We start from the raw sequence: 57,671 nt of genomic DNA, 5'->3' as shown, positions 1-57,671 counted from the left end.
GAAGGGATTGCTGCAGGAATTGGAGACACAGCCGTGGGCATCTCTATATGATCATTTTCAGGCAGCTGCCTTCGGTAAGCTCAAGCCGGTCAAAAAAGATCAGACTGAGCCTGCATTGCAGGAACGGGTTAAGACGCTGCGCGAAGCAGCCAAAAAAATGATTACAGATATGAAGGCTTCCCTGTTTGGCAGGAGAGCAGAAGCCTATTGGGAGGAGCTACACGCCGCAGCTCCGTTGATGGACGAATTGGTAGAAACCGTGATTGTATTCGGGGAACGTTTTCAACAGCACAAGCAGTCAAAAGGGTTGGTGGATTTCGGGGATTTGGAACATTATTGTCTGAAAATATTACGACATCCCGATTCTACTCCGTACAAGCTACTACCTTCCGACGCTGCGCTCGAATACAAGGCGCAATTCGACGAGGTGCTGTTAGATGAGTATCAGGATACGAATACCGTACAGGAAGATATCGTTAGGCTGGTATCACGGGAGGAACCAGGTAACCGTTTTATGGTGGGCGACGTGAAACAGAGTATTTATCGGTTTCGGCTGGCGGAGCCGGGTCTGTTTTTGAATAAGTATCAACGGTACGGCATGCAGGAGCAGGAAGATGGATTTTTAATTGATTTGGCGCGTAATTTCCGCAGTCGGGAGGAAGTTGTCGATGCGGTCAATTTGGTGTTCCGCCAGATTATGAGTGTGGATGTGGCGGAAATTGAGTACGATGAACGAGCGTGGCTGGTACACGGCGCATCCTATCCCGACCCGTCGGATCAAGACACCGCATCTGTATACGCACCTGAGCTGCTGTTAGTAGATAAGGGTGGCCATGGTCTTTCCGAGGCTTCGGAGCTGTCCGAAACGGAGGACGAATCTGTTTTTCAGGAAAGTGAGCTGGCTGAGCTTGTGGAACTGGAAACGGCACAGTTAGAGGCTCGTGCGATTGCGCAACGGATTAAAGAACTGACCGGAGATACCGGACAACCACTGTTGATTTACGACAGAGGATTAAAAGAGATGCGCCCGGCAATCTACGGCGATATCGTCATTTTGCTTCGTTCGGCAAGCGTGTGGGCCCCCCTAATTGTAGAGGAACTGCGGCTTGAGGGCATTCCGGCCTCCGGGGAGCAGACGACAGGCTTTTTTAAAGCAACGGAAGTTGAGGTAATGTTGTCTCTGCTGCACATTATTGATAATCCACAGCAGGACATCCCGCTTGCATCCGTGCTTCGTTCGCCGATTGTCGGCTTGACCGAAGATGAACTGGCACAAATTCGGTTGGAAAAGCCGGATGGATTGTTTTATGGCGCATTGCTGGCGGCGGCAGAGGCGGACCCACTGAAGGAGAGCGAAAAAGGGACCACTGCTGACATCATGGAGTTGGATCTTTTCCCTAAGGACTCTTTATCTTCATCTGACTTTGGTAATAGAAATAACGGGAATACGTTGTCTGCCCGACTACGTTCATTTTTGCATAATTTGGAAGCCTGGCGGCAGGAAGCCCGACAAGGTAGCTTAAGTGCATTGATTTGGAATGTGCTGGAGGAAACAGGGTATCTGGATTGGGTCGGTGGACTGCCTGGCGGCTCACAGCGTCAAAGCAATTTGCGGGCGCTATATGACCGAGCGAGACAGTATGAGACTTCAACGTCCAACCGAGGATTGTTCCGATTTCTGACCTTCATTTCCCGTCTACGGGAGCGAGGCGGTGATTTAGGATCCATTAGCGGGGGGACCGAACCCGATCAAGCTGTCCGCATTATGACCATTCATAAAAGTAAAGGACTTGAATTCCCTATCGTGTTTATAGCCGGGACGGCAAAAATGTTCAATCAACAGGATCTCAATGCGCCGTTTCTTATGCACAAGGAGTTGGGGTTTGGTCCTAAATATGTGGAGGAACAAAATCGTGTCAGCTACCCTACGCTGCCCAATTTAGCGATCCGCCGACGCTCACAGCTGGAGCTATTGGCTGAGGAAATGCGGGTGTTATATGTGGCGCTTACACGGCCGCGTGAAAAGCTGATTATGACCGGAACCGTGAAGGATCTAGCTTCACGCGCAGCGGGTTGGGCACGTGCCAAAGAGCATACGGAAACGGTCTTACCAGACTATATGCTGGCGGCAGGCCGCAGCTATCTGGACTGGGTAGGTCCCGCTTTGATTCGGCATCCTTCTGCTACTTTGTTGAGGGAAGCGGCAGGTGATCAAGATGGGTACTATCACAAATTGGAACATATGCCGGGAACAGACTGGTTATTTAAAATTGTGGCCTCGGAAACACTTTCCGGCTCTCGTGTGAACTCAGATCATGAGGAAGAGGTGTCGGGCGAAGAGCGCCAAAAAAAGACAGAAGCACTGAGAAATGCGGAGCTAATCGACTTGAACGAAAAGAGTGAAACGGACATTGAAGCTGCTCTTTCCTGGACCTATCCGTATGAGCGGGCCGGCAAGACGGCAGCCAATACATCGGTTACTGAGATGAAAAGATGGCTGGAAATGCAGGAGATGGGATCGGAAGACTGGTTGAATCTATCTACCTCCGTACTAACAGAGTTACCGGAGGATCGGGAGGATTCTCACACTGGGGGCAGTCAATTACACTTGCGCAGACCTAAGTTTATGGGGAATCAGCGACTGACTCCAACGGAACGAGGAACGGTCTATCATACGTTGATGCTGCATTTGCCACTAGATGGGGGGATGAGCGCCGAAGTTATTGAGGAAACAAAGGCTCGTTTGCTCAATCAGCGTATGTTACTGAATGTCCATGCAAAGGCGCTAGATACGAATAAAATATTACGCTTTTTCACTAGTGAGCTGGGTAGCAGAATGTTGGGGGTATCGCATGTTCAAAGAGAGCTTCCGTTTACTTATACCATGCGGGCAAACGATTACTGGAACCACAGCTTACCATCGATGTCACCAGGACAAGAAACAGATTCGGAAGGTGGACAGGACGGAGATAAAGTGCTGATGAACGGCATTATTGACTGTCTATTTGAAACTCCCGAAGGACTCGTGCTGGTGGATTATAAAACAGATCGGATATCTGAGTATCGTACACTGTCCCATTTAACAGACCAATATCGTTTTCAATTGGAGCTGTATGCCCGTGTGATCGAAGAAATTACAGGCAAAAAGGTTGCTGAGAAGTGGCTGTATTTTTTAGAAGCTGGAGAGAGTGTACAGCTGTAGTTATATAGCTAGGGAGAGGAGGAATAACATGCGGATTTTGCATACAGGTGATTGGCATTTGGGTCGCACGTTGGAAGGACGCAGCCGTTTGAAGGAGCAGGAGGCGTTTTTGGAAGAACTAGCGAAAATGGCTGACGATCAGCAGGCCGATTTGATTATGATGGCTGGAGACGTATACGACTCAGTCAATCCTTCAGCCGCAGCCGAGCAATTGTTTTATGAAACGTCTGCCCGTCTTACGGCTGGAGGAAGACCACTAGTCGTCATTGCGGGCAATCATGATCAGCCGGAAAGGGTATCCTCGGTCACACCACTGGTGAGCGGGCGCGGAATTACATTACTGGGACTGCCCCATGGGGAAGCGGTACGCGTTCGTACACCGCGAACGGGTGAAATGGCATGCATTGCAGCCTTGCCATATCCCTCCGAGTCTCGTCTAAACGAGCTATTGTCTGAGGACGGAGATGAAACAGTATTGCGCGAGGCATATAGCCGCCGTGTGGGCTTGCTGATGTCACAGCTAGGTACAGCATTTCGGCCTGACACCGTTAATTTGTCGATGAGCCATATTTATGTGCTCGGCGGGCTGGAGTCGGACTCGGAACGCCCGATTCAGGTCGGGGGGGCGTATACCGTAGATCCGTCTGCTTTGAGCATTGGGGCACAGTATACGGCTCTAGGACATTTGCATCGTCCCCAATATGTAAAAGGAGACGGGCTGATGCGTTATAGTGGCTCGCCGCTCGCTTATAGCTTTTCCGAAGCCGGACAAGCCAAATCGGTTACGTTAATTGACGTAGTTGCTGGCAAGCCTGCTCAGGTCGAGGAACTGTATATTACCAGTGGACGCCCATTAGTGAGGTGGCGCGCACGGGGAGGTCTGGAGGAAGTATATCGCTGGCTGGATGAAGGACTGGATGCCGATGCCTTTATTGATCTGGAAATTACGCTGGATGAAGCGATGTCGATGGGAGATATCCAGCGGCTGCGCAAAAGCCGTGAAGGCATCATTCATATTCGCCCTATGTATCCAGAAATGGCTGCCGCACAGTTGGAGCACCAACGATCAGAACTGCCAGTGCATGAGTTGTTCCGGGCATTCTATCAGCGGCAGACAGGCGGAGCACAGCCAGATGACGGATTAGTGCAGTTATTTCTGGAGCTGGTGGAACAGGATGATGCAAGAGATCACGCTGAGGAGGAGGACGCATGAAACCAATCCTTCTAAAACTGGCGGGGTTGCAAAGCTACCGGGAGTCGCAGGAAATTCGCTTTGACGATTTGACCGAAACTGGGTTGTTCGGAATTTTTGGCCCAACGGGTAGTGGAAAATCAACGCTGCTGGATGCCATTACGTTGGCTATGTACGGTAAAGTGGAGCGGGCAGTGAATGGTACACAAGGCATTATGAATCATGCCGAGGATACGTTGTCTGTTGCATTTACGTTTGAATTAATGTCAGCTCAAGGACCTCGTCGTTACCGTGTAGAACGACGTTTCAAACGTGCTGGAGGCGTATCGGTTAATAATACGCTTAGCCGTTTTATTGCGTTAACAGAGGATGGCGAGGAAGTGCTTGCCGATAAGGTGCAGGATGTGACGCGCTGTGTGGAGGAGTATATCGGCCTGAAAATGGACGATTTTACACGAGCTGTCGTATTGCCGCAGGGAAAGTTTGCGGAATTCTTGTCCTTAAAGGGCAGTGAACGCAGACAGATGCTACAGCGTTTGTTCCATCTGGAGAAGTACGGAGATCAACTTGCACAGAAGCTAAGCCGTCGTGTGAAAGATAACGATATCGCACTGAAAGCATTAGAGGCGGAGCAGCAAGGGCTGGGGGATGCGAGTGCTGAAGCACTTGAACATGTAGAGTTGCGTCTCAAAGAGGCGATTGCCAATGCAGAAGCTTCGCGTCGCGAGCTAGAGCGTGTCTCACGTGAATCGGAGGCGCTAAACAAAACCCGTGAGCTGGTCATCGAGCTCAGCCAAAGACTGAACGAGCTGGAGCAGTTGGCAGCACAGGAGCCGGGCATTGCTTTGCTGGAGCGTAAGCTTCGACAAGCAACTTCAGCCGAGGCATTGCTGCCTGCACTGACGGATTGGAAGGAAGCCATTGCTGAAGCGGAAAAACGGCATAAGACTGCCGAAGAAGTGGCAGTCCTGGCCGCTACCGCGCAGGAGGCTGCGCTTGTCTCTGCGCAAGCAGATGAGCAGGCCCGGCAAGCACTCAGTGCCGAAGAACCAAAGCTATTGCTTCGGATCGACCAACTAGAACAGGCACTTCAACTGGAGCGTGATACGGAAGCGTTGCGGACCGAACGGGACCGTCTGGCGGCCGAGCTTGGGCATAGCGAACAAATCCTTGCTGAACATGCAGAAGGACTCGCAAAGGAACAAGAGCTACAGACGCGAGGCTTGAAGCGACAGCAAGAGCTTCAACACGAGCTAAAGCAAAATGAAGTGCGGGCAGATGAGCGGCGTATGCTGCAAGAGGCTGTGCAACGGTTGCAACAGCTGGAAATCGCGAATGAGCAATTGCGTGAAGCTGAACTGGAGTACGTGACTCAGGAGAAACGGCTTGCGCAAGCTGACGAACGTCTAAAGCTGACGGACCAGGAGACACAGGAGACGGAGGCGCGGCGTTCTGCCCTTGCTGCACAGGCAGCTGATGGCATTGAGGCATTGCTGACGTTGGAGGCAGAGATCACCGCCGATATGTTGTCACTGGCCTCCGAGGAAGAACAAGTGCGCCATGAGCTCCGTGCCGAGGAGCTGGGCCGTCTCGCTCAGCATCTCGCTGCCGAGTTGCGCGAAGGCGAGCCGTGCGCAGTGTGCGGCTCGCTGCATCACCCCGCGCCTGCCGTTGCCGCGGCGCATAGCGCGGATGCCGCTGCGCCGGATGAGCTGCAACGCCTGCGTCTCGGTTTGCAGGAGCTGCGCCTCACACTGCGCCAGCAGTTGCACGAGCAACGCAGCTTGCTGGCGCAGCCCGCCACCGCAAACAGTGGCGCTGCCGCCACGGGCGAGCCTTTCACGCCTGCGGCAGCGCCAGCAGAGCCGCGTGGTGCCGCAGCATGGGCGGAGCGCTGCGCGGCGCTGGAACGTGCTGCAGCCGAGCTAGCCGCACGTGCGCATGCGCTGCCTGCCGAGGCACAGGCGCTGCGCGAAGCAGACGCCGCTGGACAGCAGCGGCGTATCCGTGCCGCCGCCGAGCAGGAGGCAGCAGCTGTAGCGCTGACGCAGGCACAGAGCAAGCGCGAGGCATGCATCACGCGCAGCGAGGGGCTGCGCGCCGAATGGGCGGCGCAGCTAACGGATGTCGCTCCGGACGAAGCCGCGGAGCGTTACCGCGCCATGCAGGAGCGCGATGGGCGCGCGGAAGAGCTGCGGTCCCGGCTGGAGACGAGTGTGACCTTCCTCGAAGAAAAGGCGGCGCGTGTTCAACAGATACAGCAGAGTATCATCGAGGAAGACAAAATCATTATTGCCCGTCGTACAGGGCTCCAAAGCAAAGATGATTCGCTTCGCGAAAAGCTAGCCCAGCTCCGAAAGTGGGTTGGAGATGGCCAAGCGGCTTCATTGCTGGAAGAAGCGACCTCGCGACTGTTGGGGCTGAAAAACAGAGCCGAAGCCGCGGCACGACAACGTACTGAAGCGGAAGAACGCAAGCAGCAAGCCGTTCATGCTTCACTGATTGCCCGGCAGGCCTCCGACTCGGCAGAAGAAAGACGTCAGATGGCAGAGTCCCGTTGGGGCAGTCGTCTGGAAGCCTCCTCTTTTGCTACGGAAGCAGAGGTTATGGAATGCTGCCTGGGACCGGAAGAAGCCGCACGCTATGAGCGTGAAGTGAGTTTACATCGAGAACGGGAAAAAGAGATGTCTTCCCGCTTAAAGCATGTCGAAGAGCAGCTGAATGGAGCAACGGTAACAGAGGAACAGTGGGAAGCGGCCACTGCACAGCTACGTGATTGCCGTGCACGCGATGAAGAGGCGCTTCAAAATCGCGCCAAGGCTGAGCGTGATTTAGAGGACTTGCAGCGTCGGCACGTCCGCTGGATGGAGCTGGATTCCAATCGTGTACATTTGCGTAGTGAAATGGAAAAAATGTCCAAGCTCCAGACTGTTTTTCGCGGCAATGCCTTTGTTGAATATATTGCTGAGGAGCAGCTCATGCAGGTCAGTCAATCGGCTTCACGCCGCCTGCGTTTTCTGACCAAGCAGCGATACGCGCTAGAGGTAGATTCCAGCGGTGGTTTTGTCATTAGTGATGATGCCAACGGTGGGGTCAAACGTCCGGTATCGACCTTGTCCGGTGGCGAAACGTTCCTGACCTCCTTGTCGCTTGCGCTTGCGCTGTCGGCTCAAATTCAATTGCGGGGCCAGTACCCTCTGCAATTTTTCTTTCTGGATGAAGGCTTTGGAACGTTGGACCCTGAGCTGCTTGACACGGTGATCACCTCACTGGAAAAGCTGCACCACGATCAATTGTCTGTTGGTGTGATTAGTCATGTGCCTGAACTACGGGCCCGTCTTCCGCGCAAGTTGGTTGTTCTTCCAGCAGAGCAGGCTGGAGGCGGATCACGTGTGGTTATGGAAACTTTTTGAAGTAATGTGATACAGGTCACAGATACAGTTTCAAACTATTGTTATAATACAGCCAAGCCGACAAGTTAATCATACAGCACCCCGGCGGACGTATGCTGCGGAAGAAATCTTCCCATCATACGTCCGTTCAGAGGGGCTCTGCCAAGAGCTCCCGGGGTGCTTCTTTTTTTGCAAGCCGGAATTCGCCCAATTTGATGTAGCAAATGGCCCGTTTTTGAATAACATACGGTATACATGCAAGAGCCTAGGAGGAAACAACCATGGAAAAAAGCATGACAACCGAAAAAGTTACAGCACCGGAACAGACGGATGCTAAAACACTATGTCAAAAGCATATGCATCGTTATGTATGCGTATGGGTGAAGGACGGGACAATGTATGATGGCATTGTAGAGCATGTGGATGATGAAAAGATATACTTAGCCGTTCCTATGGGTGGAGACGAGATGGAGAATGTCAATGTTAATCTCCCGTATCCGCCTAACAATTGTGGCTGCGGTTCCCGTGCTTATGGTGGCTATGCATCTTATCCTCCGTATCCGTATCCGTACCCGTATCCAGTACCTGCTTATGCATATGGGTTCCCCTACGGACGCCGTCGCTTTAATCGTTTGATTCTGCCACTTGCAGCGTTGACAGCGATCAGCTTGCTGCCTTATTACTAATCCTAATTTCTTAGTCGCCAGATATAGTGAATTCTCTGCTCTCTCCCGCCTACAGCTCTTGTACAGTACAAGTGACTTTAAGGCGCATCCATACATCATCACCATGCAAGGCTGTTTCTTCCTTTATGAAGAAACAGCCTCTTTTTCACGTAAACCATCCCAAATATGATCCAATAATTGAAACTGTATCAGTACAGTTCAATGAAATAAGGTATCCTGTCTATCTATAAACCATGGTAACATCTAGCGTGAAAGAAACATAAGACGGAATAAGCATGTAATGAAATGAGCATTTAATGAGTATGTAAAGAGCAGGTGGGTGGATATTGTGAAAAAATATGTATCAATTTTATTGGATATAGAGCTTAAAATTCGCGAGGGACAATATAAATCAGGTTACAAGCTACCGTCGGTCCGTGAGGCTTCAGAATTATATAGATGCAGCAAAAGCACGATTCTGCGGGCATATTCTGAACTTGAAAAGAAACACGCCATCTATTCCATACCGCAAAGTGGATACTATGTAGTGGAAAATTCGGGCGATTTACACCATAGTCATATGCAAGACTCCGTTGATTTTGCTTCGGCCTCCCCGGATTTAAATGTATTCCCTTATCTGGATTTCCAACATTGTTTGAATCAGGCTATTGATACCTACAAATATCATCTATTCACTTATGGCGATTCGCAAGGACTGGAAACACTGCGTCATACGTTGGTTTCCCATTTGGCTAATACTCAGGTGTTTGCAAAAATGGATCGGATTATCGTTACTTCGGGTGTTCAGCAGGCATTGGAGATACTCGCTAAAATGCCGTTTCCCAATGGCAAAGAAAAGGTTTTGGTCGAGCAGCCAAGTTACGATATTTATTTGCGCTTTCTGGAGGAAGAGAACATACCCGTCAGTACCATCGTCCGGACAGCGAAAGGTATGGATTTTCACGAATTGGAGAATCAATTTAAGAACGAGAGCATCAAGTTTTTTTATACCATGTCAAGATATCATAATCCATTAGGGATCTCATATAACACAGAGGAGCGAAAAGCGATAGCTGCTTTAGCCGCCAAATATGATGTGTACATCGTAGAAGATGACTATATGGCAGATTTGGGGGCCGATCATCTTTTTGATCCCATTTATGCATACGACCATTCGGACCATGTTATTTATTTGAAAAGCTTCTCGAAAATCATTTTCCCTGGCTTGCGATTAGGAGTTGCGGTATTGCCAGAAGCCCTATTAAAGTCGTTTAACGCTTATAAAAGATATGTCGACACATCTATGTTGTCTCAGGCGGCGCTTGATATTTATATTAAAAATGGAATGTATGAACGCCACAAGCACACGATATGTAAACTGTATTCGGAGCGCATTCGTACTCTGAACAAGGCCGTGGAACGATACAATCAGGCCGGATACGTTCAGACTTCAGCTGTAACCTCAGGAGTTTATATGCAGTTTAAACTGCCTCGGACAGTGAATTTGGAACGCTTGGTACAGTGTCTTTCTGCGAGGAACATCCAGGTTGTAGCTGGCAAAGGCTTTTATTTATCAGGCTATAGGGAACAAGAGAAGTTTTTGCGCATAAGTATTTCGCGCGCACAGCTGGATCAAATTGATGGAGGGGTGAAAGCCATTATAGAGGAAGTTAGTAAGGGAAACTGGTATTAAGACCCTTTTTCCGTTATGATACATATAGAAACATAAGTATAACCAAACATGGCTGTTTATGTTTCTATTCAGTGTGGGAAATACATAACTTTGAATGCCGAGAGCAAGGGGTGTTTGTGTCTATTTGCTTAGGATCGGCTCACTGCCAAAGGAGGGTTTTGAATGGACGATCTGTTTTTGAAAATTGTGGATGGAACCATCCCCAGCAAGAAGGTGTTGGAAACCGACAATGTGCTCGCATTTCATGACATCCAGCCTGCGGCACCAGTACACGTGCTCATTATTCCCAAAAAATATATTCCTTCAATGAACGCTGTGACGGAGGAGGATCTTCCTCTTATCGCGGAGATTCATCGTGTTGCGGTTGAGGTTGCGAAAAAGTTAGGAATCGCCGAGTCTGGTTATCGGTTGATTAACAACTGTGGCCCGGATAGTGGACAAGCGGTGGGGCATCTGCATTATCACTTACTGGGCGGCGCCAAATTGGGTGCCTTGACAGGTATTTCGGACTCACATTCTTAAAAAATGACAGAGCTTGTCTTTTCAGTAATACGGATGTGAATGGAGAAAAGTGGCCCTTTATGTATTCATTTTTTCTTATAGGTTGACACTTGGTTTCCGTTTCACCTATAATAAAATTTGATGAACCGTGTTATTGCTCTTGGACGGTCTGGTCGGAGGGAGGGAAAACTGGTGTCTGAAACTAAAGTTCGCAAAAACGAGACAATTGATGCTGCACTTCGTCGCTTTAAACGTTCCATTGCTAAGGATGGCGTATTGGCTGAGGTGAAGAAACGCAAGCATTATGAAAAGCCAAGCGTAAAGCGCAAGAAAAAGTCCGAGGCTGCTCGTAAGAGAAAGTTCTAGGAGGATCTAAGCAATCATGAATTTGAGCGAACGATTGAACGAAGATATGAAGCAAGCAATGAAGAGTAAGGACAAGTTCAAACTCTCCACCATTCGAATGGTTCGTTCTACGATTAAAAATCTTGAAATAGATTTGAAACGGGATTTGGACGACAACGAAGTGCTTGATATTCTGAGTCGTGAGATCAAACAGCGAAAAGATGCCCTCCATGAATTTGAAAAAGCCGGTCGTGATGAACTTGCGACAAGCACTAAAGCAGAAATAGAGATCATCGCTCAGTACCTTCCCGAACAACTTTCTGAGGAAGAAATTAAAGTTATTGTACAGCAGACCATCCAGGAAACCGGTGCTTCTTCGAAAGCCGAGATGGGGAAAGTAATGACGGCCTTGATGCCTAAGGTAAAAGGCCGCGCTGACGGTAAGCTCGTGAACCAAGCGGTTCAGCAATTTCTGCAATAAACCTGCGACAAACAGGAAAACACAACACCCTCTGTTTACAGAGGGTGTTATTTCTATATATGTGTTGCCTACCATAGAATGTAATGATGAGAAGGTACTTTTATGTAAGCGCTATTGTTAATTGTGTGAAACGTGATGTTTGTTGGGTGCGTAAAGTATTTGGCAGCCGTTAGGATTAGCAATATACCCAATAATTTCACATTAAATCCTGAAAACTGTATAGTTTGTCTAACAAAGTTTGGTATGCTGTAACATAGAGAGATCGAAAGGGGGAGAGAAATGCATAGAGAACATCGCCACTCCAGTCGCAAATGGATCCTTTTAACGTTGTGGATTATGGTATCCGTTTTGCTGTTGCCCTTAGTTCATTCCGAATCAGCGGCGGCCCAAACTAAAGGCGGAGCTGTGTTTGTTATACCAGTCGATCAGGAAATTGAGCATGGTCTGGGCAAATTTATGGAACGTGGATTTGCAGAAGCAGCAGATTCCAAAGCAGGTCTGATTTTACTGGATATTAACACTCCCGGTGGACGGGTAGATACAGCGGAGAAGCTGGGCAAACTGATTAAAGACAGTCCAATTCCGACCGTAGCCTATATAAGGGGCGAAGCGGCCTCAGCGGGTAGCTATATTGCGTTGAGCGCAAACAAGATTGTTATGAAACCGGGGAGTATTATCGGAGCAGCAGCGTTAGTAGACGGCGGGGGGCAGGCTATCACAGATCCAAAAACGATAGCCTGGTGGAAGAGTAGCATGGCATCTGCCGCAGAAGCTGGCGGACGTAATCCGGATATTGCCAGAGGTATGGTTGACTCTAAAACGACCATATCTATTCCTGAGATGAACTTTAACAAGGAAAATGGTCAGATCATTTCTTTAACCAGTGAGGAAGCGCTGAAGTTGGGTTATGCGGATCACATCGCGTCTTCCGAACAAGAGGTTATTCAGTGGATGGGTTACAGCACGGATGATGTCATCCATGTGGAGCGAACATGGGCTGAAAAAGCAGCCGAGATATTGACCAACCCAATTGTACAGACGTTGCTTTTATTTATCGGTATCGCAGGTATTGTTATTGAGTTGATCGTACCCGGTTTTGGTGTACCGGGAATTTTGGGCATACTCGGATTTGGTTTGTATTTTTTCGGCAATTATATCGCTGGTTTTGCAGGTTCGGAGACGTGGTTGTTGTTTATTATCGGTCTGGCTCTGCTTATACTTGAAATGTTCATCCCGAGTTTTGGTATTTTGGGCATTCTGGGTTCCGTCAGCCTTGTCGCCGGAGTTGTTCGTGCAGCATACAACATGCAGCATGCGTTTATATCTTTGGGCATTGCCTTTGCAGCTGCGGTTGCCGTGGTAGCGATCATCGCGGTTGTATTCAAGGACCGAGGGATATGGAACCGTTTTATACTTAAAGAAAGTTTAACGGCTGAACAAGGTTTTTCTTCAGTTGTGAACCGGGAAATGCTATTAGGTCAAAGGGGTGTCAGTCTGACTCCACTTCGTCCAGCCGGAACGGTGCTGATCGCTGATGAGCGAGTCGATGTTGTAACGAACGGCGAGTTTATTGCTACAGATATGCCGATTATAGTATCCAAAGTAGAAGGCGGGCGAATTGTGGTCAAGGCAGACACTAGCGTCTAAACAAGCAAATAACAAAGAATTAGATTAATGGAGGATGATGCGAGTGTTCGAATCGGGTATTGTCAGCGTTTTGCTGATTGCCGTTGTAGTGATTATTGTATTGAGCGTATTTTTTAGTTTCTTCCCGGTGATGCTGTGGATTTCAGCATTGGCTTCGGGTGTGCGCATTGGCATCATTACGCTGGTAGCTATGCGCTTACGGCGCGTCACGCCAAGCCGAATTGTCAATCCGCTCATTAAGGCAACCAAGGCGGGTCTGGGCTTGAACATCAACCAGCTGGAAAGCCACTTTCTCGCAGGAGGGAATGTAGACCGAGTGATCAATGCGTTGATTGCTGCGCAGCGTGCTAACATTCCGCTTGAGTTTGAACGTGCGGCAGCGATTGATCTTGCTGGACGGGATGTTCTGCAAGCGGTCCAAATGAGCGTTAATCCGCGTGTTATTGAGACACCTATTGTTGCTGCGGTCGCCAAGGATGGTATTGAAGTGAAGGTTAAAGCTCGTGTTACGGTGCGTGCCAACATTGATCGACTTGTTGGGGGTGCTGGAGAAGAAACGATTATTGCACGGGTCGGTGAAGGTATTGTTACGACCGTAGGTTCCAGTAACTCGCATAAGGACGTGCTGGAGAACCCGGATTCAATTTCAAGAACCGTATTGTCCAAAGGTTTGGATGCCGGGACAGCATTTGAAATCCTGTCCATTGATATTGCGGACGTTGATGTAGGTAAAAATATTGGTGCTTTTCTGCAAACAGAGCAGGCGGAAGCCGACAAACGTATTGCGCAGGCAAAAGCGGAAGAGCGGCGTGCGATGGCTGTAGCGCAGGAGCAGGAAATGAAGGCACGTGTTGTAGAAATGAGAGCACGCGTGGTGGAATCCGAATCCGAAGTACCGCTGGCAATGGCTGAAGCGCTACGCGGCGGGAAGCTTGGTGTCATGGACTATATGAATTTGAAAAATATTGAGGCGGATACGCAAATGCGTGGCTCCTTAGGCAAACCGAATGAGAACTCGGGGAATGACAACAAAAACCGGGATTAATAACGGGACATAGCCGATGAATTACGGCAGCTAGGTGGTGAGTAATGAACTTTATCAGCTGGATCTTTGAACATTTGTATATCCTGATCGTGATTGGCTTTGCTTTGGTGTCCTTTTTGGGGAAAAGCATCCAAGGTACAGGGCGGAAATCACCGCCGCGAAAAGGTATGCCTACCTTTGGTGGTGATCATGGTTCTCGTGGACCCTCGACGTCATCCAGACCCTTCACAATGGAACATGGGCAAGAGCAACGTCAGCAGGATATTGCTGGAGAGTTGCAACGTCAATTTCCTAATGAACGACGGACGGTTATGGAAGCTCGTCGCATAGAAGAAATGGGCGATCGGTCGGAAACCGAAGAACGGATGGACCGGGATTTATTAGATAATGGTTCGACTCTAGAGGACCGGATCCGTGCTATGGAAGAAGAACGAAAAATGGTTTTAGCCCGTCTCGATCGTATATCCAATGCGAGGGAGTCAGGGGAAATTACAGATGCGCCAGAGATAGCTTCGCAAGACCGTAATACGGTGGATACGGCTGATCTGCGCAGAGGTGTGATTTGGGCAGAAATATTAGGTCCTCCACGTTCCAAGCGCTACATGGGTGGAGGAAGACGTTAAAATGATAGTGGATCCGTCACGGCTTTGGCTGTGGCGGATCTTTTTTTGTGATGCTTTAGGAATACATAACCATGCTCGGAATAAAAAGTGAATTAACGACAAATGCTCTAATTACCTGACAACGAATGTGATAATCCCTTGTGTGCTCTAGCTTTCTCACATTTGTTGTCATCTAAAATGGTGGCATTTTGTCTAATTTAGCGCCTCATTTATGAAAATATATTCCTGAAAAATGATCAAATGTAACAATATGAATGGAGCTTTCCGAAAGCAGTTTTCATTTTTTCTTTTTTATATATAATGTTCTCAATGATAGATACTTATGAAATTCACTCCAATTTTACCTAAAATTTTATTTATATCGAGGTGATACAACAAGGTTATAAAAATGGAAAAATTAATTTTTAGGAGGATGGGATCGATGGGAAATAGCTTGTTTAGAAAGAAAAGCATTGATCAGTTGATTGCCGCTACGCGAGGGGAAAAAGCACTCAAAAGGGAGCTGGGTGCGTTTGATTTAACGATGCTTGGAATTGGAGCCATTATCGGAACGGGAATTTTTGTGTTGACAGGTACAGGAGCAGTTACGGCTGGTCCAGGCTTGGTTCTTTCTTTTGTGATTGCGGGACTCGCGTGTTTATTCGCAGCATTGGCTTATGCGGAGTTTGCATCCACCGTTCCAGTATCCGGTTCTGTTTACACCTTTACATATGCTACGATGGGGGAGCTATTGGCCTTTATTATTGGATGGGATTTAATTTTGGAATACATGCTGGCAGCCAGCGCCGTTTCCGCAGGTTGGTCGGGTTACTTTGTATCATTTTTGAACGGAATTGGCCTTCACATTCCGCTTGAATTCACTGCCGCACCGGGGGCTTTGAAAGACCAAACTACTTATTTTAATCTCCCAGCTTTTTTAATTTTGATGGGTATCACGTTCTTGCTTTATTTAGGGATAAAAGAATCAAAACGGATAAACAACATCATGGTAATCATAAAAATTGTTGTTATTTTATTATTTATCATTGTTGCTTTTAGATATGTGAAGCCGGATAATTGGACACCGTTTATGCCGTTTGGGTTCAGTGGGGTGTTTGGAGCCGCAGCTCTTGTGTTTTTTTCTTTTATTGGTTTTGATGCTGTTTCATCAGCGGCTGAAGAAACTAAAAATCCCACTACTAATTTACCGCGAGGCATTATTTTCTCTCTCATTATTTGTACGTTTTTGTATGTCATTGTTAGCGCGATTATGACTGGTATAGTACCGTTTATGCAATTTGAAGGTATCTCTCACCCCGTGTCATTGGTATTGCAGGTTGCAGGCCAGAACTGGGTTGCAGGTATTGTAGATATAGGAGCCATCTTAGGGATGACAACGGTCATGCTGGTAATGCTCTATGGTCAAACTCGTATTATGTTTGCTATGTCACGTGACGGCTTAGTCCCCAAAGTATTATCCAAGGTTCATTCCAAATACAAAACGCCCTACATTAACACGTTGTTTTTCGGCACTTTATCTGCATTAATGGGTGGACTGATTCCGCTGGATGAGTTAGCAAGTTTGGTGAACATTGGAACCTTGTCAGCATTTATTCTGATTTCGGTCGCCGTTATCGTTATGAGAAAAACACAACCTGACTTGCCAAGGGCCTTCCGATGTCCTGGAGTTCCGTATATCCCGATCCTGGCTATCGTTTCATGTGGGGTGCTCATTCTTAATTTGAATGGCCAGACATTTATTCGCTTTATTATTTGGCTTGTCATTGGTATGGCTGTTTACTTCTTATACTCTAGAAAAAACTCTCTTTTAAATCGAGATAGCGAAAAATAACCGTGTCATTTAATGAAATTCAAAAGAAGACAACCTTTGTTTTCAATATGAAAATGAGGTTGTCTTTTTTGTTGTGAATTTTGAAAGGACACATCTTTTTCCTCTGCAATATAGTAGCTACTACGAATTGTAAGTTTAGCCTCATAAATGCCGCGACTGGATCATAAAATGTACAGTACAGATATCTGTGGCGCTGGTGTAATGGTGTTCACTGATAATAAGAATATAAGATGGAAAGCCAGCAGCGTAGCTGCCTTGAAACATCTATGGGTACCGGATGGCAATAACAGAAGATGAAAAAATAGCAGCGTGCTGTCATCAAAACAACTCTAAGCCGTTGGATAACAAATATTTTGATGACAGGAAGGGAGATTTCGCCGTATGAGCAGGATGAGCCGCAAACTGCGAAAGTGGGCCAGCGAGACGCTGGAGCTTCCGCAGGACATTCTATTTGACCTGCCGCGGTTAACCCTCATCGGCAGCCGTCAGCTTTATGTGGAGAATCACCGGGGCGTGGTGGATTTCACGCCGGATCAGCTCGTACTTGCACTTGCGCAAGGCAGGCTGAGGGTGTCCGGCCATGATCTAGTCATTACGTCTATTCTGCCAGAGCAGGTAAGTGTGGAGGGACATATAACGGATATCCAAATGGAAGGAACGGAGGAAGGCTCGTGAAACATCCTGCTTTAGCAAAGCTGCGTGGTACGGTTACCCTTGCTATCAAGGGCGAAAGTGTGGAAGCTTTCATTAATTTACTCACCGATCACCATTTACCTGTGTGGAACGTGCGGCCGATGGGTACTAGACATGCAGAAATGAATCTTCTACTGCCGCACGTCTTCCTCCTACGCCCGCTTTTGAGAAGGACAGGCTGTAAAATGCATGTTCTGAAGCGGCAAGGGCTTCCCTTTACTGCTGCACGACTTGCCAAACGTAAGTTTTTCCTGGCTGGATTGGCTTTGTTCTGGATAGGTCTCCTGCTGATGTCTTCACTTATCTGGGACATTGAAGTAAAGGGGAATGATAAACTATCGACGGAATCCGTTCTCAAAGCCGCTCGACAGGAGGGTCTGTATCCATTTCAATGGAGCTTTCGTCTATCCAGTCAAGACAAGCTTTCACGTGCGCTCATGCAGAAGCTTCCAGAAGCATCCTGGATCGGTGTGGAAAAGCAGGGTACTTTGGTGACGATTCAGGTTGTTGAAGCTTCACAGCCTACCCCTGCGCCGCTCTACAGCCCTCGTCATATCATTAGTAAGGCAGATGCGGTAGTTACTGAAATTTTTGCCGAGCAGGGTCGTCCTGTCGTGCATAAAAATACGCGTGTCAAAAAAGGAGCCATCCTCATCTCTGGAACGCTTGGAGATGAGGAGAACCAACAGCAGGTCGTAGCCAAAGGAGAGGTTAAGGGTCTTGTATGGCATGAATACGAAATTAGCAGTCCCATGATGCAACGCAGCAGCACGTATACAGGTACCAGTCACGACCGCTTATATCTGGTATTAGGCAACCGTGCGATACAATTATGGGGATATGGGAAAATACCTTATTCTACACATAAAACAACAGTTGAACATGATCCGCTAACATGGCGTTCCTACAAACTTCCGGTGGGTTGGATGACCGAAAGTGTGAGAGAGACAAAGATACAGGAGCAGAAGCTTACGGAAGCAGAAGCGAAAATGTCAGGTTTAGAAGGCGCGCGAGCTGATATTTTAGCTAAATACGGCAAAGGAACGAAAATAATGAGCCAAAAAATTTTGCATGAGAAGAGAGAGAATGGTAAAGTTTATATGAAAGTGCTTTTTGAAGTGGAGCAGGATATTGCGGAAGAACTTCCGTTAGTTCATAACCAAGGAGAATGAGGCTATTTGGCAGAACAACAACGCAGCATACAAATTGCATTGAACAATGCGGGAGAAGGACAGGCGTTATTTGGCCCGCAGGATTCCTTTTTGAAATTAATCGAAGCAGCTATTCCCGCAAAAATAGCATCTCGTGAGGCAGAAGTTAATGTTTTTGGTAATGCTCACGAGGTGGAAGTGCTCGAACAATTGTTCGACGTATTACTCCAGTTAATTCGCAATGGGTATATACTGACCGAAAGGGATGTCCATTATGCGATTGAACTGGCAAAAGATTTGCGCGCTGATCAGCTGCTCGATTTGTTCAAGGGTGAAATTACGACGACGTTCCGGGGTAAACCGATTCGCGTCAAAACGATTGGACAAAAGCACTATGTAACCACGATTAAGAAACGCGATATTGTATTTGGAATTGGCCCGGCGGGTACTGGTAAAACCTATCTGGCTGTAGTGCTGGCCGTAGCTGCCCTGAAGGAAGGTTCAGTCAAGCGCATTGTACTGACTCGTCCTGCGGTGGAAGCAGGTGAAAATTTAGGTTTTTTACCAGGGGATTTACAGGAAAAGGTTGATCCGTATTTACGCCCATTGTATGATGCCCTATACGATGTGATGGGCCCAGAGCAGACTGCAAAGGCACTGGAGCGCGGATTAATAGAAATTGCACCTTTGGCTTATATGCGGGGACGTACGCTGGATGACTCTTTTATTATTTTGGACGAAGCGCAAAACACTACACCCGAGCAAATGAAAATGTTTTTGACTCGACTTGGCTTCGGCTCCAAAATGGTCATTACCGGCGATGTCACGCAAATTGATTTGCCTCGTGGCAAAAAATCCGGTCTGATTGAAGCAAATGCGATTTTACAAGGGATTGAGGAAATAGGCTTTGTCCAGTTTGCAGAAGAGGATGTTGTCCGTCATTCCCTGGTTCAAAAAATTATTGTTGCTTATGACCGAGTTGCCGAAAATCAAGGATAGTCATTCAATCACGAGTATGTCGTGTACGACCAGAAAAAGTATAAAATGAGCAGTGTAGCTGCCTTGAAAAAGATGATGGAGAGGGATTGTTTTAGATGATCTCGAAGGAATTATCTAAAGGGAAAACGTTCCAGCATAGAATGAATGGATGGAAGTATAGCGTGGCGACACGCTATCTTCTGTTTTTATTTTTGGTGGTTCTTTTTTATGTAGGCTTTGCGTCCAAGCTGCTTCCCGAGCGTTATGATATTCGGGTAAATCAACCGAGTGAAAAGGAAATTGTCGCCCCGATGCAGCTTCCTAACAGTAAGGCGACTTTGAAGGCTCAAGAGGAATCAGCTGAACGTGTGCAGCCCATGTATACCATTGTGCCCGTTCGCAACGATAACCTGATTACTGGTATTTTGGATCGAATTGAACGGCTCAATCAGGATGACCAGGTCTCCAGAGCAGATAAGATTTCGATTTATAAGGATGAGATTCCGCAACGTGCACGGGAATTTGTACAAAATTTTGTGAATAACAGCCGTAATGCGGATGCCTACCCAGATAAGTTGCTGGATGAAGTGCTGGAAAAAACGAAAGAGCAAACGTACCGAATTCCAGAGGAGACATTCATTAAAATTCCGCGCCTTACATCTGAGGATATTGCTGAAATGCGGCCTGTTGCCCGTGAGATTGTGACAGGGTTGATGAATGATCAAATTACGGATGCTCAGACAGCCCGAGCGAAAGTAGCTGAGCGGGTTAGTACAAGCTCGCTTACTAAGCGTACTTCACGGGAGGTTGTTCAGGAACTTGCAAGGCTTGTGATTACCGCCAACAAGTTTTATGATGATACAGCTATGAAGGACGCAAAGGTACAGGCTCGTGAAGATACACCGACGGTTTACATTAAACAGGGTGAAGTACTCGTCAAGAAGGGTGAGATTATTACCCAGGAAATCTATACACTGCTTGATGAAAATGAATTGCTCAAGGATAAAATCAATTATTGGCCACAATTTGGACTGCTGATGCTGTCTATGATGCTGGCATTGGGCCTGTTTATGTATATTCGTCAATTTCAATCACGAACACGAAACTTCAAGTATAATAATGCGCAGTTGCTCATGCTAGTATTAATCTTTGTGATAACAGTTGGAGCAATGATGTTAATTTCCATACTGCAGAACAATGAACGTTCCTATCTCGGCTATCTGGCGCCTATCGCGCTTGGAGCTATGCTTGTAACGCTGTTGCTTGATATGTCGTTGGCTTTCGTATGTGCCGTTATATTCAGTATATTGGCAAGTGTTATTTTGAATGTCCGTCAGGGACAAATTTTCGACTTTAATTTTGGATTTTTTGCTATTGTGGTCTGTCTGGCAGCGATTTTCTCTACTCATCGAGCCAGCCAGCGTTCAACACTGTTCAAAGGGGCGATTATGGTATGCCTGTTCGGTGCCCTGTCTGTTTTTTCTCTGGCACTGATTGACCAAGGGAATTGGACTCAAACGACGACGCTCTATGGGGTAGCTTTTGCTTTTGCAGGTGGTCTGATAACAGCAATACTTGTTATTGGGCTAATGCCATTTTTTGAGTCTACCTTTGGTATCTTGTCGGCACTGAAGCTTGTTGAGCTGTCAAATCCCAATCATCCATTGCTCCGCAAGCTGCTTACGGAGACACCGGGAACGTATCATCATAGTGTAATGGTGGGTAATCTGTCAGAGGCCGCAGCGGAGGCTATAGGGGCAAACGGCTTGTTGTGCCGGGTTGGTTCGTATTATCATGATATTGGTAAAACCAAGAGGCCTTCGTACTTCATTGAAAATCAAAATGGGTTGGAAAATCCACATGATACAATAGAGCCCAAGCTGAGCAAATCCATCATTATCGCCCATGCTCGTGACGGCGTGGAAATGCAATTGGATTACAAGCTACCCAAGCCCATTCGCGACATTGCCGAGCAGCACCACGGAACGACATTCTTACACTATTTTTATCACAAGGCGTTGCGCGAAGCTGAAGAGCGGGGGGTGGAGCCTGACTTCACGGAGGATGATTTCCGTTATCCGGGACCGAAGGCTCAGTCTAAAGAGTCTGCTGTGGTGGGAATTGCTGATAGCGTGGAGGCAGCAGTTCGTTCCTTACGGAAGCCGACAGTGGAACAAGTGGAATCCATGATTGAGAAAATTATTAAGAGCCGTCTTGATGATCACCAATTCAACGACTGCGAGCTGACCATGCGGGAGCTTGATATCGTGGCTCAAACCCTCAAGGAAACAGTAATGGGGATTTTTCATTCCCGTATTGAGTATCCGGAGGAAAGGCCCAAGTCTGAAAACGGAAAAGCTTAATATAACTTGTGCATGAAGTACGGTTAGAGCACTAGAATTAAAAGGAGCGGTTGGCATGGGCCTTCAATTAGCTTGGAATAATGAACAAAACGATATGGTAATTAACGAATCCTTGATTACGCTGCTGAACACCTTATTAGAGGAGGCAGGCAAAGTGGAAGGAGTCACTGACGGTGAGGTAGCCCTTACCTTCGTTAATGATGAGCAAATTCATGAGTTGAACAGGGACTATCGGGGAATTGATCGTCCCACCGATGTGTTGTCTTTTGCTATGAAGGAAACACTGGATGAAGAGCTTGAAATTATTTACGAACCGAATGATGAAAATTCATTGAATGATGTACCTGATGTTTTGGGGGATATTATAATCTCTGTACAAACAGCGCAAGCTCAGAGTGAAGAATACGGACATTCGATTGAGCGTGAAATCGGTTTTTTGTTTGTTCACGGCTTTCTTCATCTGTTAGGCTATGATCATCAGGATGATGTGAGTGAAGCTGAAATGATGGGCAAACAGGAAGCTGTACTGGCTCAAGCGGGGTTGACAAGGTAATGAGACGTCAGCCTTGGAGAATGACTTTTCGCTATGCGGCAGAAGGCGTGATGTACGCTCTGCGTACGCAAGTAAATATGCGGATACATGTGGCCGTGGCGCTCCTTGTCATTGTAGCAGGCTTAACTCTGCACATCTCCCGGCTCGACTGGTTATTCGTCTGCGTGGCTATCGCTATAGTCATTGTAGCCGAACTGTTCAACACCGCTGTTGAAGCAGCGGTGGATCTCATCTCACCTGATATTCATCCGCTGGCCAAAGCGGCTAAAGACACCGCCGCCGGAGCCGTGCTCCTGGCAGCGGTTTTTGCTGTAATTATTGGTATATTTGTGTTTTATAGGCCTATGTTGACGTTAATTAGTTCGCTGTTTTAATGGAAAAACCAAAATAAAATAGGTGCTTAATCGCGCTGGAGGAAATGAAATGGCTAAGAAACACTTTAAATCAGGCTTTGTCGCAATTGTTGGCAGACCTAATGTCGGAAAATCAACACTGATGAACCACGTCATTGGGCAGAAGATCGCCATTATGTCAGACAAGCCACAAACTACACGCAACAAAATTCACGGCGTATTTACTACAGAGGACACGCAAATTGTATTTTTGGATACACCCGGGATTCATAAGCGTCAGTCAAAATTAGGCGATTACATGAATCAGACTGCTTTTAATACGTTGGGTGAAGTAGAAGCGGTACTTTTTCTTATTGACGCTGCTGAAGGTCTAGGCGGTGGCGACCGTTTTATTGCGGAACAGCTTAAACAAGTAAAAACGCCAGTTATTTTGGTGCTGAATAAAATTGATCGTATTGAGCCAGAAGCATTGTTACCCCTGATTGAGCAGTATCGCAAGTTGTACGACTTTGCAGAAATCGTACCCATCTCGGCCAAAATGGGCAACAATGTAAACACCCTGCTGGAGCAGGTGCAAAAATACTTACCAGAAGGTCCGCAATATTATCCGGATGATCAAATTACCGATCATCCAGAACAGTTTGTCATTGCCGAGCTGGTGCGTGAAAAAATTCTGCATATGACACGTGAGGAAGTACCCCATTCTATTGCGGTTATGATTGAAGACATGAAAGTGCAGGATAATGGTGTAGTGCATATTATGGCTGTTATTTTTGTAGAACGTGACTCCCAGAAGGGGATTATTATCGGCAAACAGGGAGCCATGCTCAAAGAAGTGGGCAAACAGGCACGCCAGGATATCCAAAACCTGTTAGGCTCCAAGATTTTCCTGGAACTTTGGGTTAAGGTCAAAAAAGACTGGCGCAACCAGGAACGCGTCCTTCGTGACCTTGGCTTTCATCGCGACGCTTAAAAACAGAACTCAATTCTACGTCACTTTAGTTCAAGGGTTTATTGAGGTTAAAAATTGATATTAAATAAATATGTATAGTTGTAGTAAGCATCATAAAAAAGCCGTCCCGATCTCTTGGCTGAGATAGTAATAGTCTCCTGATCATTTAAAGCGCCGCGTATGTGCGGCGCTTAACTTCTTGCTCTTTTTATCCTTTTCTTCCAGCGATGAAATAGGTGTGCTTTAAAAAAGGCCTTGTATGCACGATGTAGCGGAGCGAAGGATTTGAATCTGAAGAAGCGATAGCGTTCGCCTTTACCCCCGAATTTAACCCTTTGTATGTTTTACATTCAAATAAATTCGGGGGTAACAGCGATCGTAAGATCAAATCATTTGCGAAGCGTATTCCATTCTACATACAGCAGCCTTTTTTAACGCAATCCATTTATTTCATCGCATACTTCCCTTCTCTTCGCATCATCCTAATTTTGAGATGCAAACGTCATTTCCGAAGAGAGGATGAATACGATTGCGAGATTTTTCGTGGAAGTATTTTGCGATGACTGGAGATGTCGGTGCGTATCTGTTATACCGGGAGAGCGCCATGACAAGGGAGCAAGATACGGATGAAGGAGAGTCGGACGAGCATGAAGAAGCCCGTGAATAGTACAAGCCACTGGCTTCTTCGCGAATGTTTGGGGGAAGAGGCATGCTTTACAGGGTGGAAGGAATCGTCATCCGCAGCATGGATTACGGTGAGGGGAACAAAATTATTACGCTTTGCACCGAAAGCGGAGGTAAAGCAGGCGTGCTGGTCAGAGGTGCAAAAAAGTCCAAAAGCCGTCACGCTGCTTTAACGCAGCCGTTTACGTACGGTGAATTCGTTTTTTTTCGAAACACAGGCTTAGGCACGTTGAATGCCGGTGAAATCATCCAATCCCACCATACATTACGCGAGGATATTACTAAGGCTGCTTACGCTTCTTATGCTTGTGAATTACTCGATCGGGTGTTACAGGATGAGGAAACAGGTGCATTCTGGTTTAGGCAGCTTAAAGCATGTTTGGAGGCGCTGGAGAGTGGCAAAGATCCGCTGATTGTCATGAGTATTTATGAATTTAAAATATTGCAGGCGGCCGGATATGCTCCTCAGCTTGATGCATGTATTTCAAGTGGTCAACAATGTGCTGATGAGGATATGTTCGTCAGTCCGAGGCTGGGCGGAGTTTTGTGTCGGAGCTACAAGCATTTTGATCCAGCTGCATTAAGCGTGACTCCACGTACACTGAAGTTGCTGCGCTTGTTCGCCAGAATGGATTTGAATCGGCTCGGCAACATTGACGTGAAGGACTCCACTAAGCTGGAGATCAAACATGTCATGCGTCAGTTCATGGATATGCAGTTGGAGGTCAAGCTAAAATCCCGCAATTTTTTGGATCAGCTCGACAAGTACGATATGTGAAACGCCCTAATCCCTTGACTGTATTGCTGAAACCGTGTAATATCCTACTATATATCTCCTTCGGGAGCAGATGCATTGAACGAGAAAGTAGCGGGATGTATTCTCTGTTATTAGCGAGTTGGGGACGGTGTAAGCCCAGCGGGAATTCTTCGTGAACAAGGCACTCGGGAGCGTCTGATTGGACACGGAAAAGAGGATTACGATCTGATTGGTGATATAGGATCGCAATCAAGTAGGGTGGAACCGCGGGAGTCAGCTCTCGTCCCTACGTCTGTACAGGCGTAGAGGCGGGGGCTTTTTGCTGTCTCTAGCAAGGCTTTTGGGATAAAATAGCCCTGTACATACGAGCTTAATGAGAAGAAATCACCAACATTTGAGAGAAGTGGAAAGGGAGCGTGTACCAATGAATTTTCAGCAGATGATTTTAACGCTGCAACAATTTTGGGCTGAACACAACTGTATTATTGTACAGCCGTATGACACGGAAAAAGGGGCAGGCACGATGAACCCGATGACGTATTTACGTTCGATCGGACCTGAGCCGTGGAATGTAGCTTATGTTGAGCCTTCTCGTCGTCCGTCAGACGGACGTTATGGTGAGAACCCAAATCGCCTGTATCAGCATCATCAGTTCCAAGTCGTTTTGAAGCCTTCGCCGGATAACATTCAGGAATTGTATTTGGAGAGTTTGAGCCGTTTAGGCATTAACCCTCTGGAGCATGATATTCGTTTCGTTGAAGACAACTGGGAAGCACCGACGTTGGGAGCGTGGGGCTTAGGTTGGGAAGTATGGCTGGACGGTATGGAAATTACCCAGTTTACCTATTTCCAGCAAGTGGGCGGTATTGATGCCAGTCCGGTTGCCGTAGAAATCACGTACGGTATGGAGCGTCTTGCTTCCTACATCCAGGACAAGGAGAATGTGTTCGATTTGGAGTGGGTCAACGGAATCACGTACGGTGATGTCTTCCACCAGCCTGAATTTGAGCATTCCAAGTATACGTTCGAAGTATCTGACGTCAAAATGCTCTTTACTCTTTTCAATATGTACGAAGAAGAGGCAAATAAAGCGATGGCGCAGCATCTTGTATTTCCAGCCTATGATTATGTGCTGAAATGTTCTCATGCGTTCAACTTGCTGGACGCTCGCGGAGCGATCAGTGTGACGGAACGGACTGGGTTTATTATACGAGTGCGTAATTTGGCGCGTCAGGTGGCTGCGACCTATCTGGAGGAGCGCGAGAAGCTGGGCTTCCCGCTGTTGAAGAAAGGAGGTGCGGCAAATGTCTAAGGATTTATTGTTTGAGATCGGATTGGAAGAAGTCCCTGCACGTTTTATCCCGAATGCGATTCAGCAGTTGAAGCAGCGTATGACGGCGTGGCTTGACAGCTCGCGTATTGCTTATGGTGCTGTAGAGGCTTATGCTACACCTCGCCGTTTGGCGGTACTTGTGAAGGAAGTAGCGGAGAAGCAAGAAGATATTAACGAAGAGGTTAAAGGTCCTTCCCGCAAAATCGCACTAGACGAAGCTGGTAACTGGAGCAAGGCTGCACTGGGCTTTGCTCGCAGCCAAGGTGTTGATCCTGAACAGTTCACGTTCAAGGAGCTTGGAGGCGTGGAATATATTTACGCAACTAAGAGCAGCATAGGTGTTCCAACGGCGGATGTACTGTCCGAAGGTTTATTGCACATTTTACATGCCATGACATTCCCAAAATTTATGCGCTGGGCGAGTTATGACTTTAAATTTGTTCGTCCGATCCGCTGGTTGATTGCCTTGTTTGGTAACGATATTGTTAATTTGGAGATTGCCGGCGTGCAGTCAGGAAACGTGACAAGAGGGCATCGTTTCCTTGGACAGGATGCCGTAGTAGAAAGTCCAGCTGACTATGTTGAAGTGCTTCGCAAGCAGCATGTCATTGTGGACATTGAGGAACGTCAATCGCTTATCGTGAAGCAGATTGAAGCGCTGGCTGCCGAAAAAGATTGGACGATTGCGGTAAAAGATGATTTGCTGGAAGAAGTGCTGTATTTGGTGGAAACCCCAACAGTACTGTTCGGAGGTTTTGATCCTGCGTTCCTGAACATTCCGAAGGATGTACTCATTACTTCCATGCGTGAACATCAACGCTATTTCCCAGTGCTGGATCGCACAGGAGAGCTACTGCCATATTTTGTTACGGTACGTAACGGAGGAAGTCAATCGCTGGAAGTCATTGCTAAAGGGAATGAAAAAGTATTGCGTGCGCGGCTGTCTGATGCCAAATTCTTTTATGAAGAAGATCAGAAGCTGGAAATTAAGGATGCACTCTCCAAACTGGAAAGTATCGTTTTCCACGAAGAGCTGGGAACGGTTGGAGACAAAGTACGCCGGATTCGCCGCATTGCTGATGCTCTGGCAGAGAAGCTTCGCGTTTCTCCAGATACACAGGAATCGGTTAGTCGAGCAGCGGATATTTGTAAATTTGACCTGGTAACACAAATGGTATATGAGTTCCCGGAACTGCAAGGTGTAATGGGTGAGGATTATGCTCGTAAGGCTGGAGAGAAGGAAGAAGTGGCCAGAGCGGTGTTTGAGCATTACCAGCCGCGTTATGCAGGAGAAACGGTTCCTTCAACGAACGCTGGAGCGATTGTAAGTATCGCAGACAAGATAGATACTATTACAGGCTGCTTCTCCATCGGTATTATTCCAACAGGTTCACAGGACCCTTACGCGCTTCGTCGCCAGGCAGCAGGTATTGTGCAGATTTTGTTGGATCGTAAGCTTTCAGCTACGTTGTCTGATGTGTTCAATATCGCGCTCGATGTGCACAGCAACCTTGGAAATATGAAACGTTCCGCGGATGAAATACGTAAAGAATTACATGAGTTTTTTGGATTACGCGTGAAGAAACTATTGTCTGAGACACTTCGTTATGACGTTGTGGATGCTGTGCTTGCAGCTGGATATGACGACGTTGCTTCCGTTGTTAACCGCGGAGCTGCGTTAATGACTGCCGTACAAACAGGTGAGGTATTCAAAGCAACAGTTGAATCCTTTAATCGTGTAGGTAATCTGGCTGCTAAAGCAGTTCATAAGTCAGTTAATACGGGTGAGTTTACGGAACAAGGCGAAAAAACGCTTTACGAAGCATGGTATAGCGCTTATGAATCTTACAGCGTAGCTCTACAGGAAGGTGATGCGACACGGGCGTTAGCGCTAGCTTCATCCATTACCCCTGCGGTAACGGCGTTCTTTGATTCCGTTATGGTTATGGCTGAGGATGACGCTGTTCGTAATAATCGTTTGGCATTGCTGGCTGTTATTGACTCAGAACTGAAGCGTTTTGCCGATTTTTCCAAGCTTGTAGTTTAAACGTCAGTTGTGGTAGTATGAACAACTTGAAAAAATGGGTATAAATATACGGAACGGTGTAAGAGTAATCTTGCAGCCGTTCCGTATTTTACTCGAATGCGGATGGGGGATGCTTATGGGGGGAACCGGAACTTTACTGGGTGTGAGGATCGTTGTTGACGGGGACGCTTGTCCTGTTAAAAGTGAAATTGCGGAGATAGCTTCCCGTTTTCATATTGAGGTTATTATGGTATCTTCATATGATCATCTCATTCAGGGCAGCAAAGGTGTAAGCGTCGTTAAAGTAGACCGAAGCGACCAAAGTGCCGATCTCTATATTGCCAATCATATCCGCCGTGGAGATATTGTAACCACCAATGATTATGGTCTTGCTGCACTTGCCTTGGCAAAAGGTTGTGAAGTGATGTCTTTTCGCGGAGCTATGTATCGAAACGATTCGATAGATTTCATGCTTGACCGACGTCATACTTCTGCCAAAGAACGGAAAAAAGGACGTTATGGAAAAGGCCCTAAACCGTTTTCATTAGAGGATCGTGAAGTTTTTCAACATAAACTGACAAAACTTTTACTTCGCTTGCAGGAGAATGAGTAACGGTATCGAATTATATTTACGTGCTAAAGAGATGAAGGTGGTTAATATGAGTGCCGGACAAGGTAACATACCGGACGATATCATTGAGTCAGTTTTACAACATCATGATATTGTAGATACGGTAAGCAAGTACGTGCATTTGACCAAGCAGGGGAAATATATGAAAGGCCTCTGTCCTTTTCATTCCGAAAAAACCCCTTCATTCACCGTGACACCGGATCGTCAGATTTTTTACTGCTACGGCTGCGGCGCGGGAGGCAATGCCATCAAGTTTATGATGGAAATCGAAGGACTATCCTTTCCCGAAGCTGTCAGGACAATGGCAGAAGAAAGTCATATCCCGCTCGGCGAATGGCAGGGACGTGATTCATCGCATCAGCATCCTGAGTTGGACAGGCTGTTGCAAGCGTATGAGTTAACTTCTAAGATGTACCATTTTTTGCTTAAAAATACGGAGCACGGCAAACCAGCTATGGAATACTTGCGCTCACGAGGATTCAGTGACAAGATCATTGATCAATTTCAAATTGGCTATGCACCCAACCGATGGGATACAATCGTTCAGTTTCTGGATAAGCGTTCTTTTGATCCCGTGGAGATGGAAAAGGGAGGGCTTATTTCTCCCCGGCATGAGGGTGATGGATATGTGGATCGATTCAGAGATCGTATCATGTTTCCCATTTGGAATCGCAACGGAAAAGTTATTGCCTTTGCAGGCCGTATACTTGGTGAGGGACAGCCGAAGTATTTGAATTCACCGGAGACCAAGCTATTCAACAAGAGCCGAACGCTGTACAATCTCCATCATGCTAAAACCTCAATTCGCAAGCTTCGCCAAAGTGTTCTTTTTGAAGGCTACGGTGATGTCATCTCGGCATGGGAAGCTGGCGTACAAAATGGGGTGGCCGCCATGGGCACTGCTCTAACAGAGCACCATGCTACGATGTTAAAAGGACTGTGCGACGAGGTCATTATTTGTTATGATGGTGACCGGGCAGGACAAGCTGCTGCGCTTAAAAATTTTCCGCTGTTGGAAAATGCGGGGCTTCACGTGAAAGTAGCGCTGGTCAGTGACGGTATGGACCCGGATGATTTTATCCGGCAATACGGCGGCGAACGATTCCAGCGCCAAATTATCGAAAGTGCTGTTTCAACGGTGAAATTTAAGCTTATATATCTGAAAAAAAACCATATACTGCAAGAGGAAGAAGGAAGAATCGCGTATTCCCGCGAAGCATTAAATGTCATTGCACCTCTGTCATCCCCGACCGAGCGGGAAGTGTATCTGCGCGAAGTGTCAGCCGAAGTCAAGGTGGATTTTGAAACCTTGAAGCAAGAATGCAATTTACTGCGTCAATCCCTGCAAAAAAAACAGAACTTTGGGGATAATAACGAAAATGGGTGGAATAATGGTAGGCATAAAAAAGGGCAGGTCTCCACACCTAATCTGTTGCCGGCTTACCATGTGGCTGAACGCAGACTGCTTCACTGGATGATGCAGGATTTAGAAGCTGCAGAGTATGTAGAAAAGCATCTGGGCGACGCCTTTAATATTGAGGATCATGCAGCAATTGCTGCTTATCTATATGCCTATTACGCGCAAGGGAAGTTACCGGATACAAGCCGTTTTATTTCATCTTTGCAAGACGACCGACTGGAGAAGAACGTAAGTTCGATCATGATGATGGATGCTCCAGGCGTATGGGCACCGCACATTTTGGATGATTATATTCATCAAGTGCGAAAATTTCCATTGCAGGAGCAACTGGATTTGAAGAGGGAAGAAATGAGAGCCGCTGAGCGCTTAGGTGACTTTCTGCGCGCAGCACAAATTGCAAGTGAGATTATAGCCCTAGAGAGACAATGAACACACAGAGGTCGGATGTTTCTAGGGAGGAGGGAGTCGAAAGATGGCGAATGATCAGCATACTGAACTGGAGACGGAACTAACACTGGATCAGGTTAAAGATCAACTGATTGAGTTGGGTAAAAAAAGTTCTTCTCTGAACTACAAAGATATCATGGAAAAACTATCGCCGTTTGATCAGGACCCCGAGCAAATGGATGAGTTTTATGAGCAGCTGGGTGACTTGGGGATTGAGGTTGTGAATGACAACGACGAAGAAGTTACCAGATTGCGTCAAAATGACGACCCGGAAAACAATGATGGGGATGATTTTAATTTCGATGACGATCTGAGCCTGCCTCCCGGTATTAAAATTAATGACCCAGTCCGGATGTACTTGAAAGAAATCGGTCGTGTACCGTTGCTTTCTGCTGATGATGAGGTGGAGCTTGCCAAACGGATCAATAACGGCGATGAAGAAGCTAAGCGCCGGTTGGCAGAAGCGAACTTGCGTCTGGTTGTAAGTATTGCCAAACGTTATGTTGGTCGCGGAATGCTTTTCCTGGATCTGATTCAGGAAGGTAATATGGGTTTGATTAAGGCAGTAGAAAAATTTGATTACGAAAAAGGCTTTAAATTCAGTACCTATGCAACCTGGTGGATTCGTCAGGCCATTACGCGCGCGATAGCCGATCAGGCGAGAACGATCCGTATTCCGGTGCATATGGTGGAAACGATCAACAAGCTGATTCGCGTATCGCGTCAACTGTTGCAAGAGCTGGGGCGCGAACCTACGCCCGAGGAAGTGGCTGCCGAAATGGAGCTGAGCGTGGAAAAAGTACGGGAAATTATGAAAATTGCCCAAGAACCGGTTTCATTGGAAACACCAATTGGTGAAGAGGATGACTCACATCTGGGGGATTTCATTGAGGATCAAGAAGCGTTGGCGCCTGCAGATGCGGCTGCCTATGAACTTCTAAAGGAACAGCTCGAGGATGTACTGGATACGTTAACCGAACGGGAAGAGAATGTTTTGCGTCTCCGCTTTGGTTTGGACGACGGAAGAACCAGAACCCTTGAAGAAGTGGGTAAAGTGTTTGGTGTTACACGTGAACGTATTCGTCAGATTGAGGCCAAAGCGCTACGTAAGTTGCGCCATCCAAGCCGCAGTAAGCGACTGAAGGATTTCCTCGAATAGAAGCGTTACATTGCGGACCTTCTGCGGCTTGAAGCGCGCAGGAGGTCTTTTTTTATCTCATGGCAGTCTTGGTGGAGGGGAAGAAGCTTGGACCAGGAGAAAAAGCGGGCAATACTGTTACATGAAATTGAGCATTGGCGGCGAAGTCGGCTGCTCCCTGAGCAATATTGCGATTTTTTGTCTAACCTGTATCGGGAGGACGAAGATCCGTCGCAGAGCCAGAACCGTAACAACACCGGGCTGCTTACATATCTTAGACACGGGCATGGGATCGCCTGGCTTCTTGGTTTTGTCATTATTTCCTGCATTTGTTTGATCGGTTTTTATTTTACCGCTTTTCCGTTGGCAATGCAAATATTCTCGGCGAGTGCAGTTACTACGATTTGCTATGGAGTGGCCGCATTTTGGCGGTCTTCTGAAAAGAGTATGAGTGCGATGTTGAGCACTTTAGGCAGTGCGATTATGTTGGGTTCGGGTGTATGGATCATTCAGCTCCATCAAGGTGAAGCTAAGGTTTGGTTTCTTTTGCTCGTAGGCCTATGCGGTGTGGTATGGTGTCTTGTGGGATTAACTTTGCGGATCAGCTTGCTTCATTACTGTGGCATTGCTGGGCTACTTTTAGTGTACGCGATCCTTATAGGCCGCTACTGGCCTACAGCAACTTTAGTGATGCTTGAGGCATTTTGGATTTTGCACGCAGTATTGTTGATCTGGTTAAGCTGGTGGGTACATCGCCGCTTTCCGCGTCTCGCTTTGGTTTATTTCGCTATAGGCATGACACTAGCATTCATGGCTGAAGCAGACACGTTTATCCTGCGCCATCAAGCGGCGGGAGATGTGGTGTTTTACAGCATACTGAAGTTGGCATTTGTTGTTGGAATTTTATTTTGGACTCGAAAAAAATGGATTACGTGGGTGACGTTATGAAACTTTCTCAACGATTACAATATATTATGGAACAAATACCTGCCGGGAGCAGACTTGCGGATATTGGCTCGGATCATGGACTACTCCCCGTGGCCGCAGTGCGTAGTGGCAGAGTACCGCAAGCTGTGGCGGGTGAAGTCAATGATGGACCGTTGCGTGCGGCTCAAAAGCAGGTGGCCGAAGCAGGTCTCACGGATCGCATTGCGGTTAGAAAGGGAGATGGCTTGGCTGTAATTAAGGTCGATGAAGTTGATGTTATTACGATAGCCGGGATGGGTGGTGCCTTGATCGCTACCATTTTAGAGCAAGGGAAAGACAAGCTTGTTTCAGTGAAACAACTTGTTCTACAGCCTAACGTAGGAGAGGATATCTTACGCCGTTGGCTCATCGAACATCAATGGGTACTAACAAGTGAACATATTATGGAAGAAGACGGGAAAATATATGAGATTCTGACGGCAGTACCTGATTCGGTAAGCCCACTGAAACAGGATGCGCTGTATCAACCATGGAAAATTCCCGATAGTTCGCTGGTACTGACACCGGATTTGTTGATGCAACTCGGACCACTATTGGTCAAAGCACCGAATGAAATCTTTTTTTATAAATGGAAATTGGAGATTCGCAAGCTTGAGGATGTGCTGGCACAAGTGGCACGATCAGATCAGGAATCCGCACAGCATAAGCGGGAGCAATTGCGCAAGCAAATTGAACAGCTAGAGGAGGTACTTGCATGTTTGCCAAAGGACAGACAGTAATTAGCTATATGGAGCAGCTGGCTCCGAAATACTTGGCAGTTCCGGACGATAGAATCGGGCTTCAGCTGGGTAGTCTGCAAAAGGAAATCAAAAGCATATTAGTAGCCCTAGATGTTAATGATGAGGTTGTCGAAGAGGCACTCCGCATAAAAGCTGACCTCATTATTGCGCATCATGCGATTATATTCCGCCCACTTAAAGCTTTGAACACAGATCAGCCTGCGGGTAGATTGTATGAAAAACTGATCAAGAATGATATTGCTGTCTACATCAGTCATACGAATCTGGATACAGCTGAGGACGGCATGAATGACTGGATGGCAGAAGCACTGGGTATTCAAAGTGAAGGTACGCTTGAGGATGTTCACACCGAGCAATTATTCAAGCTTGTTGTTTTCGTACCCAAAACACATCATCAACGGGTACTGGATGCCATACTGGGGGCGGGAGCTGGACATATCGGCAACTACAGCCATTGCAGCTTTAACATTGACGGCTATGGAACTTTTGTGCCGGGTGAAGGCACACAGCCGTTTTTGGGTGAGCAGGGTAAAATGGAACGTAGTGAAGAGGTTCGTATTGAGACCATTGTACCGCAGGGTGTACGCAATAAAGTTGTTCAAGCGATGCTGAAGGCTCATCCTTATGAAGAGGTGGCTTATGACCTGTATCACATGGATTTGCAGGGCCGTTCCTTTGGTTTGGGACGGGTGGGCAAGCTTAAGGAAACTCGCACGCTACGGGAGTTTGTCGATGTTGTGAAAAATGGCCTCAACGTGGAGCATGTACGTGTGGTGGGCGACTTGGACCGTATGATCAAAAAGGCAGCCGTGCTTGGGGGCTCAGGCAGCCGCTATGTGAATAAGTCGCTTTTCAAAGGTGCTGATGTATTGGTCACAGGGGATATTGACTATCACACGGCTCACGATGCCCTGATGGCGGGGATTGCTATTATTGACCCTGGACATAATGCTGAAAAGATTATGAAGCCTAAAACCGCAGAATGGATGCGCAAACGCTTGGTAGAAGGTCGTTATTCAACGGAAGTACATGTATCTCAGGTAGAAACCGAACCTTTTCAATTTTTGTAAAATATCAACATCTATGAGAAAATGAAGATGCTCTATTATTTTTTTCGTAGGGAGAGGTTCTATGCGGACGCTGATAGCTGATTCTGCAATTCATGCCTATCCAGGCATGGTCGCTGTTGTTACTTCCCGCTATGAGGGGGAAAATAATGTAATGGCCTCAGGCTGGCATACCTATATCGGATCATCACCGGGCATGTATGGCATTTCACTGAGGAAGGAAACATATTCTCACGGACTGATCGAGAAAAGCGGAGGCTTTGGTATTCAGTTTCTGCCTGCGCACAGATCGGAATGGATTCAGGCTGTAGGTACCTTTAGTGGTAAAGATGTAGATAAGTTTCAGCAGTTTGGCATTGCATATGAGGATGGAATTTCAGTCAATGTGCCTATATTGCTGGAGGCTTATCTTGCTTATGAGTGTAAAGTCGTGGATATTCATACCTATGGAGATCATGATTGGATCGTCGGTGAAATACAGCAGACCTACCGAGATGATGAACTGTTCCTAGATGAGGACGTTCCTGATTTTAGTAAGCTTTCTATCCCGCTATACGTGGGAAGGTCTGCTTATTATGTGGCGGATGATTCATTGCAGAGAAAGGTACATCCGTTTTATTTGGGCAAGTAAACAGAGATCTATACGTTTTACAATATTTTCAGGGTTGTATCATGCGCGCGTTCCCTGTATACTATGTAATGTTGTTCGGAAAGTTTGACAGACAATCGCTGGTGGCGTAAGCCGCGAGAGGAAAGTCCGGGCTCCATAGGGCAGGATGCTGGATAACGTCCAGTCAGCGCGAGTTGAAGGATAGTGCCACAGAAATGGACCGCCGATGGCCGCTTGCGGCACAGGCAAGGATGGAACCGAGGTGTAAGAGACCCCGAGGAACGCTGGTGACTTCGTTCCTGGTAAACCCCATCTGGAGCAAGACCTAATGGGACACAGCTTCTTCGCGAAGCAGCCTTAGCCCGAGGCGTGTCTAGGTTGGTCGCTGGAGCTGGATAGCAATGTTCGGCCTAGATAGATGATTGTCGCTTGTAGTGGGAGGGTAGTTCCCGTCTGTACCACGAATAGCACAGAACCCGGCTTACGGAAAACTTTCCCCACTGCAACACCTTAAAAAGTATGAATTTAACTTTTGTAAATGACCTGTTTGCATGAAAGCCTTTAATCCAAATGTATTTATTGAATTAAAAAGGGTGTGTCATATTCCTGTGGGAATGATGGCACACCCTTTTTAACATACCGTACTTACGCAGATATAGTGCATTCTTAGAATGAAGCCCCCAGCATAATTACTGTGGGCTTTCATCCTAATTTTTACTTCTCTACCGTAAAACCGTTCGAGAATGAGGCACGTAGTCAGCGTAGCAAACGCATTTGAATCTACAGAGGCGAGGCGTACATCTTTGTCCCAGATTCCAACATGCTATTCAAATTCCAAACGAATCAGAGGGAACAGCGATCGTAAAATCAAATGATTCGTGAAGCGGCCTCACGTACGTGTCCTGCCAACTCCATCATCGCACGCTGTTTACAACACTTTCCTCTGTGTACATCTTCAGTGCCCGATCCAATCGGTCAACTGCTTTTGGAAGCAAGGAAGGATCCGTATGCGTGAAGTTGATTCGCATATGGTTGCTGCCACTTAGGTCAGCATAGAAGACTTGTCCAGGCACAAATGCCACTCCTTCCTGAATTGCGAGTTGCAGCAACCGATCAGAACGGAATCCCTCGGGTAAAGTAACCCACATAAACATACCGCCAAGTGCATCATTCCAGGTGATTCCTTCCCATTGGCGTTCTTTCATCAGCGACGTGAGACGTAGCATACGAGTATGGTACTCAGCAGACACAGTACGAATATGTCCGTCCAAGTCAAAAAAGTCCAATAACTCATTCAAAGCACGTTGATCAATACTGCTGGAGTGCAGATCGGCAGATTGTTTGGCATTGGCGACTTTAACGACAATCGCTTGATTAGCTACCAGCCAACCAGATCGAACACCAGGAGCGACGGTTTTGGAGAATGTAGAAGTGTACATCACATGACCGTCTCCACCTAGCTGTTGATCGATTGAGAAAAGGGATGGAAAGTTAAGGTTTTCGTCAAATTTAAGACGTCCGTAAGGATCATCTTCAAAAATCAAAGTGCCGTATTTACGGCATATTTCAACAACGCCTGTTCTTCGTTCCATACTCCAAACACTTCCTGCCGGGTTGGAGAAGGTTGGGATGACATACACGAATTTAGGCTGATGTTTTTTGATCTTGGCTTCAAGATCTTCTAATCGCATACCGTTAGAGTCTGTATCTACACTTACAATGTTGGCACCATAGGAATTAAATACCTGAAGAGCTGCCAAATAAGTAGGGGACTCCACCAATACAGTATCCTGCGGATCGAGCAATACACGCGAAACCAGATCAATGGTCTGCTGTGAGCCCGTCGTCATGATGATGTTATCTCTGGTGACGGAGATGCCTTGGGATGACATGATTGCTGCAAGACGTTCCCGTAGAGGAATGTAGCCCTCGGTTAGGCCGTATTGAAGAGCGGTAGTACCGCCGAGGCGAAATACCTGCTCATAGGCTTTAGCAACAGCTTCGATGGGGAAAAAGGCATCGGCAGGAAGGCCGCCTGCCAGAGATAACACATCTGTTCCCTGTGTCAGCTTTAAAATGTCCCTTACCATGGACGAGCCCTGAGTACGAGCCATACCCGAAAATTTGTGTTCCAATCCAATCATCTCCTGTGTTCTATACTGTACTATGAAATTTGTTGTATTATATCGATAATGAAGTATAACAGTAAACGTCTAAATGTAACAGTTGATTTTTGGAGGGGACGGTTCCGATGCATATTGATCTCAGCCGCAATAGCAGTGTTAAATTATATTTACAGATTGCCAAAACATTAGCAGATCGCATCCAGTCTGGACTGTTGCCTCAGGGCACAAAGCTTCCCTCTGTCCGTCATTTGTCCAGTTTGCTTGCGGTAAGTCCCGTAACTGTAAGCAAGGCATATGCTGAGCTGGAGTCTATTAATCTGGTTACCTGTACACAGGGAAAAGGTTGCTATGTAGCAGAGCCTTCGGTAGCTGTTCAACGTGAGGGAGCGCAGGATTTGTCATGGCAAATGTCGCTGATCGATTATTTGCCACGCGCACAGTTATGGAGAAACTTTAACCATAGCAGACAGGTTCCCTATTCTTTTCATATAGCAGCAATTCAACCGGAGCTTCTTCCTACACGCGAAATCATCGCTGATACTCAACGTCTATCCTCTGGAAATCCTGATGCAATGGCAGCATACGGTACTTTTGAAGGTGATTTAGCGCTGAGGGAAGTGTTTGTAGATCACCTGAACGAACGTGGCCTATGCACTGTTGCAGAACAGCTGCTCGTGACCAGTGGTGCCCAACAGGGCATTGACCTGGTGGCACGTACTTTCGTTGGTTCTGGAGATGTTGTCTACATGGAGGCTCCTACATATACGGGGGCCATTGATGTATTTACCAGTCGTGGTGCCAAAGTAATTATGATTCCGATGGATGAGCAGGGCATGCGGATCGATATCCTCACGCGTCTTTGTGATACTCATCCCCCAAAACTGATATACACGATACCCACCTTTCATAATCCTACCGGAGTAACTTTAACGACGGCCAGACGCACACAATTATTGGATCTAGCTCAAAGTTATCATTGCCTCATTGTTGAGGATGATCCATTTTCTGACCTCTACTATAAAACAAAGCCGCCACTCTCTATCAAGGCACATGATCAATCCGGACATGTGATATATATCAAAAGCTTTAGCAAAACCGTTGCTCCCGGCTGCCGTATAGCTTGTGTAGCGGCCACTGGCAGTGTAATGGATCGTTTGGTGGCTGCCAAGTCTACTACGGATTTGGGGAGCCCTCTATTAACGCAAAAAGCGCTATTGCCCTTTATCAGGAACCGTCTTGATCGACATCTTGTCTGGTTGCGGGAACAAATGCGGGATCGGTTGACAGTCGCATTGTATACGCTCCAGCGCTATGCTCCGCCAGAGGTTAGCTGGTATGCTCCCGAAGGCGGCTTAAATGTGTGGATTAAGCTTCCTCCTAATGTTGATATTCCAGAATTGGAGCGGCTGGCTGATCGAGAAGGCGTTTCCTTTTTACCTGGTGCAGTGTGCTATGCAGGTGGTATGGACAGTAATCATATCCGTATTTCTTTTTCGTATGTGGACAAGGAAACACTTATAACAGGTCTTCACAAACTGTGCCGTTTGTTGGGCGAACTGCTTGATCATTCGGTCATTGTTGAACGGAAGCCTATTTTATAAGGGATATTTGTATTAGGGGGTAAACATCCAAGCACAGCACATGCCTTCTTAATATGCTGTACTAATTCACCGAAAGGAGTTGCACATTATGAGTCATTGCCCTTACGACCCGATCGTGTGCCCGCCGATCCAATTTGTAAATCATCAATTTTTCCCACAAGTCGTGCCTGTGGTTCATCCAATTGAGATTGTTAATCAGACGCACATTGTACCTGTACCACATCACGTATTTCCGGTGAGTATAAAGGATCCTGGAGAACCTTGCTGTCATACTCGCAGTCATAGCAAGCGTCCTGTTCGCAGCAGTTCCAAGCGTTAATAAAGCCCAAAAAAGCAGCCATGGAGCAACATGGCTGCTTTTTTCCAATAAGGAATCTTACGTTTCCAGTTTCTTCAAAATAGATTTTAACTTGTCACTTAAATGCTGTGGATAGAATTGCAAAGGAACATATGGACGTTGTGCTGCTTTCAACGCTTTATACACATCAATTTGACCATACCCGAAATATTTGTCATGCCCTGGTGTGCCCAAGTCAATTACGCTGCTTCTCATTAAATCCATAACCTCTTTGTTGGTCAGATCGGGGTTAACGGATCGAATCAGGGCAGCAAGTGCTGATACATGGGGACTGGCCATTGAAGTGCCCGACAGTGCAGCATATTGATTCCCTGGGTACGTACTGGCAATACTTGCACCTGGAGCCATGACGTCTACATAATCTCCATAGTTAGAAAAGGATGCACGGTGCATAGAAGAATCTGTAGCGGAAACGGCAAACACTTCAGGATACGCTGCTGGATACCCAGGCCGTTCCGTATTGTCATTGCCTGTGGCTGCAATTAATACGACATCTTTATCATAGGCGTATTTGATCGCATCATGCAAAAATTCAGCTTGTGCGTAATTGCCCAGACTTAAATTGATAACCTGGGCACCGTGATCAGCTGCCCAGATAATACCTTCTGCAACCGAGTAAGTCGTGCCGGAGCCGGATTGGTCAAGTACCTTGATCGGCATGACTTTGTTGTACCATGTCATGCCAGCGACCCCCTCACCATTATTCACGAGGGCAGAAATGATGCCGGCGACGTGCGTTCCATGACCGACGTCATCATAAGGCTTTTCAGACGGGTTTACCACGTTATGACCTGAAAGGATTTGACCTTTTAGGTCGGGGTGATCCAAATCTACTCCCGTATCTACGACAGCGACAATTACGTCCTTGCTGCCTTTGCTTAATTTCCAACCTCGGTTGGTTTCAGTTGCCGGCAGATTCCATTGATAGCGGGAAAAGAGCAAATCATTGGGAATAGAGCTGTCCGCTTTGATAGGTGTGCTCTCATTGGTTAGATACATATAGTGAGGTTCCGTATAAAGCGGGTTCCACTTTCTTGAAAAATATTGCTTTAGCTCCTTAAAGTTCATCTTATCCGAATGAAATACATAGGTATAACCAAGCTTGCGGCCTGGCGCACAGTGTAAATCTGCTGCAATTTCCTGCAGTTGTTGTGAATCAGGATTATGACGGAAGCGAACGACAATTTCATTTTCAAAATAATGGCTTGCATTTTCGTTGTCGTGGCCCGTCTTGACAGTAATATCGTGCAATGTGTCGGGATGTACGGATTCGATTTTGTAGCTGCCTTCTTTTGGGTAGGGAATCAAACGCAAATTTTTCCGCTGATGCTTCTCCACGTCACGCAATACTTCCTGACTGACCAAAGCAGCAACGCCGCATGTTCCGTCAGCCGATGGTTCTGCCATGACAAAATATTTACCGCCTTCAGCCTGAAATGCAGCAGATTCGTAGGATTTATTTTGCATGACGGAACGGCGAGCCGCAGCCAAGCTGCTTTTAATTTGAGGATGACTGAGCAGACGAGTTTGTGCTTTGCTGCCCGTGTAGGTGTTCGTATTCCCGTCGCTTGTGTGAATCCACTGTAACGTATGAAGATGACTGTGCGATTGCTGTAGCGTGCGGGTAAATTCCCTTTTCTGATCAGCAGTTTTACCATCAAGTTCCCGCATCACGTACTGAATATCCTGCCTTGCATCCATGCGTGTGAGGGTATCCGTAGCGGACAGGTCCAAAGCCAACATTCCTTTTTTGAGTTGCTTCTCTTGCTGTGGCACCATCTTGGCCGTATATTCGGGCTGCGGTGTATGGCGGTGATCACGGGAAGGCAGCATCAGTGTGATGAGAAGCACCCCGGCAGCTGCTCCTAGCAGGGGTTTTAACCATTTTCGCCGAGACATGGGACCGTCCTCCTTGAGAATTCATAAATTTATGGTTTAGCGTGAGGAGGTTGGCATGTTTTTATACCTTTCAATGCTTATTTGTGGTAGGATAAATACTGAAAATTACAGCTCTTTCGGTTAGAGGGGACTATTTTCGGGTAACCAAATTGATGAACAAGCAACAAATAAGGGGGAGCTGCCTTGATGTCAGCAGTCAACGTACAAAAATTATGTGAGTCGGCGCAGGAGAGACTGAAAACTGCCGTGAAACGGGTGGAAACATTCCTCAATGAGCATGCTCTGCCGCAACTGGCTGCAGATGGCAATGAGGAGTCCGTGCTCTTTTACAAAGGCTTTTTGTCGGATCTCCGTCATGTCCTTGTTTTTTCCGAAGTATCTTATGAAAAGTTGGGTGTGGCTTTACGCCGTGCCAATTTTGACGTCGATTTTGCGGAAAAGGCATTGTATAACGTTTACCATGACTGCGTGAACAGCTTTTTTTATCCCAAAAATGAAACTTACGCAGAGGATGGACGTTATGCGTATACGGGGCAAGATGCTATCCGCTTCCGTAAAACGCCAGTGCCAGCCGCTCGCGAAGTGATCATGGACATTACGAAAAATTTTGAAGAATTGCGTGATGATCTGACTTATTATGAAAGTGACTATTTGACTCAGCGCCGGATGCAGACTCGCCGTACTCATGCATAAAGCATTCAACGGGGAAGATCATTTCTAATCAAAAACTAAAACAAGACAAGCAAGCCGTTTTCTACTTGCTTCCTGCCATTTTGGAGGAGGTGAAGGAAGCGGCTTTTTTCGTATGTCACCAACTGCCATATACCATAAACGCATAGGTGCGGGATAGCGGGGGGACAATGAATCCGAGGTGATGATCATGAGCCAAGAGGCCAAGCCAATCGTTAAGTGTAGCGTAGCCAATTGTCATTATTGGGGAGAAAACAACTTGTGCAAGGCAGATTTGATCATGATTGAAGTTGATGGTCATGCCGGAAAGAAATTTAAAGAAGAATATGCGGGGGAAAGCTTCAGTTCAGAAGAACGTGATAAGGCCGACACGTCAGCCGCAACCTGTTGCCACACTTTTAAACCGAAGTCCGTGTAAATTTTATTACGCGATTCATTTTGCATTTGGAGGTGCAGTTTATTATGGAAGATCATGAAAACGACAAGCATCAGAATGAAGAGCATGTTAGCCGCAAACGTGTAGATTACCCCCGTCACATTCATGAACGATCTGCCAAGCGCCGTAATGATCGTGAGGAATATGCAGCAGAGGTTGCTCCCGGCTCAGTTGCGACTCGACATGAGGTCAAGGGTGAAGAGCAAGGTATAAACAATAGTGGTCGTATTTCTGGCTATGTTGGTCTGGCTGCGGGAATTGCCTCATTGTTTATGTGGTCCATTGTTCTGGGGCCTATTGCTGCAGTTTTAGGCTTTTTTGCTTATGTGAATGGCAGCAAAACGACCGGCATTTGGTCGATTGGTCTTGGGGCGCTGGCGACATTGAGTTATTTTGCTTTTATCCCGTTCGTTCGCTGACCTTGCTGGAGGAAAAAGTACAGTTTTCTTTTGTATATCCGAGAAAAATCATCTTAGTGATATAATTACATTTAAGCTGATCTATAAAGCTCCGCTGTCTTTTCGACAGAAACGGAGCTTTTTTTCATTAAAAGGTATGGAAGTACATAGTAAAAAGTTGTATCATAGCAGTAACGACAAGCTATTTGGGATATAACAACTATAGAAAGTTGGGAACACCACATGCAAATTGATCCGCGCGTGTCCAAATCCATGTTAGACATGCAGCTGTTAAATAATATGAGTGCTACAACCCAGACGGGGACAACGGACGCTTTTTCCGGATTACTGGAACAAGTAGGTCAGTTGGAAACAGATGGTGCTGTGACTCGAGAAAATTCAAGTGATGTTACCAGAGACGAAAATGGTTTGCTTTGGCTTCAATTGGGACCTTCGAGGGGAACGGCTTCGTCATTGTATCCCGCTCCTTCCAGCACAGCAACAGACGGACCTACAACACCTACGGCATATGATGATTTGATTAACGAGGCTAGTCAGAAATACGGCGTTCCAGTAGCGTTGATTAAAGCAGTTATTGATACGGAATCTTCATTCAATCCGTCGGTCACTTCTTCGGCCGGGGCCAAAGGGCTTATGCAACTTATGGATGCTACGGCTCAAGGTCTGGGAGTCAGTGACCCGTATGATCCTGGACAAAATATTGATGCTGGAGTTCGTTATTTGTCTTATCAGATTAAACGTTTTAACGGACAAGAAAATATGGCGCTGGCTGCATATAATGCAGGTCCCGGACGGGTGCAGCGGCTTGGTGTAAGTAGTGATGAACAGTTAATGTCTGTACTGGATAAGCTTCCGCTGGAAACGCAAAGATATATTAACAAGATTCAAAATGCACGTGAAAAATATACGATCTAAGCCCTATAGCTTATAACGAAAAAAGTGCGTAATTTCAATTTAGATTAGGTCCGCAGAACAGGGTCAATATGGGGAAAGGGTGTCGCTATAATGTAGCGACCTTTCCCTGTTTTGGTCTTTTTTTGTTGCAGCAGTTGTAGGGTAGAAAGGGGAGTTTAATGAAATATTTTGATTATGCCGCGACAACTCCGCCTTTTGAAGAGGTGATTACAACCGTTGCCGAGATCATGAGACGCCACTATGGCAATCCATCTTCGATGCATCGGTATGGAGAGGATGCGGATAAGTTGCTTAAGCGTTCGCGCGAAGTATGTGCTGCGGCTTTGGGAGTGTATCCATCAGAGATTGTCTTCACATCTGGGGCAACGGAAAGCAACAATCTTGCTATTAAGGGAGTAGCTTTGCAGTATCAGACCAGAGGCAAGCATATTGTTACTGTATCGACAGAACACCCGTCTGTGTATGAAGCTTGCAGACAACTGACAAATCTGGGTTTTGAGGTTACATTTTTACCTGTCGATGCAGAAGGGCATGTGAGCGCCGAACAGGTTTGTGCCGCTGTCCGTAAAGATACGATTTTAGTCAGTATTATGCATGTCAATAATGAGACGGGAAGGGTGCAACCGGTGCATGATATCGGAGCTGCGCTGAAGAAACAGTTCCCCCGTATTCTATTTCATATTGACGGTGTACAAGGGTTTGGAAAGCTGCCGGTTGATATCCGGGGCTGGCAGGCTGATCTGTACAGCCTCTCTGCGCATAAGCTGCGTGGACCTAAAGGTGCTGGACTACTATTCGTTCGGGAAGGTGTAGAGGTTTTCCCACTGCATAGTGGCGGCTCTCAGGAGCAGGGTTTTCGTGCAGGTACGGAAAATGTGCCACTGCTTGTTGGTATGTCCAAAGCGGTACGACTAGCGGGCGAACGACAAGCAGAAACAGCACGACGTATGACCGAGTGGAGAGAACGGGTGGTCGCAGAAGTGCAGACAATCCCTCAACTGCGGCTAAACAGCGGGGAGGAAGCACCGCATATTGTCCACTTTTCGTATCCGGGTATGAAGGCCGAGGTGCTGCTGCATACGCTGGAGCAACTAGGTGTGGCCGTATCCACCAAATCGGCTTGTTCTTCGAAGTTGGCCGAGCCCAGCCGGGTGCTGCAGGCGATGGGCCGCAATGAGGCAGAAGCATCTGGCGGCATTCGTATCAGCTTCGGTGACGAGCATACGGAACAGGATATCGATGAGCTTATACTTGCACTGCAACAGGCTGTAGCCAAGCTGGAATCCCTTGAAAGGTGGAAACGTTAAAATGCACTATGATATGCTGTTACTTCGCTTCGGTGAATTTACATTAAAAGGGAAGAATAGAACTCGTTTTGAAAAGGCAGTACTGAATCACGTGAAGCTGCTGCTCAAGCCGTTTCCCGGCGCTTCTTTGCGGAAGGAATTTGGACGGATTTATGTGGTACTCGGAGGAGAGCCTTATGAACAGATCATTCAAGTGTTACAAAAAGTGTTTGGCATCACGACAATAAGTCCTGTCAAAATGGCTCCTGTCGAGCTGGGTGCTATAATTGAGACCGCTGTAGCTTTGATGCGTGAGCTGAATGTGGCCGAGGGAACGACTTTCAAGGTAAATGCCCGCAGAGTGTGGAAGGAGTTTGCTCATTCCTCACAAGAGATGAACCATTTAATTGGTTCTCCTATTTTGCGAGAGTTTCAAGCGTTGAGGGTCGATGTGCATCAACCAGATATTGAGTTGCGTGTGGAGGTCAGAGAGCAGGCGGCCTATATATTCAGCGATGTTATTATGGCTGTAGGGGGCTTTCCGTTAGGAACGAACGGTAAAGCTATGCTGCTGCTGTCTGGTGGAATCGACAGCCCGGTAGCAGGATGGTCTTCCATGCGTAGAGGACTGGAAATTGAATGTGTACATTTTTATAGCTATCCGTTTACAAGTGAGCGTGCGAAAGAAAAGGTCATTGAATTGGCAAGGGTATTAGCAGGCTATGCAGGGCGGATCAAAATCCACCTTGTACCGTTTACAGAGGTGCAGACGGCCTTTACGCGCACTGGACAGGACAATCTGATTATAACGCTAATGAGACGGTCTATGCTGCGAATTGCAACGATGCTGGCTGAGCGTGAAGGAGCGCTGGCACTCGTGACGGGTGACAGTCTGGGTCAAGTTGCTAGTCAAACGTTATCCAGCATGAATGTGATTGGCCGTTCAACAGAATTACCATTGCTGCGACCTCTCGTCATGATGGATAAGCAGGAGATCACGGAAATCGCTAAGCAAATTGGCACCTACGATTTATCCATCCTTCCATATGAAGATTGCTGCACATTGTTTGTTCCTAAATCCCCAACGACCAATCCAAATTTGTGGGTTGTTCAAAAGATTGAAGCCTCTATTCGGGATTTAAATGCCTTGATTGAACAGGCTGTGGCTGCAACGGAAACGCTTGTCCTGGAGTCAGGCGGAGCTATAGAGGGGCGTAATGAGGAAGTTATACAGGAAGATTGGTTTTAAACAAAAAGGCAGACCCACTGTTATTATGGGGTCTGCCTTTTTTGATTTTAGTTAAAACAGTTTTTGAAGCATTTTAAACAGCTTTTTCTCGACTGGACATTGCTTTGCGATTTTGAAGATATCCCGTGAGCAAAATACCAGCCATAACTGTAGCAATAAACAAGATACGCAGCGCAGGGTGCTCGGTAAAGTAAGGTTCCAGCTTACGTTCTTCAGTAATCATATTAGAGGCCGTATAACCAAGTACAGCCGATCCCAAATAGATAATCCAGGGGAATTTATTGATCAGTTTGATAAAAAGAGTGCTTCCCCATACCACGATTGGCACGCTGATTAACAGGCCCAGCACTACAAGTAGCAAATGCTGCTGGGCAGCGCCAGCAACAGCAATCACATTGTCCAGACCCATAGCCGCATCGGCTACAACAATCGTGCGGATAGCACCCCATAATGTTGTTCCCGCTTTGACTTCGGTATGGTCCTCCTGGTCTACGAGCAACTTATACGCAATCCAGACTAACATAATCCCCCCGATGAGTAACAACCACGGTACTTGAAGCAGCCAGAGTACCACAATGGTGGCTGCTATGCGAATAAGCAGGGCACCACCGGTGCCGTACAGTATCGCTTTTTTTTGCGTTGCAGGAGGCAGCTTTCTGGCGGCAAGTCCAATTACAATCGCATTATCCCCTGCGAGCAGAAGATCAATAAATATCACATTAAGCAGTAGCCAAAAGAACTGAAGTCCGGACATATCAATCGTTCTCATCTCCCTGATTAAACATCCTAAAATCGTTGTATGTGTTTATTTTAATACCCGTTTTCCGGAAATACGATTCATTATATGGCTGTTTGTTATTGATTTCAAGGTCTTTACTCAACGAATTTGACATCATTTTTTAATAAAGGATGACTTATTTGACAAAGCTTATAAGCATAGCCTCGTCCTATTTCGCATACAAGTAGGATGGGGGTGTTTGTACACATGGAGCATATCATTTTGCTGTTGAAAATATTAATGATTAATTTGGTGTTAAGCGGTGATAATGCGGTTGTTATAGCCATGGCGAGCAAAAATTTGCCTGCAAGGCAGCGGAGTCAAGCTATATGGTGGGGGGCAGTCGGTGCAGTCCTCCTGCGCTGTGTTTTGACTTTTGTAGCTGTCATTTTGCTGGGCATACCCTTTATTCAGGCGGCAGGTGGTCTACTTCTGTTATGGATTGCGTTTAAGCTGCTTTATGAGAGTGAGGATCATGTAGGAGTCAGAGCAGAAACAACCATATGGAAGGCTATACAGGTGATTCTGGTAGCGGACTTTGTGATGAGTCTAGATAACGTATTAGCTATTGCAGCACTAGCAGATGGGGATATCGCCATTATTGTCATTGGTATTGCAATTAGCATTCCGATAGTTGTCTGGGGCAGCAACGTAATTGCGATCTGGCTTCACCGGTTCCCTGTACTTGTTTTGCTCGGATCTGCAATCCTGGCTTTTACGGCAGGAGAAATGCTACTGCGTGATCCCCGATTGGGTGTATGGTTAGCAGGTACGGGAGAGCTTATACATGCATGGTTACCAGGACTCTTAGCCTCAGCAGTTGTGATTGCAGGAATATATCGTCAGCTACGTGCTCATCATATTTGAACGTAGTTTTTTTGGAAAACATCGGCTAAAATATACTTAAAAACAATCACATTAAGCGACCTAAAAACAAATTCAGCAAACAAAGGAGACCACGATGAATTCCGGAAAAGAGCGTATGATCGGAGTGGGCATTGTTGCCGTAGGACTGATTATTTTGTTGGGGAAACTGGGGACGTTCTCCTTCTTGGGACGAAACTTTTGGCCTTTGCTGTTTTTAATACCTGGAATCGTACTGCATGCAATGTACATGAAGCGTAAAGTTTCACCCTTTATGTTGCTGCCAGCAGGGATTTTATCGGTTTATGGCTTCTTATTTTTGCTCTGCAATATTTGGGGCTGGAATTTAATGGCCTATTTATGGCCTTTGTTACTTCTAGGTGTGGCGGTTGGATTATGGGAGTACGCCATTAATGATATTTCGCTTTCTCGTAATGTATATACGGGAGGCGTGATATTGGGCTTGGTATCGGTGTTTTTATTGGTCATTACCCTGTTAAGAACGGGTATCATATATGTTATTGCAGTTTTACTGATCGGCGCTGGAATCTGGTTGGTCGTAAACAACCGTGGCAAACGCAAATGGTAAACGACAAGCAATGAGATTTTATGGCGGTAAATTACGGAACAGGCAATAATGTCTTGCTTTATGACATATTTCAACTATAATATAATGGATATGATAAGAGCGTCGGAATGATTTCTGACGCTTATTTTAAGGTTTTCACGCGAATCGGAGAGAGAAGCTGTCTGTACAAAGCCTGAAACATATAGAAGGCTGGCAGGGAGTGGGCCTAAAGAACGATTGTTAGCCTTGAATCAGCACTGCTTCAGGATAGAGACACTATTTTGATATACGGAAAGGATATGGATACAAACCATGCATGCTAGAGAAAACATTCGCAATATTGCGATTATTGCCCACGTCGACCACGGAAAAACGACGCTTGTCGACAAGCTGCTTCAACAGTCCGGAACATTTAGAGAACACGAGGCTGTTCAGGAGCGCGCCATGGACTCCAACGATCTGGAGCGTGAACGCGGTATTACGATTTTGGCTAAAAATACAGCTATCACTTACAAAGATTATCTGATTAACATTGTAGATACACCAGGACACGCCGACTTTGGTGGCGAAGTGGAACGGATTATGAAAATGGTTGACGGTGTTTTGCTTGTCGTAGATGCTTACGAAGGTTGCATGCCGCAAACGAAATTCGTACTGCGTAAAGCGCTGGAACAAAATCTGACGCCTATCGTTGTAGTGAACAAAATTGACCGTCCGGCGGCTCGTCCGGCAGAAGTTATTGACGAAGTACTGGATCTGTTCATCGAGCTGGGTGCGAATGATGAGCAACTGGAATTCCCTGTTGTGTACGCTTCGGCGCTGAACGGAACATCCAGCATGGATGCTGAAAAGCAAGACGATAACATGCAAGCATTGTACGAAACAGTTGTAGAGCATATTCCGGCTCCAACTGAGAATGTAGATGAGCCTCTTCAATTCCTCGTAACACTGATGGATTATAACGAATACCTTGGCCGAATTGCAGTAGGTCGTGTAAACCGCGGTATCATCAAGCAGGGGCAAGCAGTCACAGTTATGCAACGTGATGGTAGTAGTAAATCGGCGCGTATTGAGAAGCTGTTCGGCTTCCAAGGCCTGAAACGTATTGAAACGGATCAAGCGGGCGCTGGTGACATTGTAGCGATTGCGGGAATTAAAGATATCAACATTGGTGAAACCATTGCTGATCCAAACCATCCTGAAGCGCTGCCTGTACTGAAGATTGATGAGCCGACACTGCAAATGACCTTCTTGGTTAACAACAGCCCATTCGCAGGTCGCGATGGTAAGTGGGTAACATCCCGTAAATTGCGTGAGCGTCTTCTGAAAGAACTCGAAACGGATGTCAGCTTACGTGTTGATGAAACGGATAGCCCGGACGCCTTTATTGTATCCGGACGTGGTGAGTTGCATCTGGGTATCTTGATTGAAAACATGCGTCGTGAAGGTTACGAACTGCAAGTGTCCAAACCGGAAGTTATCGTCAAGGAAATTGATGGTAAGAAAATGGAGCCAATCGAACGTCTCCTTATTGATATTCCGGAAGAAAGCATGGGCGCAGTTATGGAAAGTTTGGGCTCCCGTAAAGCCGAAATGGTTAACATGATTAATAACGGCACCGGACAAGTTCGCTTGGAATTCCTGATCCCTGCACGTGGTCTGATCGGCTACACTACAAACTTCCTGACTTTGACTCGTGGTTATGGCGTAATGAACCATGCGTTTGACAGCTATGGACCATTTGTTGGCGGTCAAGTAGGTGGACGTCATCAGGGTGTACTCGTGTCAACAGAAAACGGCAGCTCTACATTTTATGGTATGCTGGGCGTAGAAGATCGCGGTATTTTGTTCCTAGAGCCAGGTACTGAAATCTATGAGGGTATGATCGTTGGAGAGCACACACGTGATAACGACATCGTCGTTAACATTTGTAAAGAAAAACAACTGACAAACGTTCGTTCAGCAACAAAAGACGATACAGTTAAACTGAAAACACCTGTAATCTTCTCTTTGGAGCAAGCGCTCGAATACCTGAATGATGACGAGTATTGCGAAATTACACCTAATGCCATCCGTTTGCGTAAAAAGATTTTGAACAAAGGTGAACGCGAGCGTGCAGAGAAGCAACGTAAAACAGCACAAGCAAATATGTAATTGATTGGATTGGTCTTTGGCCACAGCGGCGACGCCCGGGAACGGGATGCGCCGCTGTGTGTGTTTTAGGATTGTAAACTTGGAGAAAGCTATATTTCTCAAAACGCAGGAAAAGGTGTTGAAGCATGAATAATCTTTCGAACGGATTGCCTCCCCGGACACAAACTGGGAAAAAATCCGCCAAACCGAAAAAAACGAAAAAGAAAAAAAGCTTTTTCAGATCGTTTATGAAGTTTGTCTTGTTTCTGCTCATTATAGGTATTTTAGCAGCAGGTGGTTATACCTACTATCTTTACAATCAGGTAGAGGAAGTTTTGGATACGGGGATCAACAAGGAAGTACCCAAAACACAATTGGCAGAAACTAAGCCTTTGACTATCTTATTGCTAGGAACCGATTACCGCCCTGATCATCCGACTTATTTGTCCGACGTTATTATGGTAGCTACATTGAACCCCAATACTAAATCGTCTACCATCGTGTCCCTACCGCGCGATACGCGTCTAGAAATGGATGGATATAAACCTCGCAAGTTGAATGAGTATTATCCGGTGTTTAAGGCTAGAGAAAAAGAATCTGGTGAAGTTGCTGAAGAACAGATGAAGAAGATGATCGGCAAATATTTAAACATTGATATCGATTATGTGACGGTTATTAACTTCCAGGGCTTTAGAGATGTAGTAGATAATTTGGGTGGCGTAGATGTGACGGTTGATAAAAACATGTGTTATCGTGACCGTGCAGATGGTACCGATATTAATCTGACAGCTGGAGCCAAGCATTTGAACGGTGACCAGGCTCTTGATTTTGTTCGCTACCGCAAATCGAATTGTCGTCCGAGAACAGCTGAATCTGACGATTTTGATCGCAATCGTCGACAAAATCAGGTGCTTCATTCTCTAATTGACCAAATGCAATCCTTTAACGCTTTGACCAAGTTTAGTGCAATTATTAAATCGGTTGATAAGAATATGATGACAGATATTGAGTCACAGCAAATGAAGAATATCGTACAAACCTATTGGAATATTTCCAAGCAAAATGTGAAATACAATCCGGTAGCGGGAACATGGCGTAGCCCGTATGTGTACATTGATGAGCAACAGCTCGATTTGGCCAAACAAGCGCTACAAGAGGAGTTAGCTAAAAAAGTAAGCGACAATACCGCAGCTTCTTCCAATTCCTGAGTATGTATATTTCTTCCCGCTTATGTTATACTCGCAGCGAGTAAAGCTCTTATATAACATAAGGGGGTTGAGGTATGTCTAAAGTTATAGTGAACCAAGTCTAGGTCCAGTGAGCAATCACTGGGCCTTTTGTGTCTAAATTCAAAAATGGACAGGCTCAGAGGCTATCTTCACTTACAACTTTTCGTTGTTTTATGCTGCTTTGGGGTTCTTTTTTCAGGGAATCAGCAAGTATTAGGTACCCGGTGAATAGGTATAGGTATGAAACACGAGATTGTCCACGCCGCTTTGGAGGGGATTTAATGAAGAAAATTTTTGTGCTGGATACGAATGTGCTGCTGCATGATCCGAAAGCCATTTTTACCTTCAAAGAACATGAAGTTGTTATTCCAGCTGTAGTTCTGGAAGAAATCGACTCCAAAAAACGCAACGCGGATGAGATTGGACGGAATGCCCGCAATGTATCGCGATTGTTGGACGGGTTGAGAGAAGTGGGCCATCTGCATAGTGGCGTTCCACTTCCCCAAGGTGGAAGGCTTAAGGTTGAGTTGAACCACCGAAGTTTTTTGAAAGTTCAGGAGATGTTCGGGGAGGTTTCGAACGATAACCGGATTTTGGCGGTCGCCTTGAATTATCATCTGGAAGAGCAGGAGCAGCCTGAGCCGCGTTCGGTCGTTTTGGTCAGTAAAGACGTGCTGGTCAGGATCAAAGCAGATGTATTGGGACTGCTGACTGAAGACTACCTCTCCGATAGAACAGGCGATTTAAGTGAGCTATACCCCGGATACTCGGCAATACAGGTGCACCCGTCCACCATAGATGAATTTTACTCTAACCGTTTTTTACTAATCAAGTCACTGGAACTACCTTATACACTGTATCCACATGAATTTGTCATTCTGAAAGATGAAATGGGAACTGGAAAATCAGCATTACTGAAAGTTAACCAGGAGGCAGAGCGATTAGAGCCGCTGTACTTAAGTAACGAATCAGTATGGGGAATCAGCGCGCGCAATGCTCAACAGAGGATGGCATTGGAGCTTTTGCTTAATGATGATATCCCTCTCGTGACCATTACAGGAAAAGCGGGTACGGGCAAAACGTTGCTGGCGCTGGCGGCAGGTTTGCTTAAAGTAGAGGATGAACATCGCTTCAAGAAACTGCTGATTGCTCGACCTGTTGTTCCTATGGGCAAGGATATTGGTTATTTACCAGGAGAAAAGGATGAAAAGCTTCGTCCATGGATGCAACCAATCTACGACAATCTGGAATATCTGTTTGATGCCAAAAAATCAGGTGATATCGACAAAATTTTGATGGGCTTGGGCAGTATTCAGGTGGAGGCACTTACTTATATTCGCGGACGTTCGATACCTGGGCAATTTATTATAGTCGATGAGGCGCAGAATTTATCCCGACATGAGATTAAAACGATTGTGTCTCGGGTGGGTGAGGGAAGCAAGATCATTTTGATGGGAGACCCGGAGCAGATTGATCACCCTTATCTGGATGCAGCCAGCAACGGTTTAACCTATGTAGTGGAGCGGTTTAAGCAAGAAGGGATTAGCGGGCATATCATGTTGGAAAAAGGAGAACGCTCCAAGCTCGCACAGTTGGCAGCCGATCTGCTATAAAGTCCATATCGTTATTACAAATAACAAGACCTCGGGAATATCCCGGGGTCTTGTTTTATACGCGTGAAAATTCAGAACATTGAAGGCAAGCAAAAGCCAGTTTACTTAAAATTTAATTCGAGCTTAACTTCAAGCATTCCTGCTAAAGTGCGTACTTCTGTGGCTTTGACATAGGAAATAAGCTGCTGTGGGTAGAAACCCAGATCAAAATCCCTTTCCAGCTTGTTGCGGGTCGTATCAGGTAGTTCCAGACCATTAAATACTAATCGATCCACATGAAATAAAATTGAATTTTTTGGTTCATTCTCCACCGTGTAGTGACCTTCTACCCTTAATTTCATCGTTCCTTGTTGGCCTTCTACCATAATTTGATCCTGCGCAAATGTAAAGTTGAAGTGATTAAACAATTCATTTTCTGACTTTAAAAAACGGTTAAAGTCCTCTTCACGAATGCTTATCGTAATGACTTTTCCATTTGTAACCATGGCACCTTGTTGTTGTTGAATGAATTGCGGTAAATCCTGCATAGCTTGAGCTAATGCTTTAAAGTGTTTATTTACCTCGTAGACACCTACATTCTCCCAATAAGCTGTCATTTCGCCAATTAGCTTGCGTAGGGTATCCGGGTGATTACTGGCGTTAACGCCGTCATTTACACGCGACTGAAGCAGGACAATGCGTTTACGTTGAGCCAGTAAGTTTGTTTTGACTGTCTCCAATTCCATTGAGGCTTGGGTGACTTGTTGTTCTGTTTTTCGCATAGATTGATAATTGGATTCGTATTCTTGAAGCACATCCTGATCGTGACTAATCAATAACAAGTAGTAATCGTACAGAGAGAGAAGTTGCCTTATACTTTTTGCCCCTAGCACCACACTTAACAGCTTGTCCCTTTCCCCCATATAATAAGATCGCAGCACAGAGCCTGCACGCTTCCGTTGTATGGTCATTTGCTCTTGCTGAACGGTGAGGTTACTTCGCAGTTCCTGCTGGCGCTGCAAAAGAGTCTGTTGCTCCTGACTGATTCGCTCAATTTCATGGTCTATCTCTACAATCGACAGACTATCTTGTAAAATCTGACTTTCTTCTTGGGAGGGAGCGGCTAGAGTAGGACGTACATATATGAAAGTTAGCAACATAATGGTGCTCAGCAGGGTGCTGATTGTGATTTTTATTCGTTTGTTCATTTGGTTTCCCCTTTTATGTATTCCCGAAAAAAACTCATGGTAATGTATATGATCCTTTCTGTTTCTTTAACCATTCATTTTATTGTACAGCAGTCTGAGCATGCTTGAAACCCGAAACTGTTTACGTTCACGTATGAGTTCTTGCAGAAATGGAAATACAATTTAGTATCAAATAGATTCTATGAACTCTACGAGAGGCATAGGAATGAATAAACAGCTTTTATACCCTATTCAAATACCGGCAGGATCGGTTCATGAAGACGGTTATTTCAGGATGTTGTTAGGAGGGCTAGAGGCATGACTGCAATAAGACAAGATGCATGGAGTGTGGAAGATGACTTGATATTGGCGGAGGTGACATTGCGGCATATCCGTGAAGGTGGAACGCAGCTTGCTGCGTTTGAGGAGGTTGGACAAAAGATAGGAAGAACCTCTGCAGCATGCGGCTTTCGTTGGAACAGTTGCGTGCGCAAACGTTACGATGAAGCAATTAGCATTGCCAAAGCACAGCGCCAGAAGCGCAGTTATATCCGCAAGCAGAACCCGGTAGGTGTATCACAGGTTGCGGCTTTTGCCTCGCTTGATACAGTCGAAGGTGGGTACAGAACGGATGGTACGAGTGAGGATACATTATCTATTGATGCAGTAATTCGTTTCTTGCGTCAATGGAAGGGATCCGTCCAGGAAACGAATCGGCAGATTAAGATGCTGGAGAAAGATTTACGGGAAAAGGAAGAAGAATTGAGTCAGCTTCGCTCCATTAATGACCGGCTGTCCAAAGAAGTGAATGAGGTGCAAACCGACTATCGTGTTGTGAATGATGATTATAAAGCTCTGATTCAGATTATGGACCGGGCTCGGCGCTTGGCTCTAATTACTGAAGATGAGGAAGAGCTTAAATCCAGATTCAAAATGGATGCCAATGGGAATCTGGAGCGCATTGAGTAACAAGATTACTTCTGCAATTCTGAAATAAAACGTCAACTAGCGCTTTGCCGTAGTTGGCGTTTTTTGTATTTCTTTAGAGTGCATATGATATAGTAGAAAAAAAGATGGAAGCGAGACGATACAAAGGTGATTGATATTATTGGAGCGGGTTCGCTGGGATTGTTGTTTGCGGGGAGGTTGTCTGCTTCAGGTACGAAAGTAAGGCTGTGGACACGTACACTTGAACAGGCACGCGTCATTACTCATGAAGGAATCACTGTGTTTGATAAGGAGGGGCAGGTGGCAGTACATATGTCTGGAGATAAATTGAAGGTAGCGCCATTGGCAGATTGGCAACGGTTAAATTCACAGGCTCCGGCACGATGGATAATGCTTATGACCAAACAGGGGGCGATTGAGGAAGTATTAGAACAGATCCAGCCTGCAGCTCAAATGGACAGAGATATAGGAATCGTTTGCTTGCAGAATGGAATCGGTCATATAGAACGTATTAGAAAGGCTTGGCCTAAAGCTGTGGTATGCCCTGCTGTGACGACTGAAGGAGCCAAGAGGCAGGGAGTCGCATCTATTGTACATGCAGGATCGGGTGTTACTGAAATAGGTTGTTCGGAGGAAGGGGAGGAGTCGAAGAACAATAATTTTAACCAATGTGTGCTAAATCGGCTGCTTGCAGCAGGATTTGACGCTTGCTTGTCGAAAGAAATCGAGAACGGTATGTATCGCAAGTTGTTGATCAATGCTGTAATCAATCCGCTGACGGCGGTATGGCGAGTTCGTAATGGCGAGCTGCTTTCGCACCCTATTCGAATACATATGATGCGCAGGTTGTACGATGAAGGCATTCAAGTGTATGAAGCTCATGGTATCCACTGGGAAAACGCATGGTGGGAGCAAATTATAAATGTATGCCGGTCAACGGCAGAAAATCACTCGTCCATGCTAGCTGATGTACTTGCACAGTCCATGACGGAAGTTGCTTCAATTAACGGACAACTGGTGCAGATGGCAGATCAGGCTGGGGTTACTGCACCAACTCATGAGGTATTGTGGCAATTAATTGAAGGTATGCGGCTAAAAGAGGGGTGATCAGTTGAGTCTTATACAAGGTACTATTATCACTTTCAGTATTCTTCCCTTTTTTCCGTTTTTGATCGTGTTTGCGGTTTGTCGCTACATTCTTAAAATGGAAAAAAAGAAATCGTTACTTACTTCTATGGATATTACCACGTTTTTTCTGATATTTTCCGTCGCAGCACTCTTTAACGTCATTTTTACATCTCGATTCGGTTTTTATTTGATTCTACTGCTCCTATTACTGGCCTTGGGTTTAATTGGAGGAGCTCAAAATCGAATAAAAGGAAAGGTTGATGGTAAAAGATTATGTAGAGCGGTCTGGAGATTAACTTTTATAGCAATGACATTGGCGTATATTTTGTTGACTGTTGTTGGTATATTTAAGAATATATTCAACATCATGTGATATAAGATGACATGGAATGGTGAAAAAATATGAATTAATCATGTTTTTTTGAAAAAAAAGCTCAATTTGAAGAAATGTAATGTAGATTTTTTTGACCGCTGGTTGTATAATCTATAAACATATACCACTTTAGAACTAGGGGGAAAACGCTAGATGAAAAGGAAAAGCTTTTTAGTCCTTTTGACACTCATTCTTGCAGTTGGCGCATTGCTCGCAGGTTGCGGCTCCAGCAAGAACGATACCAATGGTAAGGGCGCACAAGAAAACACCTCGACTACGCCGGCTCCGGCCGACAAGCAAATTTTGCGCATTAACCTTGCATCCGAGCCGCCAACGTTCGATCCGGCACAGGCTCAAGATACTCAAGCAAACACTGTTTTAAAAACAATGTA

Annotated in this window: 51 protein-coding genes and 1 other RNA gene (2 of these 52 running past the window's edge); 48 read left to right on the top strand and 4 right to left on the bottom strand. The window is 46.2% G+C overall.

Annotated features, from left to right (window positions below; translation table 11 throughout):
• The 31 genes from addA to rnpB all read left to right on the top strand — a co-directional run.
• Positions 1–3,202: the 3' portion of a helicase-exonuclease AddAB subunit AddA gene (addA, locus tag MKY75_RS16410; protein ID WP_340885956.1), read on the top strand. It extends 818 nt beyond the left edge of the window; 3,202 of the gene's 4,020 nt are visible here — the last part of the coding sequence; its start codon lies beyond the left edge, outside the window; it ends in the stop codon at positions 3,200–3,202.
• Positions 3,203–3,230: 28 nt separating this feature from the next.
• On the top strand, positions 3,231–4,415 hold the full coding sequence (locus tag MKY75_RS16405) for an exonuclease SbcCD subunit D (protein ID WP_069010257.1): 1,185 nt from the start codon (positions 3,231–3,233) through the stop codon (positions 4,413–4,415).
• Positions 4,412–7,807 (top strand): SMC family ATPase, encoded by a 3,396-nt coding sequence (locus MKY75_RS16400; RefSeq protein WP_340885954.1) that lies wholly within the window; start codon positions 4,412–4,414, stop codon positions 7,805–7,807. The genes MKY75_RS16405 and MKY75_RS16400 overlap by 4 nt, the downstream gene beginning before the upstream one ends.
• 260 nt (positions 7,808–8,067) lie before the next feature.
• Complete coding sequence (locus MKY75_RS16395; RefSeq protein WP_029517802.1) at positions 8,068–8,472, top strand: hypothetical protein; 405 nt, start codon at positions 8,068–8,070, stop codon at positions 8,470–8,472.
• A 328-nt stretch (positions 8,473–8,800) separates the two neighbouring features.
• Positions 8,801–10,144: an aminotransferase-like domain-containing protein gene (locus MKY75_RS16390; RefSeq protein WP_340885950.1), complete on the top strand. Its 1,344-nt coding sequence runs from the start codon at positions 8,801–8,803 to the stop codon at positions 10,142–10,144.
• A gap of 162 nt (positions 10,145–10,306) precedes the next feature.
• Positions 10,307–10,666, top strand: coding sequence for a histidine triad nucleotide-binding protein (locus tag MKY75_RS16385; protein ID WP_025722131.1), 360 nt, complete (start codon positions 10,307–10,309; stop codon positions 10,664–10,666).
• Positions 10,667–10,837: 171 nt separating this feature from the next.
• Positions 10,838–11,011, top strand: coding sequence for a 30S ribosomal protein S21 (gene rpsU / locus MKY75_RS16380; RefSeq protein WP_005547957.1), 174 nt, complete (start codon positions 10,838–10,840; stop codon positions 11,009–11,011).
• A gap of 16 nt (positions 11,012–11,027) precedes the next feature.
• Positions 11,028–11,471, top strand: coding sequence for a GatB/YqeY domain-containing protein (locus MKY75_RS16375; RefSeq protein WP_013311146.1), 444 nt, complete (start codon positions 11,028–11,030; stop codon positions 11,469–11,471).
• A 279-nt stretch (positions 11,472–11,750) separates the two neighbouring features.
• Positions 11,751–13,118, top strand: coding sequence for an NfeD family protein (locus MKY75_RS16370; RefSeq protein ID WP_340885948.1), 1,368 nt, complete (start codon positions 11,751–11,753; stop codon positions 13,116–13,118).
• Positions 13,119–13,161: 43 nt separating this feature from the next.
• Positions 13,162–14,163 carry a flotillin-like protein FloA gene (gene floA, locus MKY75_RS16365; RefSeq protein ID WP_029517799.1) on the top strand — a complete coding sequence of 334 codons (1,002 nt, stop codon included), beginning with the start codon at positions 13,162–13,164 and terminating at the stop codon, positions 14,161–14,163.
• 44 nt (positions 14,164–14,207) lie between these two features.
• Entirely contained in the window at positions 14,208–14,786 is a 579-nt protein-coding gene (locus MKY75_RS16360; protein WP_069010261.1) for a hypothetical protein, read from the top strand.
• A gap of 421 nt (positions 14,787–15,207) precedes the next feature.
• Entirely contained in the window at positions 15,208–16,617 is a 1,410-nt protein-coding gene (locus MKY75_RS16355) for an amino acid permease (protein WP_165149027.1), read from the top strand.
• A 381-nt stretch (positions 16,618–16,998) separates the two neighbouring features.
• Positions 16,999–17,292 carry a sporulation protein YqfC gene (gene yqfC, locus MKY75_RS16350; protein ID WP_029517796.1) on the top strand — a complete coding sequence of 98 codons (294 nt, stop codon included), beginning with the start codon at positions 16,999–17,001 and terminating at the stop codon, positions 17,290–17,292.
• Complete coding sequence (gene yqfD / locus MKY75_RS16345; protein ID WP_340885947.1) at positions 17,289–18,482, top strand: sporulation protein YqfD; 1,194 nt, start codon at positions 17,289–17,291, stop codon at positions 18,480–18,482. The genes yqfC and yqfD overlap by 4 nt, the downstream gene beginning before the upstream one ends.
• Before the next feature lie 6 nt (positions 18,483–18,488).
• Positions 18,489–19,460, top strand: a complete 972-nt coding sequence (locus tag MKY75_RS16340; protein WP_029517794.1) for a PhoH family protein — start codon at positions 18,489–18,491, stop codon at positions 19,458–19,460.
• Positions 19,461–19,555: 95 nt separating this feature from the next.
• Positions 19,556–21,802, top strand: coding sequence for an HD family phosphohydrolase (locus tag MKY75_RS16335; protein ID WP_340885945.1), 2,247 nt, complete (start codon positions 19,556–19,558; stop codon positions 21,800–21,802).
• A 55-nt stretch (positions 21,803–21,857) separates the two neighbouring features.
• A complete protein-coding gene (ybeY, locus tag MKY75_RS16330) occupies positions 21,858–22,355 on the top strand; it encodes an rRNA maturation RNase YbeY (RefSeq protein WP_029517792.1) in 498 nt (165 codons plus the stop codon).
• Complete coding sequence (locus tag MKY75_RS16325; protein WP_025722122.1) at positions 22,355–22,729, top strand: diacylglycerol kinase family protein; 375 nt, start codon at positions 22,355–22,357, stop codon at positions 22,727–22,729. The genes ybeY and MKY75_RS16325 overlap by 1 nt, the downstream gene beginning before the upstream one ends.
• Before the next feature lie 49 nt (positions 22,730–22,778).
• Positions 22,779–23,681 (top strand): GTPase Era, encoded by a 903-nt coding sequence (gene era, locus MKY75_RS16320; protein WP_029517791.1) that lies wholly within the window; start codon positions 22,779–22,781, stop codon positions 23,679–23,681.
• Between the two features lie 508 nt (positions 23,682–24,189).
• On the top strand, positions 24,190–24,327 hold the full coding sequence (locus tag MKY75_RS16315) for a YqzL family protein (RefSeq protein ID WP_080658633.1): 138 nt from the start codon (positions 24,190–24,192) through the stop codon (positions 24,325–24,327).
• Positions 24,328–24,369: 42 nt separating this feature from the next.
• A complete protein-coding gene (recO, locus tag MKY75_RS16310) occupies positions 24,370–25,122 on the top strand; it encodes a DNA repair protein RecO (RefSeq protein ID WP_340885943.1) in 753 nt (250 codons plus the stop codon).
• 403 nt (positions 25,123–25,525) lie between these two features.
• Positions 25,526–26,413 (top strand): glycine--tRNA ligase subunit alpha, encoded by an 888-nt coding sequence (gene glyQ, locus MKY75_RS16305; protein WP_023989480.1) that lies wholly within the window; start codon positions 25,526–25,528, stop codon positions 26,411–26,413.
• On the top strand, positions 26,406–28,481 hold the full coding sequence (glyS, locus tag MKY75_RS16300; protein ID WP_340885942.1) for a glycine--tRNA ligase subunit beta: 2,076 nt from the start codon (positions 26,406–26,408) through the stop codon (positions 28,479–28,481). Before glyQ ends, glyS begins: the two co-directional genes overlap by 8 nt.
• Positions 28,482–28,596: 115 nt before the next feature.
• Positions 28,597–29,073 carry a YaiI/YqxD family protein gene (locus tag MKY75_RS16295; RefSeq protein ID WP_029517787.1) on the top strand — a complete coding sequence of 159 codons (477 nt, stop codon included), beginning with the start codon at positions 28,597–28,599 and terminating at the stop codon, positions 29,071–29,073.
• Complete coding sequence (gene dnaG, locus MKY75_RS16290; protein WP_029517786.1) at positions 29,066–30,940, top strand: DNA primase; 1,875 nt, start codon at positions 29,066–29,068, stop codon at positions 30,938–30,940. The genes MKY75_RS16295 and dnaG overlap by 8 nt, the downstream gene beginning before the upstream one ends.
• A 43-nt stretch (positions 30,941–30,983) precedes the next feature.
• Entirely contained in the window at positions 30,984–32,117 is a 1,134-nt protein-coding gene (rpoD, locus tag MKY75_RS16285; RefSeq protein ID WP_007431230.1) for an RNA polymerase sigma factor RpoD, read from the top strand.
• 87 nt (positions 32,118–32,204) lie between these two features.
• On the top strand, positions 32,205–33,044 hold the full coding sequence (locus tag MKY75_RS16280; protein ID WP_340885939.1) for a hypothetical protein: 840 nt from the start codon (positions 32,205–32,207) through the stop codon (positions 33,042–33,044).
• A complete protein-coding gene (locus tag MKY75_RS16275; protein WP_029517784.1) occupies positions 33,041–33,802 on the top strand; it encodes a tRNA (adenine(22)-N(1))-methyltransferase in 762 nt (253 codons plus the stop codon). The genes MKY75_RS16280 and MKY75_RS16275 overlap by 4 nt, the downstream gene beginning before the upstream one ends.
• Positions 33,778–34,893: a Nif3-like dinuclear metal center hexameric protein gene (locus MKY75_RS16270; RefSeq protein WP_165149059.1), complete on the top strand. Its 1,116-nt coding sequence runs from the start codon at positions 33,778–33,780 to the stop codon at positions 34,891–34,893. Before MKY75_RS16275 ends, MKY75_RS16270 begins: the two co-directional genes overlap by 25 nt.
• A gap of 61 nt (positions 34,894–34,954) precedes the next feature.
• Positions 34,955–35,521: a flavin reductase family protein gene (locus tag MKY75_RS16265; RefSeq protein ID WP_029517782.1), complete on the top strand. Its 567-nt coding sequence runs from the start codon at positions 34,955–34,957 to the stop codon at positions 35,519–35,521.
• Between the two features lie 79 nt (positions 35,522–35,600).
• An RNA gene (gene rnpB, locus MKY75_RS16260) (RNase P RNA component class A) lies at positions 35,601–35,999 on the top strand.
• Between the two features lie 415 nt (positions 36,000–36,414).
• Here the strand turns inward: rnpB and MKY75_RS16255 are convergent.
• A complete protein-coding gene (locus MKY75_RS16255; RefSeq protein WP_029517781.1) occupies positions 36,415–37,635 on the bottom strand; it encodes an aminotransferase-like domain-containing protein in 1,221 nt (406 codons plus the stop codon).
• A 116-nt stretch (positions 37,636–37,751) separates the two neighbouring features.
• Between MKY75_RS16255 and pdxR the strand changes: the two genes are divergently transcribed.
• Positions 37,752–39,227, top strand: coding sequence for a MocR-like pyridoxine biosynthesis transcription factor PdxR (gene pdxR, locus MKY75_RS16250; RefSeq protein WP_029517780.1), 1,476 nt, complete (start codon positions 37,752–37,754; stop codon positions 39,225–39,227).
• Positions 39,228–39,315: 88 nt separating this feature from the next.
• A complete protein-coding gene (locus MKY75_RS16245) occupies positions 39,316–39,546 on the top strand; it encodes a hypothetical protein (protein ID WP_080658632.1) in 231 nt (76 codons plus the stop codon).
• A 57-nt stretch (positions 39,547–39,603) separates the two neighbouring features.
• Here MKY75_RS16245 and MKY75_RS16240 read toward each other — a convergent pair whose 3' ends face one another.
• A complete protein-coding gene (locus MKY75_RS16240; protein ID WP_340885936.1) occupies positions 39,604–41,484 on the bottom strand; it encodes a S8 family peptidase in 1,881 nt (626 codons plus the stop codon).
• A gap of 186 nt (positions 41,485–41,670) precedes the next feature.
• Between MKY75_RS16240 and MKY75_RS16235 the strand changes: the two genes are divergently transcribed.
• The 6 genes from MKY75_RS16235 to thiI all read left to right on the top strand — a co-directional run bounded on the left by MKY75_RS16235 (position 41,671) and on the right by thiI (position 46,479).
• Positions 41,671–42,177, top strand: coding sequence for a YpuI family protein (locus MKY75_RS16235; RefSeq protein ID WP_069010271.1), 507 nt, complete (start codon positions 41,671–41,673; stop codon positions 42,175–42,177).
• Between the two features lie 187 nt (positions 42,178–42,364).
• Positions 42,365–42,592, top strand: coding sequence for a DUF1540 domain-containing protein (locus MKY75_RS16230; RefSeq protein ID WP_029517777.1), 228 nt, complete (start codon positions 42,365–42,367; stop codon positions 42,590–42,592).
• Positions 42,593–42,636: 44 nt separating this feature from the next.
• Positions 42,637–43,029 carry a hypothetical protein gene (locus MKY75_RS16225; protein ID WP_318627857.1) on the top strand — a complete coding sequence of 131 codons (393 nt, stop codon included), beginning with the start codon at positions 42,637–42,639 and terminating at the stop codon, positions 43,027–43,029.
• A 222-nt stretch (positions 43,030–43,251) separates the two neighbouring features.
• The gene (locus tag MKY75_RS16220) at positions 43,252–43,944 is read left to right on the top strand and encodes a lytic transglycosylase domain-containing protein (RefSeq protein ID WP_318627858.1); all 693 of its coding nucleotides are present in this window, start codon (positions 43,252–43,254) and stop codon (positions 43,942–43,944) included.
• Positions 43,945–44,102: 158 nt separating this feature from the next.
• Entirely contained in the window at positions 44,103–45,251 is a 1,149-nt protein-coding gene (locus MKY75_RS16215; protein WP_165149077.1) for a cysteine desulfurase family protein, read from the top strand.
• 1 nt (position 45,252) lies between these two features.
• Positions 45,253–46,479 carry a tRNA uracil 4-sulfurtransferase ThiI gene (gene thiI, locus MKY75_RS16210; protein WP_209949506.1) on the top strand — a complete coding sequence of 409 codons (1,227 nt, stop codon included), beginning with the start codon at positions 45,253–45,255 and terminating at the stop codon, positions 46,477–46,479.
• Positions 46,480–46,552: 73 nt separating this feature from the next.
• On the opposite strand, the gene MKY75_RS16205 is transcribed toward thiI, so the two are convergent.
• Positions 46,553–47,248, bottom strand: coding sequence for a TerC family protein (locus tag MKY75_RS16205; protein WP_069010274.1), 696 nt, complete (start codon positions 47,246–47,248; stop codon positions 46,553–46,555).
• A 216-nt stretch (positions 47,249–47,464) separates the two neighbouring features.
• Between MKY75_RS16205 and MKY75_RS16200 the strand changes: the two genes are divergently transcribed.
• The 5 genes from MKY75_RS16200 (at position 47,465) to MKY75_RS16180 (ending at position 53,664) form a co-directional block, all read left to right on the top strand.
• A complete protein-coding gene (locus tag MKY75_RS16200) occupies positions 47,465–48,124 on the top strand; it encodes a TerC family protein (protein WP_029517771.1) in 660 nt (219 codons plus the stop codon).
• A gap of 94 nt (positions 48,125–48,218) precedes the next feature.
• Complete coding sequence (locus MKY75_RS16195) at positions 48,219–48,710, top strand: LiaF transmembrane domain-containing protein (RefSeq protein ID WP_029517770.1); 492 nt, start codon at positions 48,219–48,221, stop codon at positions 48,708–48,710.
• Positions 48,711–49,001: 291 nt separating this feature from the next.
• Positions 49,002–50,843, top strand: coding sequence for a translational GTPase TypA (typA, locus tag MKY75_RS16190; protein WP_029517769.1), 1,842 nt, complete (start codon positions 49,002–49,004; stop codon positions 50,841–50,843).
• A 125-nt stretch (positions 50,844–50,968) separates the two neighbouring features.
• On the top strand, positions 50,969–52,030 hold the full coding sequence (locus tag MKY75_RS16185) for an LCP family protein (RefSeq protein WP_340885934.1): 1,062 nt from the start codon (positions 50,969–50,971) through the stop codon (positions 52,028–52,030).
• 302 nt (positions 52,031–52,332) lie between these two features.
• Complete coding sequence (locus tag MKY75_RS16180; RefSeq protein ID WP_340885931.1) at positions 52,333–53,664, top strand: PhoH family protein; 1,332 nt, start codon at positions 52,333–52,335, stop codon at positions 53,662–53,664.
• A 101-nt stretch (positions 53,665–53,765) separates the two neighbouring features.
• On the opposite strand, the gene MKY75_RS16175 is transcribed toward MKY75_RS16180, so the two are convergent.
• Entirely contained in the window at positions 53,766–54,851 is a 1,086-nt protein-coding gene (locus tag MKY75_RS16175; protein WP_340885929.1) for a coiled-coil domain-containing protein, read from the bottom strand.
• Between the two features lie 297 nt (positions 54,852–55,148).
• Between MKY75_RS16175 and MKY75_RS16170 the strand changes: the two genes are divergently transcribed.
• The 4 genes from MKY75_RS16170 to MKY75_RS16155 all read left to right on the top strand — a co-directional run.
• On the top strand, positions 55,149–55,799 hold the full coding sequence (locus tag MKY75_RS16170; RefSeq protein WP_029517765.1) for an RsfA family transcriptional regulator: 651 nt from the start codon (positions 55,149–55,151) through the stop codon (positions 55,797–55,799).
• A 126-nt stretch (positions 55,800–55,925) separates the two neighbouring features.
• Positions 55,926–56,885 (top strand): ketopantoate reductase family protein, encoded by a 960-nt coding sequence (locus tag MKY75_RS16165; protein WP_340885927.1) that lies wholly within the window; start codon positions 55,926–55,928, stop codon positions 56,883–56,885.
• Between the two features lie 4 nt (positions 56,886–56,889).
• The gene (locus MKY75_RS16160) at positions 56,890–57,279 is read left to right on the top strand and encodes a DUF3397 domain-containing protein (RefSeq protein ID WP_013311106.1); all 390 of its coding nucleotides are present in this window, start codon (positions 56,890–56,892) and stop codon (positions 57,277–57,279) included.
• A gap of 153 nt (positions 57,280–57,432) precedes the next feature.
• A protein-coding gene (locus MKY75_RS16155) for a peptide ABC transporter substrate-binding protein (protein ID WP_029517764.1) crosses the window boundary here: on the top strand, positions 57,433–57,671 show its 5' portion. It continues 1,465 nt past the right edge of the window; the window shows 239 of its 1,704 coding nt (coding positions 1–239); the start codon lies at positions 57,433–57,435; its stop codon lies off the right edge, out of view.

Origin of the sequence: Paenibacillus sp. FSL L8-0663, from assembly GCF_038008125.1 — a bacterium.
Taxonomy (GTDB): domain Bacteria; phylum Bacillota; class Bacilli; order Paenibacillales; family Paenibacillaceae; genus Paenibacillus; species Paenibacillus polymyxa_D.
Note: the sequence above shows the minus strand (reverse complement) of the source record. Positions and strands in the feature narration are given on the sequence as shown.

What these genes read in the sequence shown, in the direction of transcription:
- MKY75_RS16405 (WP_069010257.1), top strand. Translation starts at nt 3,231, where the DNA reads ATGCGGATTTTGCATACAGGTGATTGGCATTTGGGTCGCACGTTGGAA.
- MKY75_RS16400 (WP_340885954.1), top strand. Translation starts at nt 4,412, where the DNA reads ATGAAACCAATCCTTCTAAAACTGGCGGGGTTGCAAAGCTACCGGGAG.
- MKY75_RS16395 (WP_029517802.1), top strand. Translation starts at nt 8,068, where the DNA reads ATGGAAAAAAGCATGACAACCGAAAAAGTTACAGCACCGGAACAGACG.
- MKY75_RS16385 (WP_025722131.1), top strand. Translation starts at nt 10,307, where the DNA reads ATGGACGATCTGTTTTTGAAAATTGTGGATGGAACCATCCCCAGCAAG.
- MKY75_RS16375 (WP_013311146.1), top strand. Translation starts at nt 11,028, where the DNA reads ATGAATTTGAGCGAACGATTGAACGAAGATATGAAGCAAGCAATGAAG.
- MKY75_RS16370 (WP_340885948.1), top strand. Translation starts at nt 11,751, where the DNA reads ATGCATAGAGAACATCGCCACTCCAGTCGCAAATGGATCCTTTTAACG.
- MKY75_RS16360 (WP_069010261.1), top strand. Translation starts at nt 14,208, where the DNA reads ATGAACTTTATCAGCTGGATCTTTGAACATTTGTATATCCTGATCGTG.
- MKY75_RS16355 (WP_165149027.1), top strand. Translation starts at nt 15,208, where the DNA reads ATGGGAAATAGCTTGTTTAGAAAGAAAAGCATTGATCAGTTGATTGCC.
- yqfC (WP_029517796.1), top strand. Translation starts at nt 16,999, where the DNA reads ATGAGCAGGATGAGCCGCAAACTGCGAAAGTGGGCCAGCGAGACGCTG.
- MKY75_RS16335 (WP_340885945.1), top strand. Translation starts at nt 19,556, where the DNA reads ATGATCTCGAAGGAATTATCTAAAGGGAAAACGTTCCAGCATAGAATG.
- ybeY (WP_029517792.1), top strand. Translation starts at nt 21,858, where the DNA reads ATGGGCCTTCAATTAGCTTGGAATAATGAACAAAACGATATGGTAATT.
- MKY75_RS16325 (WP_025722122.1), top strand. Translation starts at nt 22,355, where the DNA reads ATGAGACGTCAGCCTTGGAGAATGACTTTTCGCTATGCGGCAGAAGGC.
- era (WP_029517791.1), top strand. Translation starts at nt 22,779, where the DNA reads ATGGCTAAGAAACACTTTAAATCAGGCTTTGTCGCAATTGTTGGCAGA.
- recO (WP_340885943.1), top strand. Translation starts at nt 24,370, where the DNA reads ATGCTTTACAGGGTGGAAGGAATCGTCATCCGCAGCATGGATTACGGT.
- glyQ (WP_023989480.1), top strand. Translation starts at nt 25,526, where the DNA reads ATGAATTTTCAGCAGATGATTTTAACGCTGCAACAATTTTGGGCTGAA.
- glyS (WP_340885942.1), top strand. Translation starts at nt 26,406, where the DNA reads ATGTCTAAGGATTTATTGTTTGAGATCGGATTGGAAGAAGTCCCTGCA.
- MKY75_RS16295 (WP_029517787.1), top strand. Translation starts at nt 28,597, where the DNA reads ATGGGGGGAACCGGAACTTTACTGGGTGTGAGGATCGTTGTTGACGGG.
- dnaG (WP_029517786.1), top strand. Translation starts at nt 29,066, where the DNA reads ATGAGTAACGGTATCGAATTATATTTACGTGCTAAAGAGATGAAGGTG.
- rpoD (WP_007431230.1), top strand. Translation starts at nt 30,984, where the DNA reads ATGGCGAATGATCAGCATACTGAACTGGAGACGGAACTAACACTGGAT.
- MKY75_RS16275 (WP_029517784.1), top strand. Translation starts at nt 33,041, where the DNA reads ATGAAACTTTCTCAACGATTACAATATATTATGGAACAAATACCTGCC.
- MKY75_RS16270 (WP_165149059.1), top strand. Translation starts at nt 33,778, where the DNA reads ATGTTTGCCAAAGGACAGACAGTAATTAGCTATATGGAGCAGCTGGCT.
- MKY75_RS16265 (WP_029517782.1), top strand. Translation starts at nt 34,955, where the DNA reads ATGCGGACGCTGATAGCTGATTCTGCAATTCATGCCTATCCAGGCATG.
- pdxR (WP_029517780.1), top strand. Translation starts at nt 37,752, where the DNA reads ATGCATATTGATCTCAGCCGCAATAGCAGTGTTAAATTATATTTACAG.
- MKY75_RS16245 (WP_080658632.1), top strand. Translation starts at nt 39,316, where the DNA reads ATGAGTCATTGCCCTTACGACCCGATCGTGTGCCCGCCGATCCAATTT.
- MKY75_RS16240 (WP_340885936.1), bottom strand. Translation starts at nt 41,484, where the DNA reads ATGTCTCGGCGAAAATGGTTAAAACCCCTGCTAGGAGCAGCTGCCGGG.
- MKY75_RS16235 (WP_069010271.1), top strand. Translation starts at nt 41,671, where the DNA reads ATGTCAGCAGTCAACGTACAAAAATTATGTGAGTCGGCGCAGGAGAGA.
- MKY75_RS16230 (WP_029517777.1), top strand. Translation starts at nt 42,365, where the DNA reads ATGAGCCAAGAGGCCAAGCCAATCGTTAAGTGTAGCGTAGCCAATTGT.
- MKY75_RS16225 (WP_318627857.1), top strand. Translation starts at nt 42,637, where the DNA reads ATGGAAGATCATGAAAACGACAAGCATCAGAATGAAGAGCATGTTAGC.
- MKY75_RS16220 (WP_318627858.1), top strand. Translation starts at nt 43,252, where the DNA reads ATGCAAATTGATCCGCGCGTGTCCAAATCCATGTTAGACATGCAGCTG.
- MKY75_RS16215 (WP_165149077.1), top strand. Translation starts at nt 44,103, where the DNA reads ATGAAATATTTTGATTATGCCGCGACAACTCCGCCTTTTGAAGAGGTG.
- thiI (WP_209949506.1), top strand. Translation starts at nt 45,253, where the DNA reads ATGCACTATGATATGCTGTTACTTCGCTTCGGTGAATTTACATTAAAA.
- MKY75_RS16205 (WP_069010274.1), bottom strand. Translation starts at nt 47,248, where the DNA reads ATGAGAACGATTGATATGTCCGGACTTCAGTTCTTTTGGCTACTGCTT.
- MKY75_RS16200 (WP_029517771.1), top strand. Translation starts at nt 47,465, where the DNA reads ATGGAGCATATCATTTTGCTGTTGAAAATATTAATGATTAATTTGGTG.
- MKY75_RS16195 (WP_029517770.1), top strand. Translation starts at nt 48,219, where the DNA reads ATGAATTCCGGAAAAGAGCGTATGATCGGAGTGGGCATTGTTGCCGTA.
- typA (WP_029517769.1), top strand. Translation starts at nt 49,002, where the DNA reads ATGCATGCTAGAGAAAACATTCGCAATATTGCGATTATTGCCCACGTC.
- MKY75_RS16185 (WP_340885934.1), top strand. Translation starts at nt 50,969, where the DNA reads ATGAATAATCTTTCGAACGGATTGCCTCCCCGGACACAAACTGGGAAA.
- MKY75_RS16180 (WP_340885931.1), top strand. Translation starts at nt 52,333, where the DNA reads ATGAAGAAAATTTTTGTGCTGGATACGAATGTGCTGCTGCATGATCCG.
- MKY75_RS16175 (WP_340885929.1), bottom strand. Translation starts at nt 54,851, where the DNA reads ATGAACAAACGAATAAAAATCACAATCAGCACCCTGCTGAGCACCATT.
- MKY75_RS16170 (WP_029517765.1), top strand. Translation starts at nt 55,149, where the DNA reads ATGACTGCAATAAGACAAGATGCATGGAGTGTGGAAGATGACTTGATA.